Genomic DNA, 56,037 nt, shown 5'->3' on the forward strand with positions numbered 1-56,037 from the left:
GGAACTCCTGCAGTCCTTCGGCGAAGTCGACGCCGCTGGTGTTGGTCGGCATCCCGTCGGAGACCAGGATGATCGCTGGCGGGAAACCCCCGCCTGCCTCGTCCAGCCCGGCGACGCCTTCGGCCAGGAGCTTCAAAGCACTGCCGAGCTCGGTGAATCCCTGCGGCACGGCGTCGAGTCGCTGCCAGTGGAACTGCTCGATCGGCGTTGGCTCGGCGACCACCCAGGTGGCCTCGCTGGCGAAGGCCAGCACCCGCACCATCAGCTCCGCGTGCGGGTTGTTGCGCGCCTCGTCGCGAAGGTGCGGGATGACCTCGGAGATCGCGTTGTTGAGCGCCTGGATCCGGCCGCCACGCAACATCGATCCGGACACGTCGAGTACGAAGATGAAGTGCAGTGGCTTGCGGCCCACGGCGCCGCCCAGTCGATCGTTCATCTCCCACCCCGGTCTTCGTGCGGCTGTGACGCCCGCCGAGCATATATCTTGACTGCGGACGCAGGTCCGTTCTGGGGAACAGCGCAGCAAGGGGGTGTCGACGGGTGGCACTGGTCAACGGCACGCCTGTCGACCTCGGTCCCCTCGGGCACGCATGGGTCACCAGCCTGATCGGCCAGGGTGGCCAGGGCTACGTCTACCTGGTGCAGCAGCAGACCGGTCGCCAGCTCGCGCTCAAGTGGTACCGCCCGGAGAGTGCCTCGCTCGACCAGCACCGCGAGATCCAGACGCTGGTGGAGTTCGGTACGCCGCACAACCGGTTCCTCTGGCCGCTCAGCGTGGCGCGGGTACCGGGCGACCCCGGCTTCGGCTACGTGATGGAGCTGCGCGACCGCCGCTACCTCGAGCTGTCGTGGCTCCTGGCCAACCGGCGTCCCGACGGTTCGCCGCTCTCGGTGAGCTTCGCGGCCACGATCAACCTCTGCCGGCAGCTGGCGTTCAGCTTCCTGCAGCTCCATGCCGGCGGGCTCTGCTATCGCGACATCTCCTTCGGCAACGTCTTCTTCGAGCCCGACAGCGGCGACGTGCTCATCTGCGACAACGACAACGTCGGCATCGACAACGGCACCGGGCGGGTGCTGGGCACCCCCTTCTTCATGGCGCCCGAGGTGGTCGCCGACCAGACCTTCCGCACGCTGCCCAACACCGACACAGACCGGCATTCGCTGGCGGTGCTGATGTTCTACGTGCTCTTCATGGGTCATCCGCTGGAGGGCGCGCTGACCGAGGGCGGGCTCCGGGACCAACCCTGGCTGCTGCAGCACTTCGGCACCGATCCGGTCTTCTGCATGGATCCCGAGCGCACGGACAACCGGCCGTCGGCGATCGTGCAGAACTACTGGAACCTCTACCCCGGCTTCCTGCGTGAGCTCTTCGTCGAGGCGTTCGGCCCCGGGCTGCGCGAGCCGAGCCGGCGCGTCACCGAAGGCCAGTGGATCAAGGCGATGGACCGGCTCGCCGACGCCATGGTGCGCTGCGCCTGTGGGACGACGGCGTTCTGGGACGCATCGGAGCCCGCTCGGTTCTGCCGCAACTGCGGTGCTCCCGTCGTGCCGGCGTACGTCGTCAGGATCGGTCGTCGTCGCGTGGCAGTGAGTGAGGTGGCGGCGATCCGCGCAGACCATCTCGTGCCCGGCGGTGATGACCCGCAGGCGTTGGCCACCTTCCACCGGCATCCCCAGGACCCCTATCGCTGGGGGGTGTGCAACCGCACCGGCCAGACCTGGACGGCCACCTATCCGGGTGGCTCATCGGTCACCCTCGGCCCGGGCATGACCACGGACCTCACCGATGGTCTGATGCTGCAGACCCCGGCCGGCCCGATCCAGGTGGCGCGGGGGTGAGCCGTCTCCGCGGGCTCGTGGTGACGTTGGCGGTGCTTCCGGTGTTGGCCGTGGGGAGCATCAGCGGCGCACCGGTCCACGCGGAGCCAGGCGCGTTCGCTCCCGGCGCCACGGCTGGCACCGAAACGGGCGGCGGCGAGCAGACCTCCGATGGCCGCCCCGGCTGGCTGGTGCCGCGCCGACTGGCCAGGCAGGCGCCGCAGGATTCGAAGCGACGTACCTGGAAGGCCGCACGCGGCACCACCTACACCCGGTGGACCCGGCGTGACGGCCGCGGACCGGTGCGCATCCACGTGCTCTCGGTGAACCTGAAGCGCAAGGTGCGCATCGACGCGATCACCCCGCCCCGCGTGGCCCAGCGGCGTACGGTCTCGGCGATGGTGCGGGACTCCCGGGCACTGGCCGGGGTCAACGGCGACTTCTTCGACATCGCTGACACGGGCGCGCCGCTCGGGGTGACGGTCGCCGACGGCCGGCTGCGCAACGCACCGCTCTCCGGGTGGAACTACGCCCTGCAGCGGGTGGGGAAGCGGTGGGAGGTGGCGCCCGTCCAGCCGGTGCTGAAGGTCGCCGGTCGCCCGGATCTCGTCGTCACCAACCTCAACTCCCCGACCATCGCGGCCGGCGGCATCGGCCTCTACACCAAGGTGTGGGGCACCAGCCCGGGTGCCGCGGTGACGACGGGCCAGGAGCGGGTTCGTGAGGTGGTCGTCCGCCAGGGGCGGGTGCGGTCGAACCGGAGACGGCAGGTCTCCGGAGAGCCCGTGCGCGGCCAGGTGCTGATCGGACAGGGCGCCTCCGCCAAGGCGCTCAAGGCGCTCAAGACCGGCACCCGGGTGCGCGTACGTCGCAAGGTCGCGCCGCGTACCGCCTTCGCGATCGGTGGGGACCGGCCCTTGGTGCTGGCCGGGCGTCGGGCGGTGATCGATGACCGGATCATGCATCCGCGGACGGCGGTCGGCATCGACCGGGACCGCCACCGGATGCTCCTCGTGGTCGTCGACGGCAGGAGCGCGGCAAGCCGCGGTCACACGATGGTGGAGCTGGCCGAGCTGATGCTGGAGCTCGGGGCCGACGACGCGCTCAACCTCGATGGCGGTGGCTCCTCGACGCTGGTGGCGCGCAACCGCAAGGGGCGGATGGGCGTGCGCAATGCGCCCTCCGACGGTGCTCAGCGCTCGGTGCCGAACGGGATCGGGGTGTTCGCCCGCCGGTGACGCCCTTCGCTCCGGTTTTACAAACCGATCCCTATTGTCAAGATGCTTGACATCTCCTAGCCTTGTGTAAAGCGGTGCCGATCACATCCGGCGCCGGCGAGCACGAGGAGGCCACGATGGCTGAGGTAGGCACCGGGACCATTCCCGAGGGTTCGACCGAGCAGTGGAAGGACAAGAAGCGCTATCTGTGGCTGATCGGCCTGGTAGTGCCGTCGTTGGCGTTCGTCGCCATCGGCCTGCACGAGTGGACCGGCTGGACCGTCTGGTTCTGGATCGGCCCGGTCGTGGTGCTCGGTGTGGTGCCGGCGATCGACCTGTTCATCGGCCTGGACCGCTCCAACCCGCCGGACGACGTGATCGAGCAGCTCGAGAACGACAAGTACTACCGGTGGATCACCTACTTCTTCCTGCCGATCCAGTACGCCGGCTTCATCGCCGCGTTCTACCTCCTCGCCACGGCTGACTACTCGGTGCTGGCGAAGGTCGGGCTGGCGATCTCGATCGGCTTCGTCGGCGGCATCGGTATCAACACCGCCCACGAGTTGGGTCACAAGAAGGAGAGCCACGAGCGTTGGCTCTCCAAGATCGCCCTGGCACAGGTCGCCTACGGTCACTTCTACATCGAGCACAACCGCGGTCACCACGTGCGGGTCGCCACTCCCGAGGACCCGGCCAGCAGCCGGATGGGCGAGAACTTCTACCAGTTCTGGCCGCGTACGGTCGGTGGCTCGCTGAAGTCGGCCTGGCACCTGGAGAAGAAGCGCTATGCCCGCAAGGGGCAGCACCCGTTCCGTCTCGGCAACGACGTGCTCAACGCCTGGATCATGACCGCGGTGCTGTGGGGCGGCCTGATCGCCTGGCTCGGCGTCGGGATCCTGCCGTACCTGATCCTGCAGGCGGTGATGGGCTTCTCGCTCCTCGAGGTCGTGAACTACATGGAGCACTACGGCATGCTGCGGCAGAAGGTCGGCCGCGCGGGCAAGGAGCGCTACGAGCGGGTGCTCCCGTCGCACTCGTGGAACTCCAACAACATCGCCACCAACGTGCTGCTCTACCACCTGCAGCGGCACAGCGACCACCACGCCAACCCGACCCGGCGCTACCAGACGCTGCGGGACTTCGAGGAGTCCCCGGTGCTGCCCACCGGCTACGCCGGCATGATCGTGCTCGCCCTGTTCCCGCCCCTGTGGCGGCGAGTGATGGACCCGCGGGTGATCGCGCACTACGACGGGGACCTGACGAAGGCCAACATCACTCCGCGCAAGCGCGACAAGATCCTCGCCAAGTACGGCGTCGCCATGAGCGCCGAGGCAGCGTCGGCTGCTGCCCGTGAAGACGCGGCCGCCGCTGCTGCGGCCGCGGCGCTCGCGCAGGTCGACGAGGTGTTGGCGGCGAAGTGTCCCGGGTGTGAGTACGTCTACGAGGTGGCCGCCGGCAACGAGCTGGAGGGCTTCGCGGCCGGTACGGCGTGGGCCGACATCCCCGACGACTGGTGCTGTCCCGACTGCGGGGTGCGCGAGAAGGTCGACTTCGTGCCGGTCGCTCCGGCGGTGGCCTGATGAGGATCACCGTCGACCGTGACAAGTGCGAGGGGCTGGGGATGTGCCAGTCGATGGCCGATGACTACTTCGAGCTCGATGACGACGACGAGCTGACGATCCTCGACGACACGCCGGCCGAGGCGGATCGGGCGCACGTCTTCGCCGCCGTGCAGTCCTGCCCCGTCCTCGCCCTCACCCTCGAGGGGTGATCCCCACGGCGCCTAGACTTGGGACCATGGTCGCCGAGCACCTGGACATCCCGCTGACGCTGCGCGACCGAATCGTCGCGGCTGCCTCGGAGATGACCACCACCTCAGGGTGGGCCTCGGTGACCATGGCCAAGTTGGCGGACGTGGTCGGCGTCAGCCGGCAGACCGTCTACAACGAGGTCGGTGGCAAGCCGGCATTGGCCGAGGCCATGGTGATGGACGAGCTCGCTCGCTTCCTCGAAGTGGTCAATCAGGCCTTCGACAAGCACGACGACCTGGTGTTGGCCATCCGCGACGCGGCCTGCTCGGTGCTCGAGTTCGCCGACGACAACACCCTGCTCCATGCGATCGTGTCTGCCACGCATGGTGCTGACACCGAGCTGCTGCCGCTGCTGACCACCAACTCCCAGTCGCTGCTCTCGGTCGCCAAGGTGGTGCTGTTGGAGCGGGTGCAGGGCCGAGAGACCGGCTTGGACCTACGGCAGCTCGAGATTGCGATCGACATGGTGGTGCGCGTGGTGCTCAGCCATGTCATGCAGCCCTCCGCCACTCCGGCGGAGACCGCCGACGGGATCGCCTGGATGGCCTCGCGCGTCCTCGGCTGACCCTCGACACCGGTGGTCGAGCCCTTCGACAGGCTCAGGAACCACCTGTCGAGCCCCGTCCCGCCGAGAACCCTGCGGCCCAAGCCGGAGCGACATATCCTCTCCCGCAGGGGTGAGGGAGGAACCATGGGGAGTCGACGACGTACACGTGCGGTGGCGGCAGGTGCGTTGTGCCTGGCCACGCTGCTCGCCTCCTGTGGCGATGCAGGCAAGGACGAGGGCAAGACCTCGGAGCGTCCCACCACGCCGGCGGCCTCTCCTGCAGCCTCATCGACGCTCACCCCGGCAGACCCCGACCACGCCGTCGATCCGCCGGGCCCGCTCACCGAGGCACTGCGCTCGGCAGACATCCTGCTGGTGGGCCTGGAGAAGGCGCCGCTGGAGCCGGGGCTGGTCGCCCAGGTCAGGAAGCTCAAGGGCGTGCAGGCGACTGAGCTCTTCGATCTCGGCAACGTGGCGATCGAGAACCGGGTGCTCAACGTCGCAGCGGTGGACCCGGGTGGCTACCGACGTTTCACCCAGGCCGCGCAGGCGGAGGACCTGTGGTCCCGCGTGGCAGGTGGTGAGCTGGCGATCGGGCAGAAGCTCGCCGACAAGATCCAGGACGACGAGTCGTTCGTGAAGCTCGGCAACGACAAGGATGCGCCTCGGGTCCACGTCGGCGCGTACGCCGACCAGGTGCTCACGATCGACATGGTGGTCAACCGTGCCTGGGGCCAGGAGCTCGGGATCGTGCGGGACAACGCGATGCTGATCTCGACAGGTGCGGCCTCCCCGCAAGCGGTACGCAAGCGTCTCGACAAGGTGGTCGGCAAGACCGCGGCGATCCAGATGATCGACGTGGTCGCCCGCTACGGCATCGACCCGGATGCCACCCAGACGGCGTACCTCACCGGTGGCTCGGTGGCGCAGGCCGTCGGCTCCTTCTCCTACCGTGTCCTCGGCGGTGGCCGGATTGCCCCTGACCCGGCCTGGGTCAAAGCCAACATCCGTACCGAGGCGGTACCGATCCTCGGCAACGTGACCTGCCATCGGGTGGTGATCCCGCAGCTGCGTGCGGCGCTGCTCGAAGTCGTGCAGCGCGGCCTGGCCGACCGGATCCATCCGGGCGAGTACGCCGGCTGCTACTACCCTCGCTTCATCGCCGGCAGCAGCTCTCTCTCCTTGCACTCCTTCGGTATCGCGCTCGATCTCAACGTGCCCGGCAACCAGCGCGGCACCGTCGGCGAGATGGACCGCACCGTCGTCTCCATCTTCAAGAAGTGGGGTTTCGCCTGGGGCGGCGACTGGAAGTGGACCGACCCCATGCACTTCGAGATGAACGCCCTGGTCGATCCGCGCTAGTACGGCGGTCACGCTAGGGTCGCGACATGCGTGCTGTGCAGGTGACCCGTCTCGACGGACCCCAAGCCCTGGAGATCAACGACGTCGCGGCCCCGCAGCCGGCGGCCCATGAGGTGCTCATCGACGTGCATCGCGTCGGTATCTCCTTTCCTGACCTGCTGCTGAGCCGCGGGCAGTACCAGCTCAAGCCGGAGCTCCCCTTCACGCCGGGCGTCGACATCGCCGGCACCGTTGCCGCCGACGGCAATGGCTTCACGGCGGGGCAGCGAGTGGCCGCGGTCGTGCCTTACGGCGGCGGCGCCGAGCAGGTCGCGGTGCCGGCCATGTTCACCTTCCCGCTGCCGGACCGGCTCGACTACGAGCAGGGTGCGGCGCTGCCGATGAACTATCTGACGGCAGAGTTCGCGCTCGCCGAGCGGGCCGGGCTGCGCTCCGGAGAGACAGTGCTCGTGCACGGCGCCGCGGGTGGCGTCGGCACCGCGACGCTGCAGGTGGCCAAGGGGCTGGGTGCCACCACCATCGGTGTGGTCTCGACCGAGGAGAAGGCCGAGTTCGCGCGAGCAGCCGGTGCGGACCACACCGTGCTGGTCGACGGCTTCAAGGACCGGGTCAAGGAGCTCACGGGCGGCCAGGGCGTCGACGTCGTCCTCGACGTGGTGGGCGGTGACATCTTCACCGACTCCCTGCGCTGCCTCGGCTCGCAGGGTCGGCTGCTGGTCGTCGGGTTTGCGGCCGGCCAGGGCATCCCCGAGGTCAAGGTCAACCGCCTGCTGCTCAACAACACGGACGTCCGTGGCGTCGGCTGGGGAGAGTACGCGATGAAGCGCCCTGGCTACATGCAGGAGCAGTGGCAGCGTCTGCTCCCGCTCATGGAGGACGGCACCATCACGCCGCCGGTGGGCAAGGTCTACCCGCTCGAGCAGTTCGGTCAGGCCCTGATCGACATGGACAACCGGCTCACGCTCGGCAAGTCCGTCATCGCCGTTCGGTAGCGCCTTGCGGGCGGCTCACTTGTGCCCGAAGTCCTGCGTGGCCCAGTGCGTGCCGCCCTTCACCACCACGCCGACGCCGAGGTGCCGGTAGCTGCAGTTCAAGATGTTGCGACGATGGCCCGGGCTCTTCATCCAGGCGTTCACCAGGGCCTTCGGCGTCGGATAGCCGAAGGCGATGTTCTCGGCGACGCCGCGCCAGTTGCGATAGCCCGCGCGGGTGATCCGGGCGCCGAGGCTGGCCTCGCCGGGGAGTTGGTGGCTGAGCTTCCCGGCGGCCACCATCGCCTTGGTGTGGTTGCGTGCGGCCTTGCGCAGGTGCGACTCGGCCCGGAGAGCGCGGCAGCCGTGCTTCGCGCGCGCCTTGTTGGTGCGCTTGAGCACCTTGTGCTCGAAGGAGCTCCAGCCCGCCGGCCGGGCCACCGGCCGCGGTGCGACCGCATCGACCGCCATGGCACCGGCAGACGGCGCCGCGGAGACGGCGGCATGAGGCAGCGTTGCCATGGCGAGGAGCAACGACAGTAGAACCGACCAGCGTCTGATCTCCATGACTCAATCTCGCGCAGGCCCCGGGTGCCTTGCAAGAGCCGACCGGACAATTCGGCCGAGCAGGGTCCACGCTCTGGAGTCAGCCGCTAAGGTCGCCATCGTGAGCATCCTTGACGACGCGCGCCCCGGCATGGACCAGGGCATCCGCCCCCAGGACGACCTGTTCGGTCACGTCAACGGCCGCTGGCTCGACGAGACCGAGATCCCGAGCGACCGCTCCAGCTGGGGCCCGTTCGTGCAGTTGGCCGACGTCGCGGAGGAGCAGGTGCGCGACATCATTCAGGAGGTAGCCGCGAACCCGGAGGGAGAAGGCGCTGGCCCCGATGCGGGTCGGATCGCAGCGCTCTACGCCTCCTTCATGGACACCGCGACCATCGACCGGCGTGGCATCGCCCCGGTCCGCCCACTCCTCAGCGCAGTCGCGGCGCTGCGTGACCACCGCGACCTTGCGGCGTTCCTCGGCGAGTTCGAGCGGGTCGGCGGGGTCGGCCTCTTCGGCTCGTACGTCGACACCGACGATCGCCAGTCCGACCGCTACCTCTTCCACATCACGCAGGGTGGTCTAGGCCTCCCGGACGAGTCCTACTACCGCGAGGAGAAGTTCGCGGAGATCCGGACGAAGTACGTCGACTACCTGACTCGCCTCTTCGTGCTGGGTGGTCACGGCGACCCGGCCGGTGCGGCGCAGGCTGTGCTCGAGCTCGACACCCAGCTGGCCGCCGGCCATTGGGAGCGGGCCGAGACGCGCGACGTGCAGAAGACCTACAACCTGCTCACTCGGGCGGAGCTGGAAGAGCTTGCGCCTGCCTTCGACTGGCATGTCTACACGCGCAACCTCGGCGGTGACGACGCCACGATCGCCGAGAGCTGCGTGCGCCAGCCGTCCTACCTCGCCCACCTGTCGACGGTGCTCACCGAGACGCCGATGGACCAGTGGCGTGACTGGCTGACCAGTAGGGTCCTGCGCTCGGCTGCGCCGTACCTCCACGACGACTTCGTGCAGACCAACTTCGACTTCTACGGCCGCACGCTCAACGGTACGCCGGAGCTCCGGGCCCGTTGGAAGCGTGCCGTCGCGTTCGTCGAGGGCGCGGTCGGTGAGGCGGTCGGCGCCGAGTACGTCGCCCGGCACTTCCCGCCGCGCTCGAAGGAGTTGATGGACGAGCTCGTCGCGAACCTGCTTGCCGCCTATCGCCAGTCGATCGAGGCGCTGGACTGGATGACCGAGGAGACCAAGCAGCGGGCTTACGAGAAGCTGGCCACCTTCCGGCCCAAGATCGGCTACCCGGAGAAGTTCCGGGACTACTCGGCGCTCAAGGTGAGCAGCGACGACCTGCTCGGCAACGTGGCGGCCGCAGCGGCCTTCGAGACCGACCGCCAGCTCGCCAAGATCGGGGCTCCGGTCGACCGCGACGAGTGGTTCATGCTGCCGCAGACGGTCAACGCCTACTACAACCCCGGTACCAACGAGATCTGCTTCCCGGCCGGGATCCTGCAGAAGCCCTTCTTCTCGCCCGACGCCGACCCGGCGGAGAACTACGGCGGCATCGGCGCGGTGATCGGTCACGAGATCGGTCATGGCTTCGATGACCAGGGCGCCCAGTACGACGGCACCGGGACCCTCAACGACTGGTGGACAGCCGACGACAAGGCCGCCTTCGAGCTCAAGTCGAAGGCACTCATCGAGCAGTACGACGGCTTCTCGCCGCGGAGTCTGCCCGGAGAGTTCGTCAACGGTGCTCTGACGGTGGGTGAGAACATCGGCGACCTGGGTGGTCTCACCATCGGCCACACGGCGTACCGGATCTTCCTAGGCCGTGAGCCGTCGGCCGAAGAGTCCCAGCGGCTCTTCATGAACTGGGCCTACTGCTGGCGCACCAAGCGGCGCAAGGAGCAGGAGCAGCAGTACCTCACCATCGACCCGCACTCGCCGCCGGAGTTCCGGGCCAACATCGTGCGCAACCTCGACGAGTTCCACGCCGCGTTCGAGACGGCGCCCGGTGACGGGCTCTGGCTCGACCCCGCTGACCGCGTCCGGATCTGGTGATCCGGTGGTCGAGCCCTTCGACAGGCTCAGGAACCACTTGTCGAGACCTGGTGGTTGAGCAGCGAGTCCGACCGAAGGAGCTGCGCGCGATGATGTGCGCATGACGACATTCCCCGCCGATGTGGTGCAGGCCGTCCTCGCCCACATGAACGACGACCACACCGACGACAACCTGCTGATCGTGCGCGCCTTCGGAGCCCCCGAGGCGACGGCAGCGACGATGACCGGACTGGACGGAGAAGCAGGCGTTTTCGCCGTCTCCGAGCCCAGCGGCGTGCGCGAGCTGCGAGTTCCGTGGCCCGGCGGGCGGATCACGGAACGTCCTGAGATCCGCCGCGAGGTAGTCGTGCTCTACGAGCAGGCATGCGCGGCGCTGGGAGTGGAGCCACGCCAGCACTGACGCTCGTCGCCAGCTAGACGTCGGGGTCGCAATCCTCCGGCTCGGTCTCGGTGCCGCAAGCGATCATTCGGTAGTCGGCCTTGAGCGTGTAACTGCCCTCGTCGGTGTGGTAGTCGATGTAGTAACTGTCGATGGCTGCGCCTCGTTCATCGACGTCCATCACGGTGATGAACTGCTGGATGTTCTTGGTCGGCACCTTCGAGCAAGGATTGGTTATCTCGACTCCAGCCACGTCGCCCACAACGCGCCCGGGCACGCCTTGCGGATGCCCGTCGCGCAGTTCCTCGGGAGGTCCGATCGCATTGCCGAAACTGAGCCGGGAGTTCTTGGCGATGAAGGAGACGGTGCGAACGCTGACCGGCTCCACCGAGAAGTCATAGCGGATGGCGTCGATGACAGCAGGACCATTGCCAGCGACGCACGGTTCGGCCGCGGCCCAGGACGCGGTCCAGTGCTTCTGCTTGGGGGCATAGATGGAACTAGTGATTCCCTCGGGCGACTTCAGCACGCCGCCGCCGTTTCTGTGGACGCCCGTGGTATCTCTACCGGGCTCGCTGGGACATCCCGAGACCGCCATCAGGAGCGGGGCGACGAGGAGGAGAAGCACGCGACTGCTCGTCACCATGGCATCGGGGTCATCCGCTCAAGACTTCTCAATGGAGACGCCCCATTTCTGAAGTACATCGAGGATGTCGGGGGACGTACCCAGTGCCTCCCTTGACTACCGAGAACGCGGTGGAGCAAGCGGCTCCCGCGGAGCCGACGTTGTGTCGCATCTGAACTCCCCCGGTCCAAGGCGCTTGGCTATCGCCGCGGTCGGTCCAATTCTCAGGGGGTGCCTCGGTGAGCCGAAATGGTACCTCAAGCAACCGCGCGATCTGGGTTCTGAATTCCTGGACGAGATCCGCTGGATGCCTCGAAAGATTCAGGACCTTGATATCGATGAATTCGCTATGGGCGGGAAGTCCAAAGGAGGCGATTTCAATCGGAAGGCTGACCTTGGCAGCCGTGAGCGGCGCAATCGCCGCCTCGTATTGATGCCGGTCGATCTCGGCCTTTGAGACGGTCACTGCCATGCCGGCTACCAATTGCCCGTCAAAGGTCTTCAACTCTGACATCGCCGCCGATGCGCCAACCAGTCTGATCTGCTGCTTTTCCCAATCGACCGATGCCCAGAGGTCTGCACCAAACTTAGCGATCATTGTCTGCAGGAAGGCGTCGACACGCACCTGCGTCTGATGCTGGTCGGCGGTTACGTCCTCGGGTAGCTCGCCTGGATCGTCCGGGTCGTCGGACAACTCAACCCTCGGGCCGGGCACGGATTGAGAGAGAAGGTCGGCCTCGTCGTCGGCGGTACTGGGATGCGCATGAAGAACGGCGAAGAGACAGGCGAGGCCGGCGAGTGAGATCAGGGCGGGTTTGAGTCCGATCCGGGTCATGGCAACGATGCTCCGTCGGTCCACGCGGGCCAGCAATGGGTACGGGTGGTCTGGGCGGAGAAATAGGCAGAAGTTGTCACCTACGTGACAACTTCTGCCTCGGGATGCGCTGCTAGGCGGGTGTGGAAGTTACCAACGCAGGGGGCGCCGTACTCACTGGGAGTACGACGCCCCGAACGTCCCGCGATCAGCGCTTCTTGGCCTTCTTCTTGGGCTTGATCTTCACCATTGCGGAGACCTCGCCCTGCACGACCTCACCGGGCCGCCAGACCGAGGCAGAGGTCTTTTCGCCACGCGCCGTCATCGTGGTGAGGGAGAGGTCGACCGTGTCCTGCTTCGGTGTCGCCTTCATCGTGGCCAACAGTTCGTCCAGGCTTTCGGGCTGCCCCCCGTCGGCGTCCTCGGGCATGAAGAAGAAGTCCTCGAAGTCCCAGAACGAGGCACCGTTGCCGACGATCGACAGCATGCCGCGCTTGGTCGCCTTCGCCGGCACCTTGAAGGTGAACGTGCGGCTGACCGGACTGACCGCGGCGCGGCGGCTCTCCCGCTGCAACTGCACGCGCACCTTGATCTTCGATCCGGCCTTCGCGGTGATCCGGCCGAACTCGTTCAGCGTCTGCCAGGTGCCGCCGGACCGGGTCTCGACCTTCCCGATGCGGTAGGCGCGGTAGCTGCGGCTGACGTCCTGACGGATCGCGACATCGGTGAAGGTCACGTCTTCGAAGCCGTTGTCGAGGATCGCTTGGACGTCGCCGGCTACGTCGTTCGGCACCTCGTCCGGGATGCTCTCGGCGCTGGCGTAGCGCTGCGAGCGCGTGAAGGTCTGGCTGCTGCCGTCCTCACGGGTGAAGGTGATCTCCCAGCTGACCGCAGCGGTGCCGGCGGCGCTCTCGTCCAGCGTGAGGGCGGCGTCGCGGTAGGTCTGGTTGCCGATCACGAAGGCGAGTGCGTCCGGCTCGGAGACGACCGTCTCGGTGGTGCGGCCCTTGGGTCCGGTCGAGGTGACCGTCACCGTCGTTCCTGCGGGCACTGCGCCGAGGCGACCGGTGATGCCGTTGAGCCGATCGTGCAGCAGGGTGCCGACCGGTGCCCCGAGGTTGGCCATCTTGTAGGAGATCGCACCGTCCGCCATGATCGTGGCCGTCGACGCGCCGTGGATCGTGGCACCCGTCGGTCGCCACTCGTTGGAGTGGCCGTACCCGATCACCACGTCGTCACACACCGCGCTGGCAGTGCCGACCGAGTAGATCGCCATCGATCCATGGCTGACCGCGACCGCAACATTGCCACCCGGGACCACGGGTATCATCTCGTCTTGCGTGCTGGTTCCGCCGGCGAGCCGGGGCACCGCTACGCCCGCCTTGCGCGCGATCGCGGCAACCATCGTCGGCGGCACCCCGCGCAGGCCGCTGACGGCGGTCGGCGTGGTGAGGCGGGTGAGGTCCGCCGAGGCGGCCCGTGCAGGTACGCCGGCACGTCGCAGCATGGCGCGCTCGCTCTTGTCGAGCACGATCCGGCGCGCGGCCGGAGCTGTGGTCTCCTCAAGCAGGTCATAGAGATCCGCCGCTGGGGTGACTCCGGCGACCGCAGAACCGGAGATCTGAGTGAAGGCATAGGAGACGGAGCCGATCAGTCGGCCGTCTGTTGCATAGAGCGGTGAGCCGGAGATGCCCTGCCAGATCCCGGCGTCGACGGTGCCGTCCGGGCGAGTGATCCGCGAGCCGGAGAGCTCGAAGAGGAAGAGGTCGCCGGTCGGGTCCTCGACCGTGCCGAGGTAGCGGCCGTCGAACGCCTCGGGAGTCACCTTGGAGGGCGTGGCCGGGCCGCCGGGGTAGTAGCCGGCCGTGGTGAGCCCGGTGGCGGCCATCCCATCGGTCAGGTCGGTGGCCGGGAACGGCGCCGGGCAGGCGACAGAATCGCCGGGAGCGGCACTCGCCACCGTGCTGTGGCTGAGTGGGACGAGTGCGGCACCGCAGAGGAGTCCTGCCGTGCCGAGCGAGGTGAGGAGCCGGCTTCGTCGACGGTTCACGATGTCTTCCTTCCGAGGTCGTCACGGCCGTCGGGTGACCGCGCGAAGTGCTAACCCTAGGAGATGCAGGCGACCCTGCGTCGGCACCGCCTGATAGACACGACATCATGCAGAGCACCCCGGCAACCGAAGTGATGCGCGACGAGGCGGAGCGCCATCTGCGCGCGTTGGTCGGTCGCGACGATGCCCGGCTCCGCGACGACCAGTGGGCGGCGATCGAGGCGTTGGCGGTGCACCGCCGCCGAGCCCTGGTCGTGCAGCGCACCGGTTGGGGCAAGTCGGCTGTCTACTTCGTCGCCACTGCTCTGCTGCGAGCGAGCGGGTCCGGCCCGACCGTGATCATCTCGCCACTCCTGGCGTTGATGCGCAACCAGATCGCCGCCGCCGAGCGTGCCGGGATCCGTGCGGTGACCATCAACTCCACCAACCTCGGCGCTTGGGAAGAGATCCACGCTCAGATCGCGGAGGGGAGTGTCGACGTACTGCTGGTGAGCCCGGAGCGGCTCAACAACCCCGGCTTTCGTGACGAGGTGATGCCACGATTGGCGGCCACCACTGGTCTGTTGGTGGTCGACGAGGCGCACTGCATCTCTGATTGGGGTCACGACTTCCGGCCCGACTACCGGCGGATCCGGACCTTGCTCGGGGAGCTGCGGGAGGGGATTCCGGTGCTGGCCACCACCGCGACCGCCAACGAACGCGTGACTCGAGATGTCGCCGAGCAGCTCGGTTCCGACCGTGACGAGCAGGTCCTCGTGCAACGCGGCTCGCTCGACCGGGAGTCGCTGCGTCTGGGGGTCATGCGGCTGAAGACCGCGGAGCAGCGCCTCGCCTGGCTCGCCGACCACCTCGGTGAGTTGCCCGGCTCCGGGATCATCTACTGCCTGACGGTTGCAGCCACGCAGGAGGTGTCCGACCATCTTCGGGCCGCGGGCCACGATGTGGCGGCCTATTCGGGTCAGACCGATGCGGAGGAGCGCGGTCGACTGGAACAGGCGCTGGCCGCCGGCACGGTGAAGGCGCTGGTCGCGACGTCGGCGCTGGGCATGGGGTTCGACGCGACCCTCGGGTTCGTGATCAACCTGGGCGCGCCGCCGAGCCCTGTCGCCTACTACCAGCAAGTCGGTCGCGCCGGTCGTGGCACGGATGACGCCACGGTGGTGCTGCTGCCGGCGACCGAGGACCGCGACATCTGGGCTTACTTCGCCTCGCTGGCCTTCCCTTCCGAGGCGCTCGTCCGGCAGACCCTCGAGGTTCTCTCTGCCAGCGATCGCCCGCTGAGTACGCCGGCCCTCGAGACCGAGGTCGAGCTGACCCGCAATCGCCTCGAGACGATGCTCAAGGTGCTCGACGTCGACGGCGCCGTACGTCGCGTTTCCGGTGGTTGGGTCGCCACCGGGGAGCCGTGGGTCCACGACGCTGAGCGCTATGCGCGGGTCGACGAGGCGCGACGTCGCGAGCAGCAGGCAATGCTCGACTACCTGGATACCGTCGAGTGCCGGATGGCCTACCTACGCGCGCAACTCGACGACCAGGACGCCTCGCCCTGCGGACGGTGCGACAACTGCGGTGGTCTGAGTCTCTCCCGCGAGGTCTCCGAAAGCTCATTGCACGGCGCAAGAGACTTGCTCAGCAGGCCTGGTGTGGTCATCGAGCCACGCAAGATGTGGCCCACGGGGATGGAGCGGATGGGCCCTGACTTTGCGAGCGGGTTCAAGGGGCGCATTCCCGGTGCCGCCGATCCCGGGCGCGCGATCGCGCGGCTTACGGATCTGGGTCACGGGCAGGCGTTGCGAGAGCTCTTCCGCGGTGAGGCAGGTGGCGAGGTGCGCGACGAAGAGATCCCCGCTCCGCTTGCGGGAGCCGCAGTCGAGGTTCTCAGCGACTGGGCGCCGCAGGTCGACTGCATCGCCTACGTGGAGTCAGCCCGTCGACCGCGACTGACCCGATCCCTGGTCGAAGGCGTCTCCCGATCGCTCGGGCTGCCGATCGTGGCGCGGTGGTCGATCGTCGAGCCAGGGATCGAGCCGGGTCGGGGCGCCATGAACTCGGCGCAGCGGGTCGCCGCGGTTGTCCGCCGCGGCAGGCTGGACCTGGCGCCAGCCTTCGGGGAGCTCACCGGGCCGCGGGTGCTGCTCATCGACGATCAAGTGGTCACCGGCTGGACGCTCACCGTCATCGCTCAGGAGCTCATCGCCGCTGGCGCCGGCTCTGTCTCGCCTCTGGCCCTGGCGGTGCAGGCCTAGGGAGCCCGATCTGGCGCGGACCGCTGGTGGCGACTGCTCGTTATCCACAGGCTCTGATGACCGGTTCCCTGGCGACCGCCGTCGATGGCATCCTCTGGGGAACTGGCGCACAATGAAGTGGTGGTCTCGGTGAACGATCCTCAGGTCTGGACGCTGATCGGCGTCTTCAGCGCGGTGATGTTCTCCGTGGCGGGTCTGCTCATGCGCTCGAACCGACAGTTGGTCGACGTGCTGCGAGCGGAGGTGTCGACCCTTGCTGCGGGTCTGGATGCGCGGATCGATCGGGTGGAGGTGTCGCTGGGTGCTCGGATCGATCAGGTCGAGGTGTCGCTGGGTGCGCGGATGGACCGTCTGGAGGATCGCGTAGACCAAGTGGTGGTCTCGTTGGGTGCTCGGATCGATCGGGTGGAGGTGTCGTTGGGTGCTCGGATCGATCAGGTCGAGGTGTCGCTGGGTGCGCGGATGGTCCGTCTGGAGGATCGCGTAGACCAAGTGGTGGTCTCGTTGGGTGCTCGGATCGATCGGGTGGAGGTGTCGTTGGGTGCGCGGATCGATCAGGTCGAGGTGTCGTTGGGTGCGCGGATCGATCAGGTGGAGGCGTCGCTCGGTGCGCGGATCGATCAGGTCGAGGCGTCGCTCGGTGCGCGGATCGATCAGGTCGAGGCGTCGCTCGGTGCGCGGATCGACCGCGTGGAGGAGTCGCTGACGGCACGCGTCGACCGGGTTGAGCTGAAGGCCGACGAACGGCATGCACATCTGGTCGAGGTGATGGAGATCAGGTTCGACTCCGTCGATCATCGACTCGGTTCGGTCGAAGAGGACCTGCGGATCGTCAAGGCGCACCTGCTGCGTCATCCGGCAGCCTGACCGTGGACCGACAACGCAGAAGCCCTCCCGCCGTTGTAGGGCTGCGGGAGGGCTTCGACGTGCTGAAGGTCAGTGCGTGAGCACCGGCGGCTGCTGAGTATCGGTCGGTGCCGACTTGCCTCGGGGCAGGAAGAACGCCGGGATCAAGACACTGGCGGTGAGGATGGTTGCCACCAGGAAGACGCCGGAGAAGTTGCCAGCCAGGTCGGCAGGAAGCGAGGCAAGCGCCGTCGGCACCTGCTCGGGGGTGAGGTTGAAGTCCTTCAGGACCTCAGCCAGCTTGCTCTTGTCCTCGCCTGCGATGAAGGCGATGGCCGTGGACGCGTGCTCCTTGTTGGCGTTGGTGAAGAGCACGGAGAAGAGCGCGGTTCCGGCGGAGGCCGCTACCTGCTGGATGATGTTCATGAGTGTTGAACCGCGGGCGATGTCGTGCTCCTTGAGCGTGCGCAACGCTGCGCTCATGATCGGCATCATCGTGGCACCCATGCCGAGTCCCATGATGAAGAGGGCTCCTAGCAGGTAGGGGTAGCCGGTGTTCTCGTCGAGCATGGCAAACATGCCGAGGCCGAGCACGATCACGAGGACGCCGGGGATGACCACCTTGCCGGGGCCGATCTTGTCTGCCAGGACGCCGGCGATCGGCATGGTGATCATGGCGCCCAGGCCCTGCGGCGCCAGCAGGAGGCCCGCCTTGAGAGCCGTCTCGCCGTGCAAGGTCTGGAAGAACATCGGGAAGAGCAGGCTCGCGCCGAAGAAGGCACCGGCGAAGAGGGACATCGCGATGACTGCCACGGTGAGCTGACGGTTCTTGAAGAGCCGCAGCTCGACGAGCGGGTGGATGTTGCGCTTGTTGAGCGCCCACGGCACGAACGCCGCGATCAGCGCCAAGCCGATGAACGCCGGCGCGAGCACCTTGACCGCCCACACGGTGCCGGTCTCCGGAACGGAGGAGACGCCGTACAGGAACGCGGCGAGACCGGGGGAGAGCAGCAGCATGCCCAGCCAGTCGAAGCTCTCGGAAGGCTCGACGACGTCCGCCGGAAGTACCTTCCATGCGTAGACCAGACCGACCAGGCCGATGGGCAGGTTGATCAGGAAGATCCAGTGCCACGACGCGGCGTCGATCAGCCAGCCGCCGATGATCGGGCCACAGATCGGTCCGAGCAGCATCGGGATGCCGAGCACGGCCATGACGCGACCGACCCGCTCCGGGCCTGCGGCCCGGGTCAGGATGGTCATGCCGAGCGGCATCAGCATGCCGCCGCCGAGGCCCTGGAGCACCCGGAAGAGGACGAGCATCTCCAACGACGTGGCCATCGCACAGAGCGCGGAGCCGGCAGTGAAGAGGACGATCGCCAGGAGATAGAGGCGCTTGGTGCCGAATCGGTCGGCGGCCCAACCGGTGAGGGGGATGACCGATGCGAGCGCGAGCGTGTAGCCCGTCATCGTCCAGGCGACCTGAGCGGTGGTGGCCTCGAACGTGGTCTCGAAGGTCTTGAGTGCGACCGAGACGACCGTGATGTCGAGGATCGACATGATCGAGCCGAGCACGACCACGCCCGCCACGATCAGGACGGCTCGGTCGAGCTTGTCATCGGCGCCCGGGGTCGGCCGGAGTTCGCCGGATTCTTCGTGGATGCTTGTAGACACCAGTAGAGGGTACGGAGTCGGGCATCATGGGCGCATCGGAAAAAGTGCGTGTGCTACGTCACCACCCGCCGTCACTGTCGGCGGCACTGGTCGTTGGGTAGTGCATGTTCCGTATGCGCACCGTCGCCTGGCTCGCTTCCACGGCCTTGGCGGCCACTACGTTCGTCGCGCTTCCCGCCGCGGGAGAGGGGCCTGACGGGTCGAGTCCCGCTGTCGCCAAGGCTGCCCGCTACACGAAGCAGACACTGCACTTCAAGGTGCGTGTCGGTGCCCCGGGAACGGAGAAGACCTGCGACATCGTCGGTGACCTCTACCTCCCGAAGGGCGCGAGCAGCAAGAAGCGGGTGCCGGCGGTGCTCGCCACCAACGGCTTCGGCGGCTCCAAGGACGACCAGGCGAAGTGGGCACCGCTCCTGACGGGCCGCGGCTACGCGTTGCTCTCCTACTCCGGCCTCGGCTTCGGCGGCTCGACCTGCCAAGTGACCCTCGACGACGTCGAGCACGACGGTCGCGCTGCCAGCCAGTTGGTCTCGTACCTCGGTGGGGCAAAGGGCATCGCCTATCGCGACGCGAAGCACACCCAGCCGGCACCGCGTTTGAAGGTGGTCGCTCGGGACCGCCGTGACCAGACGGGCCGACGCTCTCGGAACGACCCCAAGGTCGGGATGCTCGGCGGGTCGTACGGCGGCGCTGTCCAGTTCGCCGCTGCTTCGATCGACCACCGCATCGATGCCATCGTGCCGATGATCACGTGGAACGACCTCAGCTACTCGCTGGGGCCCAACAACACCGGCCAACGTGGAGTCAGCAGCCGGGAGGCCGGCGCGGTCAAGCTCTTCTGGGGCCTCGGGTTCTCCGGACTAGGCATGGTGCAAGGGCTGTTGAACGCCCCCGACGACCCAGGCCGGCTGCTGCCCTGCCCCAACTTCACCGCGATCGTCTGCCCGGCCCTGGTCACCGGCGCGGTCTTGGGCACCTTCCTGCCCACCTCGGTCAACCAGCTCCGTGCGATCTCACCGGTCTCCCACGTCGCCAAGATCCGTACGCCGACGCTGCTGATGCAGGGCCAGTACGACACCTTGTTCAACCTCAACGAGTCGCTCGCCAACTACCGGATCCTGCGTAAGCAGGGCACGCCGGTGAAGCTGGTGTGGCAGCGCTGGGGCCACTCCGGCGACCCGGCGCCCGGCGAGATGGGTGCGGTGCTGAGCGTCAAGCGGGACTACTCCGTGGCTCGTACCGTCGCCTGGCTGGACCGGTACGTGAAGGGTCGCAAGGTCGACACCGGCCCGCGGTTCGCGTGGTTCCGTGACTGGGTGCGCTACAGCGGCAACGCCAAGCCGGCCTACGCCACCTCGAAGCGCGTTGCGGTGGGCAAGGCTCAGCAGTGGCATCTCTCCGGCAAGGAGCTGGTGCGCTCGCGGGCCGCCGTCCGTTCCGGGACGCAGATGATGACCACGCCGGTCGCCGGCCTGCCCACCTCGTTCGATCAGCTCGACATGGTGAGCTACATCGGCAACATGCCGGCGGCGCTGCCCGAGATCGACCTGCCAGGCACTGCGGTCTCCTGGCGGAGCCCGGTGCTCGCCCAGCACGTCACCGTCGTGGGCACACCGAAGCTCGACCTCCGCGTCGACGCGCCCCTGTCGTTGCCCGGGCAGCTGGTGCTGTTCGCGAAGCTGTACGACGTCGCGCCGTCTGGCAAGGCGACGCTGTTGCGCAACCTGATCGCCCCGGTCCGGATCGCCGACGCGAAGCGTCCGATCGCGATCACGATGCCGGGGCTGGTGCACCGCTTCGCGAAGGGGCACCGGATCGAGCTGAGGGTGACCGGTGGCTCGACCAACTACCGGGGCAACCTGCTGCCGCAGCCGGTGACGATCAGCACCGGCGGCAGCGGCCAGACCCTCACCCTGCCGGTGGTGCGCTGACGGCGGCCGCGCAGTCCAGGGCAGCCAGGTAGCCGAAGACCATCGCGGGGCCGATCGTTGCCCCCGGCCCCGCATAGGTATGACCCATCACTGCCGCGCTGGTGTTGCCGGCCGCGTACAGGCCGGGGATCACCGCGCCGTGCGGGTCGAGCGCGCGGGCGCGGGCGTCCGTCAGCACCCCGCCCTTGGTGCCGAGGTCGGCCGGCACCATCCGAGCCGCGTAGAAGGGTCCCCGCGCCAGGGGGGCCAGGCTGGGGTTGGGGCGGTTGGTGAGGTCTCCGTAGTAGTGGTCGTAGGCCGACTCGCCCCGGTGGAAGTCCGCGTCTACCCCGGCCCGGGCGAAGCCGTTGAAGCGCTCGACCGTCGTCGTCAGGCCGTCCTCGGGCACGCCGATCGCCGCCGCGAGCTCGGGCACCGTGGCGGCCTTGGTGATGGCGCCTGAGGCGAGCCACTTCTTGGGCAGCGGGGCGCCGCCGGTGATGCCGGCGAAGAGGTAGCGCTTGCGGTAGGTCTGGTCGAAGACCAGCCAGCAGGGCAGGTTCTCGGCCGGGCCGTCGCCAGCGCCGTACTCACCGCCGAACATGCGATGGGTCGCTTCGACATAGGGGAGCGACTCGTTCATGAACCGCTCGCCGCGTTCGTTGACGATGATGCCGCCCGGCAGCGAGCGCTCGGCCAGTGCGAACCAGGGTCCTCGGGGCAGGGGGATCGACGGTGCCCACCAGGCGTCGTCCATCAATGCGGTGTCGGCGCCGATGGCCGTCGCGGCGAGGATGCCGTCTCCGGTGTTGGTGGGGACGCCGAGGGAGAGCTCCGGGCCGGCGGGCTCGCGCTGGTGCAGGGCGCGCAGGTCGGCGTTGTGATCGAAGCCGCCACACGCGAGGACGACGCCCCGTCGGGCACGGAGCACTCCCGCGGAGGTGCGCACGCCGACGACGCGACCGTCTTCGACGAGCAGCCCAGTCATGGCGACGCCGAGCCGCAGCGGAATGCCGAGGTCGCGGACTCCGATCATCAGCTGCGCGCAGAGTGCTTGGCCGAGCCCGATGATCCGGCGGCCGCGGAGCCGAGCGGCGAGCGTACGCATGCCGACCTTCAGCATGTGCCAGGGGCCGCGCCAGTGGCGGAGTCCGGTCGAGAGCCAGCGGTAGTCGGCCTGCTTGACCACCACGTTCATGGGGGCCTTCGTATAGAACGGCTCCAGGGTCTCGGCGAGCTCGCCCAAGCGGTGAGCGTCGAAGACCGTGGGCTCGCACGAGCGCCCGGCGGGCCGCCCGCCCGGTTGCTCAGGGTGGTAGTCGGCGTACCCGCGGACCCAGGCCAGGTCGAGTGCCGAGTGCCGGGTGAGGAAGCGCAGCGCCTCCGGTCCGCGTTCCACATAGGCGTCCAGCCGCCCCGGATCGACCCCGTCGACGATCGCGTCCAGGTAGCGACGAGCCTCTCCGGGCTGCTCGTCGGGGGCGGGCTTGAGGAAGTCGTTGCCGGGCACCCAGACGCCACCGCCGGAGCGGGCCGTAGTGCCGCCCCAGCGATGCGACTTCTCCAGGATCACGACCTCCAGCCCGGAGGCGGCGGCGGTGATGGCGGCAGACAGGCCGGCCGCGCCGGAGCCGACCACGACGACGTCCACGGTCTCCTCGGACATGACACCTCCAGGGGATGAGAGTGAGTGGCAATATGGGAGTTACTACCAGTTTGCGAGTGACTCCGCAACCTGTGGCAGGCTGGGCGCATGTCGGTGCGTGAACGCAACAAGGCCCGGGTGCGACAGGAGATCTTGGACGCCGCCTGGCGACTCTTCGCGGATCGCGGCTACGCGGCGGTCACCACCGAGGAGATCGCGTCAGCCGCCGGTGTCTCGACCAGCACCTACTTCCGCTACGTGCCGACCAAGGAGGACCTGCTCCTCGCGCCGGTGCTCGACAGTGCGACCCAGTTGGTCGCACTCTTCGCCGAGCAGCCCGACGGGCTCGGCGGCGTTCGCGCGCTCGCCGCCACCATCCACGACCGGACTGCGCAGATCCGGGACCGGGACCTGCGGCGTTGGCGCTCGGCGATGCGCACCGCGCCGGAGGTCATCGATCGCGTCACCTTGATCGGCGAGGCTCAGCGCGCGGCGCTGACCCGAGAGATGGCGCGTCGGCTGGGCGAGCCCGAGGACGCCCTGCGCCCCGCGCTTGTGGTCGACCTCTTGGTCACCGCCGCCGCCTTCGCCTACCGCAGATGGCTGGCTGGTTCCAGAGAGTCCACTCTGGTCGACACCATCGACGCCGCGCTCGGCGAAACCATCGATGGTCCCTGGCGCTGAGTGCGTCCGCCGTTAACCTGCGGCCATGGACACCTATCCCGCCGTACGTCGTCCCTCGCTGGAAGCGGTGATCGTCACCTTCGCCGTGACCGCACTGTTGACCGCGGTCAGCATCTCCGCACTGTGGGCACGTGCCGACGGCGACCTCGATGGGAGTGTCTACCTGCTCGGCGTGGCTGCGACCGTCGCCTTGGCCGGCGGTGCGCTCGGAGCCTGGCGGCTGGTCGGTGACCCAGAGCTTCGCGCGACGCTGATGAGCTGGCCCGGCGCGGCCGGTGCGGTATCGGTCGGCGTCATGGTCGGTGTCGCGATGGACGATGCCGAGGGCACCGCCTACGTGGTCGGCGCATTGATCCTGGGGCTGAGTGTGCTCGGCCACCTGATGGTGGCTCGTCCCGCCTTCGTCACGAGTGGCCTGGTCGGCCTCCTGGTCCTGTGGGGTCAGGGCGTGAGCGACCTCTTCGACCTCTCCGACGACCCGGAGACGCTGGGCGACAACGCCGGGATGATCCTCGGCTTCGCGCTGCTGGTGATCACCGTCGTCGTGACGCTGCTGGGGCGGCGCTTCCTGCCGTCGGGCGACTTCGCCGGTGTGCTGATGGGTGCCGTCGCGGTGATCGGCTATCTGCTCATCGTCGCCGGGGTCGGGGTGATCGGCTTCTTCATGAGCCTGTTCGCGGACTTCGAGTCGATCGACGAGGACGGTGGTGGTGCCGCCCCCGACGCCAACGTCTACGACAACGACCTCTGGGTGCTGCTGGTCTGCGCGGTGGCGTTGATGCTCTTCTGGCTCGCGCTCCACTGGTGGGGTGGCCATGACGGCTACCGCGTGCTCGGCCTCGCCCTGGCGCCGACGCTCGTGCCGCTCATCGCGTTCGTGCTGGGTGCCGAGCACCCCTCGTTCTGGATCGCGGTCGCGGCGGTGTTGGGCGTCGCCGCACTCGCCGCCGCGTTCGCCTCCGCCCTCGGCCTGCTCCGTCCCGCAGCGTCCGCTGGTCAGCTCCCGCCGTCCGCCCCCGGGTCAGGCGGTCAGGGACTGCAAGGCTGAGACGATCCGCTCGTCCTCCGGCTCCACCTGGGGCGAGAAACGGGCGATCGGCGTTCCGTCGGCTGCGACCAGGAACTTCTCGAAGTTCCAGGCGATGTCACCGGCTTCGCCCGACTCGTTCGGGGTGCCGACCAGCTCCGCGTAGACCGGGTGCCGGCCCTCGCCGTTCACCTCGATCTTCTCCGACAACGGGAAGGTGACGCCGTACGTCGCGGAGCAGAACTCGGCGATCTCCTCGGCGCTGCCCGGCTCCTGGCCCATGAACTGGTTGCAGGGGATTCCGACGACGGTGAAGGCGTCGCCACCGTACTCCTCCTGCAGTCGCTCGAGGCCGGCGTACTGCGGAGTGAGGCCGCACTTCGAGGCGACGTTGACCAGCAGCGCCGGTCGGCCGCCGGTCAGATCGGCCAGGGTGCCCGGCGTGCCGTCAAGGCGGGCGAGGGGCTGCTCGAGGATGCTCATGGCGCCAGCGTAGGGGGCGGCCCCGAAACGATGAACGGGAACCAATCGTCGGTGCCGAGCGTTAGCGTCAGGTCTGTCCCTACCCGACGAGAGGCACCGCTTGAGCTTCGTCCCCGTTCTCGGTCCCGCCACCTTCCATCCGCAGAGCCCGCCCCGCCTCAGCGAGGTCGAGTTCACCGGCGCTGAACGTACGGTGCAGCTGGGGATGCGTGCGGCGCTCCCGGTGCTGAGCCGGGCGCGTGCCGACGACGATGCTCACGAGAGCGTGCGCCTGCTGGCCGGCGCCGCGCTGCTGGCGATGCAGGTGGTGGCGGCCGGCGGCCTCGCGCCCGGTGACGACGTCTGGCAGCCCGTGCTGTCGGCACGTGACGAAGACCGGGTGCGCTCGCTGGCGACCGCGCGAGCCGGCGACCTGGGTGTGGCCGAGGCAGAACAGTTGGTGCGTGGGGTGCTGGCGGCGGTGGTGGACTCCCTGCCCCAGGCGCGCCCCACTGCTCCTCGGGCAAGGGCGGAGCCGGCAAAACGCCGGTCCGGCGACTTCACCCGGCGCTTGCAGTCCCGCCTCGATCGGCACACGTCGGCCCTCGACCGGCCGCACCTGGTCAGGATCGCACTCCGCGTCGAGGCGCCGGAGGAGGAGCTCGTCGCGGGTGCGGTCACGCTCGTCCTGCAGGTCCACGACGCGCAGAACCCCCTGCACGTCACGGATGCAGCGGTCCTTTTCACCGAGGACGGCGAGGTGCACGGCTTCGGAGACCGCGCCCGCGTGCACACCGGCGTGGCCCTGCGTGAGGCAGCCGCAGCCTGGCCGCCGCTGGAGCGCTTCTCCGAGCTGCGGGTCCCCGACCGCATCACGCTCGACACCGACGAGATTCTGGACTTCCTCGACCATGGCGTGACGGCGCTGACCGATCGCGGTGTCGACGTGCACTGGCCTCGATCTCTCAACCGGGACGTCACCTCGCGCGCGGTGCTGCGCCCCGGCAAGGAGGACCTCCTCAATGACGGGCTCTTCGGGCCCGAGTCGCTCTTCTCCTTCAACTGGCAGCTGGCGCTGCACGGCGAGACGCTGACCGATGCAGAGATGGAGATCCTCGCGGCGGCGGCGACGCCGCTGGTCAAGCTCCGCGATCAGTGGGTGGTGGTCGACTCCGCGACCCTGAAGCGGGCTCGCAAGCGGATGATCCGCACGGTCAAGCCAAGTCAGGCGCTGGCGGCGACCCTGACCGGCGTGGTGCAGGTCGACGAGACCGACACCGAGGTCGTCGTCGGTGCGAGCCTGGAGCGGGTGCGCGAGCGGCTCCGCGGCGCCGCCGTACGGGATCCGCTGCCGCCACCTCCGTCCTTGGCGGCCGAGCTGCGGGACTACCAGCGCCAGGGAGTCACCTGGCTGGCCGAGCTGACCAGCATGGGACTCGGGGCCTGCTTGGCCGATGACATGGGCCTCGGCAAGACGATCACGCTCATTGCGCTCCATCTGCACCGCCACGCGGCCGGCGTCGGCGGGCCGACCCTGGTGGTCTGCCCGGCCAGCCTTCTGGGCAACTGGGAGGCGGAGATCCGGCGCTTCGCCCCCGGCACCGAGGTACGCCGCTTCCACGGCCCCGGTCGCACGCTGGAGGGCGTGCGTGACGGCTTCGTGCTCACCACCTATCAGACGATGCGGGCCGACGCGGAGTCACTGGCGAAGGTGCCTTGGGACCTGGTCGTCGCCGACGAGGCGCAGCACGTCAAGAACGCGCAGTCGAGCACCGCGCGGTCGCTGCGCAAGGTACCGAGCCGGGCCCGGGTGGCGCTCACCGGCACCCCGGTGGAGAACAACCTGACCGAGCTGTGGGCGATCCTGGACTGGGCGACCCCTGGCCTGTTGGGCAGCCGTCAGGCGTTCCGCAAGGTATGGGCGGCGCCGATCGAGGCGGGCGTCGACCCCGCCGTCAACCGCCGGTTCGCCGACCTGGTGCAGCCGTTCCTGCTGCGGCGCCGCAAGAGTGATCCCGGGATCGCCCCGGAGCTGCCTCCCAAGACCGAGACCGACCACCTGCTCTCGCTCGGCCGGGAGCAGGTGGTGCTCTACGAGACGTTGGTGCGCACCTCGATGGAGAAGATCGCCGAGGCCGACGAAGAGGCGCGCCGCGGCCTCGTGCTCGCCCTGCTCACCGGCCTGAAACAGATCTGCAACCACCCTGCTCACTACCTCAAGCAGGCCGATCCGCGGATGCGCGGCCGCTCGGAGAAGGTGGAGCTCCTCGACGAGCTGGTCGAGGTGGTGCTGCGCGAGGACGGCGCGGTGCTCGTCTTCACGCAGTACGTCGCGATGGCCCGGCTGCTCGAACGCCATCTGACCGCCGCCGGGGTGCCGGTGCAGCTGCTGCACGGCGGCACCCCGGTGCCCGAACGCGAGCGGATGGTGGAGCGGTTCCAGTCGGGCGAGGTGCCGGTCTTCCTGCTGTCGTTGAAGGCAGGGGGCACCGGGCTCAACCTGACCCGGGCCGACCATGTCGTCCACTTCGATCGGTGGTGGAACCCGGCGGTCGAGGACCAGGCCACCGATCGTGCCTACCGGATCGGTCAGACCAAGCCGGTGCAGGTGCACCGGTTGGTCACCCAGGGCACGGTCGAGGAACGGATCGCCGAGCTGCTGCAGCGCAAGCGCGCACTGGCCGACTCGGTGCTGGGTCGCGGCGAGGCCGCGCTGACCGAACTCTCCGATGCGGAGCTGATGGACCTGGTGCAGCTGCGCCGCGACGACGCCCGTCGCTACGGCGAAGACCGGACCACCGATGACCGCGCGGTGGGCGGCCGATGAGCGGCGCCGTCACCCACCCGCGCTTCGCCGTCCGCCGGGGCGGGTCCCGCTCCACGACCTGGTGGGGGAAGGCATGGGTGCGCGCGGTCGAGGAGGCGGCGTACGGCGAGGCGGACCTGAAGCGTGGTCGGCAGCTGGCCCGCACCGGTGCCGTGGGTGGGATCGCGGTCGCCTCGGGTTCTGCCTTCGCCGCCGTGGTGGAAGGGGACGAGGCCTGGACGACCACCGTCGCCATCCCGGTGCTGGACCCCGTTGGGGTCCAGGCCCTGGTCGAGGTCGTCGCGGCGGAGTCCGGTCGCATCGCGGCGTTGGTCGCGGGAGAGCTGCCCCACACCCTCGTCGAGCATGCCGAGGAGGCGGGCGTCGAACTGCTGCCGTACGGCGGTGAGATCGAGGCGCACTGCAACTGCGAGCATTGGGTGGCTCCCTGCCCCCACGCGCTCGCGGTGCTCGCGCAGATCGCCTGGCTGATCGACACCGACCCTTTCGTCCTACTGGCCTTGCGAGGCTTGGCCCGCGACGAGCTCCTGGCGCGGCTCCACGCGACGACGACGGCCGCGGAACCGGTCGAGGATGCTGACGTGGAGGCCGACCTGGACACTGCGGAAGAGGCGGTGCGGCGGATGCGTGCGGCCTTGGCCGAGCTCGACGGTCCCCGTGCGACGATCGCGCCATGACTGATCTGGCCGAGGTGTTCTGGCGTGCCCACGCTGGCCTGCCCCGCGAGGCTCCGGGATCCGAGACGACGACGGAGCTGCTGCTCCGTCTTGCTGGAGATCTCCCCGAGCATCCACGTGTGCTGGACGTCGGTTGCGGCACCGGTCCGGCCACTCTCGTGTTGGCGGGCGTCACCGCCGGCAGGGTCACGGCGGTCGACCTCCATGAGCCCTTCCTGGAGGTGCTGACCACGAGGGCAGAGGCGACCGGTCTCGCTGACCGGGTGACCACGCTGGTCGCACCGATGGAGGCGCTGCCCTTCGCCCCCGGTTCGTTCGATCTGATCTGGGCGGAGGGGTCGGCGTACGTCATGGGGTTCGACGCGGCGCTGGCCGCGTGGCGTCCCCTGTTGGCGCCGGGCGCGGTTCTGGTGCTGACCGAGGCGGAGTGGCTCACGCCCGATCCGGCCCCGGGCGCTCGGGACTTCTGGGAGCCGGGCTACCCCGCGATGCGCACCACCGCCGGCAACGTCGAGGCCGCGCAACGGGCCGGGTGGACCGTCATGGCGACCTACGTGCTGCCGGAGACGGACTGGGAGGCCTACTACGGCCCGCTCGCGGCCCGCATCGAGGCGCTCCGCGCCGACGGTGTCTCCGACGAACTGCTCGATCAGGTCGGCGAGGAGATCGAGGTGCGGGCGCGGTACGGCGCCGACTACGGCTACACCGGCTACGTGCTGAAGCCGCGTTGACCTGCCGAACCTGCTGACGTGGAGCCCAGCGACGGGTAGTGTCCGCGGGCAAGAGTCCCGGTGTGGGGGCCTCGAGCAGCGGGTGAGCCGATGAACGACTCAGCACTGATCACCGTGGGGCTTCCGATCGCCCTTGCCATCATCATGTTCGGCCTCGGGCTCTCGCTCACGATCGGCGACTTCGCTCGGGTGGCGCGCTCGCCGAAGGCGGTCGTGGTCGCGCTGGTCATCCAGGTGCTGGTGCTTCCGGTGGTGGCCTTCGGGTTGGTGACGGCCTTCGACCTCGACCCGCTGCTGGCGGTCGGCGTGATGCTGCTGGCAGCGTCGCCGGGCGGGACCACGGCCAACCTGTTCAGCCACCTCTTCCGCGGCGACGTGGCTCTCAACGTCAGCCTTACCGCGATCAACTCGGTCCTTGCAGCGTTCACGATCCCGCTGATCACCAACTTCGCGATCGACCACTTCGACGCCGATGGCGAGCTCGGATTGCAGTTCGGCAAGGTCGTGCAGGTGATTGCCATCGTGCTGGTGCCCGTGGTCATCGGCATGCTGGTACGCCGCCGCTCCCTCGACTTCGCCACCCGAGCGGACCGTCCGGTGCGGGTCTTCTCGATCGTGGTGCTGGTGGTCGTCGCGGTCGGCGCGCTGCTCGGCGAGCGTGAGCACATCGGCGGCTACCTGCGCGACGTCGGCGTGGTGACGGGGCTGTTCTGTCTGATCAGCCTCTCCGTGGGCTACGTCGGCGCCCGGCTGTTGAGGCTCGGTCAGCCCCAGGCCGTCGCTTGCTCCATGGAGATCGGCATCCACAACACGACGATCGCTCTGACGATCGCCCTGAGCGTCCTCGACAGCACCGAGGTCGCGGTGCCCAGCGCGGTCTACTCGGTGCTGATGTATCTGCTCGCAACCGCTTTCGGCTTCGCGATCACCCGACGCTCACTCACCGCCGATAGCTGAGCGTCCAGCGCTGGTTGCGGAACGCCAGCTGCTTGGTGGTCGCGTCCAGCGGTGCGTCGACGAAGCGACCGGAGCCGAGCGCGGTGACGAAGGCGACGACCCGTGGGTCTTTCGAGGAGCGCAGCGCCGGGGGCACCTCCAGCGCCCCGTTGAACATCCGCGGCACATCGTCCAAGCCGCGGGCGCGACGTAGTTGTCGGATGTTGTCGGTGGTGTGCAGCCGGAGCCGGATCGTGGGGCCGCTGTGCAGCTTGACGACGACCTTCGCGGGTGAGCAGTAGGTGGTGAAGTTGCGGACCGTCACGGTGGCGCCGTCGATCGTGCCGGCGTACCTGCGGTTCTCGGAGCGGGCCAGCCCGACCCGAGAGCTGGTACGCCGGGGGTTGTCCAAGCGCTTGCCGACCAGTCGACCGCCGGTGGCGGTGAAGCGCCACCGTGGGGCGCGAATGTCCTTGTGCCAGTAGCCGACCTTGCCGTTGCGGCGGCCCTCGACGCGCAGCTCGCGGTGGGTCGATCCGGCGCCGACCTTGTGGATCGAGATGCGGTCGGTGACGGTCTCTGGGATCTTCGGCTGGCGGATCCATGCCGGGGAGGGCAGCTGGATCTTGGGGTTCGCGACGCCGCGCCGGTCGTCGTAGGAGTAGCTGAAGAAGATCGGGTCGGCACCTGCGATGTCGAAGTCGTAGAGGCGGGTGAAGAGGTCGCCGTGGCGGCCGATCAGGAAGAGGGTGGAGCCGCTTGCCGACATTCCGGCGGCGCGGAACCGGCCCCGGTGCGGCGTGCAGACCTCGTAGCTGGAGTCGGCCGGGAGCCAGGGGTCGAGGTAGGTGACCCGGCGGCCGCGATGGCTCAGCGTCCAGATGTGCGACACCTTGCCGGCGCCGACCTGGTGGGCGTTGCCGGCATCATCGGTCCAGGTCTTGTCCTCCACCTGGGAGAGCACCGACCAGGTCCAGTCCTGGACGCCGCGGGGCAGCTTCCAGCCGGGGCCGGTCCACAGCGGCGGCCCCCAGCGCAGCGACCAGTTGAAGAAGCCGGGGGACTTGAGGGCGCCGTCCATGCCGTAGATCCAGCGGTCGCGGTCGATGGCGATCAATTCGTCGTCGTCCACCGAGATCCCGGCGATCTTGCCCGCGAAGCAGCGGTCGACCTTGAGCTTGGCCCAGGGTTCCTTGATGCCCGTCACCGCGGTGTTGGACTTGTACCAGATCGTGCCCCGGTGGAGCGCGAACTGGTAGCGCCGGTTGAAGGTCTGGGTGGTGCTGCGGAAGATCACCTGGGTCGGCAGTGCCTGCGGCGCGGTGCTCGCGTCTCCAGCGTTGAGCGGGTTGCCGCGGTCGGTGCCCTTGCGGCCCGGCTCGCCGGGGAGCTCCGGCAGCCCGATGGTGCCGCCCGCAAGGGTCGGGCAGCGGAGCATGTCGGCCCGGTTGTCGAGCAGGCCCTGCAGCTCGCCGAGGAAGAGCTGGGTCAGGTCGCGCGGGTCGATCCCGCCCTCGGCGTGTGCCGGCGTGGGGGCGAGGGACGCCGCGCTGGCGGTGAGCGCACACGCCACCAGCGCGGTCAGCGCGGCGCGGATGCGGTGGTGACGTCGCGAACTGCCTGCCATGGGTGCTCCCTCCTGCTCCTGCGAACTCGTCCATTCAACGAGGAGGGGAGACGAGCGACGGTGGGGATCCCCACAAGTTCTCAACGGAGGAGTTGGAGAGCTGCCCACACCTCGGCGCGGTGGTGAGGCGATCTCCAGTCGCCTAGCAGTCGGTCGGCGCGTGCCAGCCGGTTGCGCACCGTGTTGGCATGGACGCCGAGCGCGATGGCGGTCGGTTCCACGTGGCCCTCCTGCTCCAACCAGCACCACAAGGTCGCTGCAAGAGCATGCCGGGGCTCACGGGTCAGGGGTGCCGCCCAACGTTCCACGAGTCGGGAGGCCAACGCCGGATCTTCGTGGAGCGGCACCAGCAACCCGAGCTCCGGCAGCCCGACCGCTCCCTGCCGATCGAAGCGGAGGCCGACCCGCAGTGCCCGTCGAGCATCGCGCAACGCCGTCGAGAGCCCGGCCAGGTCGGGTGCCCGGGCGACCCCTGCGACGAGCTCACTCGGCACCCGCGGCGCGTGCCGCGTCAGGCCGACGTACGACGTCACGAGGTCTTCGACGCGGGGCGCCGACCAGAGGGCGCCGGGGTTCGCCAGGCGCAGGGTGGCCCCGGCGCCGGAGCGCGGGTCGGCGGGCTCCTGGCCGGCGATGGCCCACCACGGCACGCTCGGGTCGAGACCGAGGTCGAGTGCGGTGGAGTGTGCCTGGACCTCCGCCCCGGTCTCCAGCGCTGTGATCAGCTGATGGTGGCGCGGGTCAGGTCCGCGGTCGTCGGACGCGGCGTTCCGCAGGCCCTCGACTGCCCACACCGCCATCTGCTCGGCCCAGGAGCGCGCCCGCCGCGTCGCATCGAGCAGATCGGCCGTCGTGAGTCCGGCCGCGGCGGCGTGCTCCATCACCTCGTGCTCGACCTCGCGAGCACCGAGGAGCACGGCGGCGACCAGATCCTCTGCGGCGATCCCCGCCCGGGCGCCCTGGGCACCGGTGCCGAGGGCGGCGATACGGTCAGTCTCACCGGGCTCGCCGAAGGGGTTGCCGTGCGCGGCACGCTCCAGGATCCGGGTCATCCCGATCCACACCTCGCTCGACGGCGTCTGCGCGTAGCTGGGCACGGTCGCGGTGACCACGCGGGTCACCCGCTGCACGAGCCTGTCGTGCTCCGCCCACATCGCGTCGAGGTGGGGTCGCATCCGCTGCTCGATCGACGTCACCGGACGGTTGTAGCCCAACCGTGGAGAATCCCACAAGGATCGGCAAGGGGATCTGTTCCAGATCCCACGTCCGAGGCCGCGGGGCGGACTTAGGTTCCTTGGCTGTGACCACCCCGACCATGACCACGCTTGCGATGACCGATGCCTCCCGTGAGGCGTTCTCGATGCTCCGCGACCCCAGCAACCTGCACTGGTACGTCGTCACGTTCTTCGGGATCGTCATGTACGTCTACGCCACCGAGGTGGAGCGCAAGCGGTGGGACATCATCGCGGCCGGCCTCGCGTTCTTCCTGATGGACGTCTTCAACGAGCTGATCAACTCCGCCTGGTTCCACGCGAGTGGGCGGGCGCCACTTTGGACGATCACCGGCGACACCGCCTATCTGATCCTGATCGGCTGGACGATCGAGATCGTCTTCCTCTTCCTGATCTCGGGGATCGAGTTCGTGAAGTTCCTGCCGTCCGACAAGTCGCTGCGAATCTTCGGCGTACCGAACCGGTGGGTCTTCATCACCTGGTGGTCGTGTGTCTGCGTCTTCGTCGAGGTGCTGCTGCACCGCGCGGGGATCTTCCACTGGTCGTGGTGGTTCTGGGACGAGCCGTTCCTGCTGCCGATCGTCGTCTTCGGCTACGGCACGTTCTTCTGGATTGCCGCGACCGTCTTCGACATGCACTCGCATCGGCGCCGCTATGCCGTGGTCGGCGCGATGGCAGCAGTCGACCTGGTGCTCGCGATCGGGTTGGGATTCGCCGGCTGGCTGTAGCAGTGGCAGGCGCACGCGGGCCGGGCGCTAGGGGGTGTCGAGCCCCAGCGCCCGCCACGACATCGCCTCGAGCATTCCGCGCAGCTGCTTCGCGGGAACCAGGCTGGAGTGCGGGGTCGAGTTGAGCAGTCCGAAGTTGGCGTGTGCCATGGCGCGAGCCCGGGCCAGGGTGAGATCGGGGTCCAGTGCGCGAAGCTGCTCGGCCCACAGGTCGACGTACTCGCGCTGCAGGGTCCGTACCTTCTCGCGTGCCTCGGCGGGGAGCGACTCCCAGTCGCGTTCCTGCACGACGATGAGGGCGCGGTGGTTGATCGCGAAGTCGATGTGCCAGGAGACCAGGGCAGCGAGGGCGCCGCGTGGATCGGGATTCGCCTCGACCCGGTGCCGTCCCTCGCCGAGCAGCTCCTCGCTGATGCCGACGAGCATCGCCGCGAGCACGGCGTCCTTGGCCGGGAAGTGCTTGTAGAGGGCCGGGCCGCTGATCCCGCAGGCGGCGCCGATCTCGCTCACGGAGACGCCGTGGAAGCCGCGGGCTGCGAACAGCTCCGCGGCGGTCGCGAGGATCTGTTCACGGCGGGACACGACCGTCAGCCTAAACGGAGCGTGGCTGCGAGGCGGTCAGCGGAGTCCGAGCGTCGACACCTGCCGACGAAGCAACGCGGCGAAGAGGTGGTCGGCCGGATCGGCGGTGCCGACCAGATGACCGGCGAGTTCGAGGGAGACGGCACCGATCAGGGCGCCCAGCTCGGTGAGGACGGCTGCGGCGCCCGAGGGCTCGACGTCGTCGGCGAGATCGAGCAGCACGTCCATCTGGGCTCGCAGTGCGGGTGCTCCGAAGCCAGGGACGGCTTGCGTGGCACCTGCTGCCACGAAGGGCGCGGCCACTGCGGCTGCGGCCGGCACGGTCTCAGGTGGGGCGACGTACCCGGGGAGCGGGGTGCCGTAGATCAGTTGGAACTCGTGGGGGTTGGCCAGTGCCCAGGCGCGGAGCGCTTCGCCCAGGGCGGTCCACCGCGTGGCCCGGGTACGGCGGCCCTCAGCTGCCTTCGTCAGGGTCGCGGCGAGGTTCCCGTAGCTCTCCACCACCATCGCGGTCAGGAGCGCCTCTCGAGTCGGGAAGTAGCGGTAGATGGCCGAGGAGACCATGCCGACCTCGCGAGCGACGGCGCGCATGGAGAGCCCGCTGCCGTGCTCGGCGATCTCGGTGCGCGCCGCGGCAAGGATCGCCGCCACGTTGCTGGCGCGGGTCTCGGCTCGGGACATCGGCACTCCTCCTCAGGTCATCACACCTAGTCTGCCACAACAGAGAGCACTGCTCTTGAAATGGGTGGCATCCGTATGGCACTCTGGCGAAAACGAGAGCACTGCTCTCTTATGAAGGAGGGTTCGTGGAGAGTCGAGAGATTGATCGCCGCCTTGCCGGCGCGTTGCTGGGAAGCGGACTGCTGATGGCGGCCTATCTGCTGCTCCGGCCCTATGGCGACGCCGAGGGTCTGAATGCTGACGCTGCCGACGCGTTCGCCTCGTCGTGGTGGGTGGTGGCCCACGTGTGTGGCGCGGTTGCGTTGACGTTGCTGGTCGTAACTGCGCGCCGGGTGTCGGTGCTGGCGGCCGGTCGCGCAGGTGCGGTTGCGCGTCTGGCTGGCACGTGGGGCTTGGCTCTCGTGCTGCCCTACTGCGGAGCCGAGACGTTCGGGCTGCATGCGGTCGGCTCCGCGGCTCAGTCCGATCCCGTGCTGATCGAGATCGCGGACGACGTGCGCAACCAGCCGGTCGCGATCACCCTCTTCGGGGTCGGCCTGCTGTTGCTGGCGAGCGCCGCGGTAGCGCTCGCCCTGGCCTGGCGGTCGACAGGTGCGCGGTCGAGGGCGGCCGGGCTCTACGGGCTGCTCTTCGCCCTGGTCCTGCCGCAGTTCTTCCTGCCGCCGGCCGGCCGTATGGCCTTCGGTGTCGCATGTGCGGTGGCGGCCTCGGCCTGGGTGGTCGAGCTGCTTCGCGGGGCCCGGGTGGAACCTGGGGTTGCGTCACGCGGATCGGTTAGCAATCATTAACCCATGAGCGAGATGAGGGAGCTGGTCGGCGACCTACGCACGCGACTCAGGCGAGCCCATGAGGGCGGGTCCGAGTCGGCGCGGCGCAAGCACACCGACCGCGGCAAGCTGTTGGTCCGTGCTCGGGTGGAGCACCTGCTCGATCCTGGCAGCCCCTTCCTGGAGTTCAGCGCCCTCGCCGCCACCGGGATGTACGGCGCTCCCGATGCCAGCGGCACCAGCGATCCGGTGCCCAGTGCGGGCATCGTGACCGGCATGGGCATGGTCAGCGGACGGCTCTGCGTGGTGATCGCGAACGACGCCACCGTGAAGGGCGGCACCTACTACCCGATCACGGTCAAGAAGCACCTGCGGGCGCAGGAGATCGCCCGGGCAAACCGACTCCCGGTGATCTCGCTGGTCGACTCCGGCGGCGCCTTCCTGCCGATGCAGGACGACGTCTTCCCCGACAAGGAGCACTTCGGCCGGATCTTCTTCAACCAGGCCAACATGAGCGCCGAGCAGATCCCCCAGCTGGCCGCTGTCATGGGCTCCTGCACGGCGGGTGGTGCCTACGTGCCGGCGATGTCGGACGAGACCGTCATCGTCAAGGAGCAGGGCACGATCTTCCTCGGTGGACCGCCGCTGGTGAAGGCCGCGACCGGTGAGGTCGTCACGGCCGAGGAGCTCGGTGGTGGCGACGTACATGCCCGGACCTCCGGCGTCGTCGACCACCTCGCCGTCGACGACCTGCATGCACTGGCGATCCTGCGCGAGATCATGGAGACGGTGCCGGGTCTCGACAGGCTCGACCACCGGGGAAGCAGGCTCGACCACCGGGGACCCGCATCGGAGATCGAGGAGCCGGCCGAGGATCCCGAGGGCCTCTATGACGTGGTGCCGACCGACACACGCACGCCGTACGACGTCCGCGAGGTGATTCGGCGGATCGTCGACGGCAGCCGGTTCGCCGAGTTCAAGCAGCTCTACGCCGAGACTCTGGTCTGCGGGTTCGCGAAGATCTGGGGTCATCAGGTCGGGATCGTGGCCAACAACGGGATCCTCTTCGGTGAGTCTGCCCGCAAGGGCGCGCACTTCATCGAGCTGTGCAACCAGCGCGGCATCCCGCTGGTCTTCCTGCAGAACATCACCGGCTTCATGGTCGGCCGCGAGTACGAGAACGGCGGCATCGCTCGCGACGGCGCCAAGCTCGTCACGGCGGTCGCCTGTTCGGTGGTGCCGAAGTTCACCGTCGTCATCGGCGGTTCGTTCGGAGCAGGCAACTACGGCATGTGTGGTCGCGCCTACGACCCGCGGTTCCTGTGGATGTGGCCCAATGCCCGGATCTCGGTCATGGGCGGCGAGCAGGCAGCCACGGTGCTCGCGACAGTGAAGCGCGACGGCATCGAGGCGCGTGGTGAGCAATGGTCGGTCGAGGACGAGGAGACCTTCAAGGCCCCGATCCGCGATCAGTACGAGGCGCAGGGCTCGCCCTACTACTCCACCGCGCGGCTCTGGGACGACGGGGTGATCGACCCGGTCGACACCCGACGTGTGCTCGGCATGGGCCTGATGGCCGCGGCCCACGCACCGGTGCCAGCCCCCTCCTACGGCGTCTTCAGGATGTGAGAACGATGGGTCTCGACAAGCTCGACCACCGGGGTGACCAGTCCGACCACCGGGGTGACCAGTCCGACCACCGGGGTGACCAGTCCGACCACCGGGCGACGGTCAGTTCGGTACTGGTCGCCAACCGCGGCGAGATCGCGCTGCGGGTCTTTCGCACGGCACGGGTCCTGGGATTGCGCACGATCGCGATCTATACCGACCTCGACGCCGCCGCGCCCCATGTGCGCGAGGCCGACGAGGCTGTCCGCGTCGATTCGTATCTCGACATCGACGCGGTCGTCGCCGCGGCGCAGCGTGCCGGTGCCGACGCGGTGCACCCTGGCTACGGCTTCCTCTCCGAGCGCGCCGAGTTCGCCCGGGCGCTGGAGGAGGCAGGCATCCGGCTGGTCGGACCGAGCGCTGCCGTGATGGAGCAGATGGGCCGCAAGGACGCCGCACGCGAGGTCGCCGAGCGTGCGGGTGTGCCGGTGGTGCCGTCGTACTCGTTGGAGACACCGGCCGACCAGCTGGCCTTCCCGGTCCTGGTCAAGGCCGCCTCCGGCGGCGGGGGCAAGGGCATGCGCGTGGTCCGCTCTGCTGCGGAGTACGCCGACGCGGTGGCCGCGGCCGCTCGTGAGGCCAGGTCCGCGTTCGGGGACGACACACTCCTGATCGAGAAGTACGTCGAGTCGGGCCGCCACATCGAGGTGCAGGTGATGGGCGATCGTCACGGGCGTGCTGTCCACTTCCACGAACGTGACTGCTCCACCCAGCGTCGACACCAGAAGGTGCTGGAGGAGGCGCCCGCCCCCACGATCGGAGCCGAACTGAGGGAGGCGGTCACCGCTGCCGCCGTCGCCTTGGCCGAGCAGGTCGGCTACACCGGAGCCGGCACCGTCGAGTTCCTGCTCGACAACGCGACCGGCGACTTCTACTTCCTCGAGATGAACACCCGGCTCCAGGTCGAGCATCCCGTCACCGAGATGGTGCACGGCGATCACGACCTGGTCGCCGATCAGCTGAGGATGGCCGAGGGTGCGCCCCTGGCCGAGGGCGGGCAGGTCCGCGGGTGGGACGGTCACGCGATCGAGGCGCGGGTCTATGCCGAAGACAGCTTCAACGGGTTCCTGCCGCAGGCCGGTCGAGCCGGCGTCGTGCACTGGCCCGGCGCGCATGGCGGGAGGGCGTCCCGCGTCCGTGTCGACCACGCGCTCGAGTCCGGACAGGTGGTCAGCACGTCCTACGACCCGATGCTCGGCAAGGTGATCGCGTGGGGTCGCGACCGCGAGCAGGCGCGTCGAGCGCTGGTTGCCGCACTCGACGACACCGCAATCCTCGGTCTCACCACCAACGCCGGGTTCCTGCGTGCGCTGGCCGCCAGCGACGAGTTCCGATACGCCACCATCGACACCGCCTGGCTGGACCAGCACGAGGTGCCCGCGCCCGATCCGACCGTGGCCCGCCTGATCGGTGCACTCGTCGTCGCCACCCGGCTCTCCGGCTCCGGCCATCCGTTCGCGGCCGACGGCTGGCGCGCCTCCCGCCTCACGGAGGGTCTGCGAGTCGACCTCGACGAGGAGCTCCGGGTGCTCGTCGACGCCGACTCCTCCACCATCGACGGACGCGAGCTCCGGATCCTCGAGCGCGACGCGCTGGACGACGGTGCGGAGCGGTTGCGCGTCGAGGTCGACGGCGAGCGTCACGTTGCCTTCGTCGCGGTGAGCCCGAGTCAGGTCGAGGTGGTGCACCGCGGTCAACGACATGTCTTCGAGCGGCCCGACCCCAACGCCTCACACGGGGAGGTGCGCGGCGAGGGCTCGGTGACCGCGCCGATGCCCGGCACGGTGCTCCAGGTGCTGGTTGCCGAGGGTGACACCGTGGAGGCAGGGCAGAGCCTCGGGATGATGGAGGCGATGAAGATGGAGCTCACCCTCAAGGCGCCGTACTCCGGCACTGTCACGACGGTCGCCGCCAGCGTCGCGCAACAGGTCGCCCTCGGCGACGTGCTCTTCGAGGTGACGGACTGATGGCTCGTCCAGCGCTGCCGATGGAGCAGACCGAGGCCGGGCTGCCGGAACGGGTCACGATCTGGGAGGTCGGGCCGCGCGACGGCCTGCAGAACGAGAAGACCGTCGTGCCGGTGGAGGTGAAGGCGGAGTTCATTCGTCGACTGCTGGCGGCTGGGCTCCCGATCGTGGAGGCGACCAGTTTCGTGCATCCGCGTTGGGTGCCGCAGCTGGCTGACGCCGCCGAACTGATGAGCGGGCTGGGCGAGGCCGGCCGGGACCTTCCGGTGCTCGTCCCGAACGAGCGCGGGCTGGACCGGGCTCTCGAGCTCGGGTTGCGTCACGTCGCGATCTTCGGTTCCGCCACCGAGACCTTCGCGCAACGCAACCTGAACCGTGACCTGGAGAGCCAGTTCGCCATGTTCGAGCCCACGGTGCGCCGCGCCCGGGAGGCGGGTCTCGACGTCCGTGCGTACGTGTCGATGTGCTTCGGCGACCCCTGGGAGGGTGCTGTGCCCATCGAGCAGGTCGTGATGGTGGGCTGTCGCCTGCTCGACCTTGGCGCCTCCCAGCTCAGCCTCGGAGACACTATCGGCGTCGGGACTCCCGGTCATGTGACGGCGCTCGTGCGCGCGTTCGCCGCTGCCGGAGTAGGCACCGAGCGCCTGGCGGTGCACTTCCACGACACCTACGGACAGGCGCTCGCCAACGCACACGCGGCGTTGCTCGCTGGCGTGACGACCTTCGATGCCAGTGCCGGTGGTCTCGGCGGCTGCCCGTATGCGGAGAGCGCCACCGGCAACCTCGCCACCGAGGACCTGGTGTGGATGTTGCGCGGCCTCGGGGTCGAGTCCGGGGTGGACCTGCCGGCCCTGGTCGCGACCAGCGTGTGGATGGCGGAGCAGCTCGGCCGGCCCAGCCCCTCCCGGGTAGTGCAGGCGCTCGGGACCCGTGGGGCAGAATCGGGCGCATGAGCTCACCGGTCGTCTTCGTGCACGTCGGTGCGCCGAAGACCGGCACGACTCATCTCCAGGACCGGCTCACCCGCAACGCCGCGCGCCTCGCCGCCCACGACGTGCACTTCCCCGACCGTCTCCGGCCGGGCGACGCCGCGTTCTTCCACTTCCAGGCGGCGCTCGACCTGCTCGACCAGGACTGGGGTGGTCCGCCGGGCCACGCGCAGGGCGCCTGGTCGGCGATGGCGCGCCAGGTACGTCGCCGCTCGGGCACGGTCGTCATCTCCCACGAGATCCTCGCGGGAGCGAAGCCTCGGCACGTCGCCCGCCTCCGCGCGGATCTCGACGGTGCGGAGCTGCACGTCGTCTACACGGTGCGCGACCTCGCCCGCCAGCTGCCGGCTGCCTGGCAGGAGAGCATCAAGCAGGGCCGCTCGTGGAGTTTCGCCCGTTTCCTGGAGCGCGCCCAGGAGGGTGGCCCGTGGTTCATGAAGGCGTTCGACCTGCCACGGGTGCTCACCCGGTGGTCGCGCGACCTGCCGCCCGAGCGGGTGCATGTGATCACGGTGCCGCGCCCCGGTGCCCCGGCCGATGAGCTCTGGTTGCGCTTCTGCGCCACGGTGGGGATCGATCCGGGCCATGCTCCTGAGTCCGCGCACCGGCACAACGAGTCGATGGGGATCGAGCAGGCTCAGGTGCTGCGGCAGCTCAACGCGTCGCTGGAGCGGCACGCCGGCCATGCCCAGGGCAGGCGCCGCGGGGGTGACCTCGACCAGCTGATGATGCGCATGGTCGAGCAGGGCGCCTTCGCTGGCGGCCGGCGTGCCATCACGCTTCCGCCCGACCTGTACGACTGGGCGAACGCACACAGTGAGCGCTGGATCTCCTGGCTCTCGGGCTCCGGCGTCGACGTCGTGGGCGATCTCGACGAGCTCCGCCCGGAGCGTCCAGCAGTGGACGCGCGCTGGCATGACCCGGATCGGCCGCGTAAGGGCAGGATGACCGAGGTGAGCATCGACGTACTGGCCGACTTCGCGCGCGAAGCCGCTCGACGCAACGCGCCGGAGCAGGCACTGGCGCCCCGTGTGCGCCGGACCATCACCAGGTTGACGCCCTCGTGACGGGCACCGACGCGCGCGGTTGGGGGTGGGTAGCGCACCTCCGCGAGGGTGGGTGCACCCCGTGGGCCGAGTTCACCGGCACGGCCGCCCCCGATGCCGGCCCGTTCCCCGGCGCCGCGCAGCTCGAGCTGGCCCGCCGGGTCAACCTCGCCGGCGGCTCGACTGACGTCGTACGCCGCATCCTCGGCACCGGAGCGCCGGCGCGCGGGCGTCAGGAGTTCCTGCTGCGCGGCGCGGTCGCGGAGCGCGACTACGGCCCGCGCCCGGTCGATCCGAGCGAGGTGCCGCCGGCGGAGCTGGTGCGGGTCGCGGTGGGTGCTCTCGCCGAGCAATTGGCCCGGGCACCACGACTCCCCGCACCGGCACCACAGCGGCGACGCCGCTGCGCGCGCGGCAGCGGGGTGCTGGCGTTGCCGCTGGCGCCCGTCGACGCCTTGCTGTACGACGTGTGGGCGAGTCGGGCGGCACGTGGCCCGGTGTTGCCGTGGCCGCAGTGGACGGTCCGCTCTGCGCACCTGGAGCGGGTGCCTGCCGCGCTGCGCTTCCGCCGGCGTGGCGAGGAGTGGCGTGCCACGGGCTTTCGGCGCCGGGTCGAGCTCACCGCCGCGGCTCTGGGTCCCGTCATCGAACCCGAGGCGGTCGAGGTCGTGCGGAAGGTGCAGCCGCTGCTCGGCGGCCTCGTCGACCCCACCCGTCGTGCGGAGCTGGTCGACCGGGTGTTGCGGCCCTGGATGGAAGCGCGCACCGGGGGCACGGCGTTGGTGGTTCCGGAGGAGGCCAGGGCATGGGCACGCGGCGTCGCGGAGGGAATCGCGGCAGACGTCCGTCGTGCTGGATACCCTGTGCGCGGAGACCTGGGGACCTTGTGGGCCATGGCGGAGGCCGGACGGGCCCGTCCGCTCGGTGAGCGTGTTCTCGAGGTGACGGTGCAGGTGTTGTGCGACGGATGGGAGACGCGGTGAGCCGGAAGCGGGTGCTCCTGCATGTGGGGACGCCGAAGACCGGGACCTCCTATCTCCAGGACGTGCTGTTCAACAATCGTCCGACGCTACGGGCCGCGGGCATCAGTTACCCGGCCGAGCGGTTCGACGGGCAGTTCCTCGCGGCTCTCGACCTGATGCGGCTCCCCTGGGGCGGCCTCGAGCAGGAGGCCGTCGGCGCCTGGGACGAGCTCGCTGACCGCACACGCAAGTGGAGCGGCACCACGATCATCAGTCACGAGATCCTGGCGAACGCCTCCCGGCCACAGGTGCAGCGCGCCCTCGAGTCGCTCGGCCATCCGGAGACCGAGGTGCACGTCGTCCTCTCGGTGCGTGACCTGGTCCGGCAGATACCTGCGGAGTGGCAGGAGAACGTGAAGCACCGCCGCACGATCGGCTTCCGGCGCTTCCTCGACGAACTGCAGGACCCGGAGCGCGAGGGCCGGATCGCCAGTTGGTTCTGGTCGGTCCAGGAGGTGCCCGAGATCCTCGACCGTTGGGCCGGCGACCTGCCCCCCGAGCAGGTGCATGTGGTGACGGTGCCGCCGTCCGGCTCGGACAGCTCGATGCTGTGGGACAGGTTCGCGCGCGTCTTCGGGTTGGCCGGACTCGATCTCGACCTGCACGTGGAGCGGGTGAATCCGTCGATGGGGGTGCCCGAGACGTCCCTGGTCCGCAAGATCAACAAGCGGGTCAACGACTCGGTGGAGCCTGCTCACTACCGACCACTGGTGCGCGAGCTCCTCGCTCACCAGACTCTCTCGAAGCGCCGTGGCTCACCGCGTCTGGCGCTCCCGCCCGACGTGTGGGAGTGGGCGCGCGACCTGTCGGAATCGTGGGTGGAGGAGATCCGCGCCCGCGGCGTCGACGTCGTCGGCGACCTCGCTGACCTGCTGCCGGGCGCCGAGCCGGCCGAGTTCTTCGACCCGGATCGCCCGCGGCCGCGTCAGGTCAACCGGGCTGCACTCGACGCCATCGAGGCGCTGCTCCGTGAGGGCGTGCGACAGCGCGAGCTGGAGGAGGAGCTGCGTGCCCGGGTCGCCGACCTCGAGCAGGCCCTCGAGCGCGCCTACCTGCGCCCCACCTACCGGGCGCGGGAGAAGGCAGTGCGCAAGCTCGAGGACTCCGGCCTCGGTCGCGGGATGATGAGCACCTACCGCCGAGTCCGGGGACGCTGACCCGCAGCGCGGAACTCACGCTCGGCGTACTTGCCGACCTGCCAGGTAGCGAAGCCGTCTGCGCTCATGCCCACGGCGCCACCGATCATCGGCACCTTGCGGCCCACGGTGGTCGCCAGGCGCTTGCCGGTGACCTGGGTGATCAGGTCGCCGGCGACCTTCGCGGCCAGCCACTTCTCGAGCTCGCTGTCGGACGGGCGGTTCAGCAGCTCTCCGGGGCTGCCCGGAAGCTTGCCCTTCTTGCGCAGGTTCTTCACCGTGTCGGGCCCGGCCAGGGTGGCGAGGACCGCGGTGCGCAGGCTCGGGTCCTCGAGGTCGGCGCCGTAGAGGTGGGCGATGCAGGCGATCATCCGGCATTGGATGAGCGCCAGACCGGTGACGTTGGCCGGCAGGGTCACCGCCGAGGTCACCAGGCCGCCGATGTTGGTGGCGAAGCCCTGGGCCGCGGCGTACTTCACGTGCCGGGTCACGATGGCCTGCACTGCGCGCTCGACCTTCCCGTCCGCCTCCCGCAGCACCTTCCAGCAGAGGAACGCAGCCGGTGGGAGCGGGCCTACGCCCTTGACCGCGCGGTCGAGCGCCTCGAGGACGAAGCCGGAGGTCAGCTCTGGTGCTGCGCGCACCGCGTGCGGAGCCATGGCGCCGGTGATCTTCTTGCCCATACCCATGCCGTCATCGTAGGAGGGGACGCCTACGCTCGGGGTTGTGCCGATCGAACCGGAGCCGTCGCGCTGGGTGTTCGGTGTGCCGGCTGCCGACGCCGACGACCTGGTGGCGATCGGGGCCGACCTTGCTCCGGGGACGCTCCTGGCGGCGTACCGGGCGGGCTGTTTCCCGATGGAGGTCTCCGGTGAGCTCGGCTGGTGGTGCCCGGTCGAGCGCGGCGTGCTGGAGCTCGACGGCCTGAAGGTCTCGAAGTCGCTGCGCCGGTCGTGTCGTGACTTCGAGATCAGGGTCGACACCGCCTTCGAGGAGGTCCTGGACGGCTGCGCGGACCCGGCGCGCGACGGCGGCTGGATCACTCCGGAGATCCGTGCGGCCTACCTCGAACTGCACCGACTCGGGTGGGCCCACTCGGTCGAGGCATGGCGGGAGGGGGAGCTTGCCGGTGGTCTGTACGGCGTCGCGATCGGTGGGCTGTTTGCGGGGGAGTCGATGTTCCACCGGGCTCGCGACGCGTCGAAGGTGGCGTTGGTCGGACTGGTGGAACTGCTGCGATCGGCCGGTCCGGAGCGGCGGCTCATCGACGTGCAGTGGCAGACCGAGCACCTCGGCACGTTGGGTGTCGTGGAGTGGCCGCGATCACGTTACTTGGCGGCTTTGCCCGGGGTGTTGAGTGTGCCCGCGCTGAAATCTTGGACATGATGCGGTTTGGCCGGGCCGGCTCCGGGTAACAAGCGGGACGAGCCGGTGAGGTTCACCCGCCCGACGACTGGAGTTGGGAGGGTCGAACTCACCCCGTCACGCTCTTGGGTGACGGTGGTTCGGCTCGGGCGACGTCCGCATGTGGCTGTCGCCGGATACCGAACGAAGGGGAATAGACGTGAAGCGACTTGCGCTCATCGGAGCATCGCTGGTGCTGGTTGGCGGCATGGCTGCCGCATGTGGTGGCTCGCCGGAGGACGCCGACAAGGACGACTTCTGCAAGGCGATGCAGAAGGTCGGCGAGGCCGAGAACGAGGACGCGTTCAAGGACGCGATGGACGAGCTCAAGGACACGGGCACGCCCAAGGAGATCAAGGGCGACGCTCGCGACGGCTTCGAGGTCCTCACCGACCTCGACTGGGACGACCGTGACAACGACGACGCTGTCGACGGCGACGACAAGAAGAAGGTCGAGGCCTTCAGCACCAAGTACATGGAGGTCTGCATGGGTGACCTCCAGAAGCAGATGGAAGACCAGATGGACGACGTTCCCACCGACGGTCTCTCCACTGAGGGCACCGAGTGATCTGAGCCTCGGAGAGGCGGTGACCCGCCGACCGTAGCGACGAAGGGCGCCCGAGCCGATGGCTCGGGCGCCCTTTGCTGTCCTTCCCGGCCTTCTGGCAGGCTCGGCCCGCCGCTGTCTGCCGAGAGGACCACCATGAAGAACGCCGCTGGACTCACCGCCGTCTTGCTGTTGATCGGAGGGCTGGCCGCCGGCTGTGGTGGTTCGGACGACGACACGGGTGGGGACAAGGCTCAGGCGAAGCAGGCGGCGATGCCTCAGGACGCCGCGACCGAGGACTTCTGCTCAGCGATGCTGGACCTGTCGGGCGGCGCTGCCGCCGACAAGGAGGCGTTCCGGGCGGCGCGCGAGAAGCTCAAGAAGACAGGTACGCCGAAAGAGATCGTCGGCGACGCTCGCGAGGGCTTCGTCGTCTTCGTGGCGGCGCTCGACGCGGTCGAGGACCCGGTCAAGGCCGAGGACCCCGGCTTCACGAAGGACGAGCAGGCGAAGCTCGACAAGCTCTCCACCGAGTTCGTGAAGATCTGCCAGGAGGCGAAGTAGCTCCGCTCAGACCACGAGGGGAGGCTGCCCGGTCTCACTCACCATCGGCCGGCCCGCCGCCTCCCAGTCGAGCATCCCGCCGTCGAGGTTGACGACGTCTCGGCCCTGGTGAGCGAGGTACGCCGTCGCCTGGGCGGAGCGGCCGCCCACCTTGCAGACGACCAGGGTCTGCTCGGTCGGCACCTCCTCGAACCGCTCGCCGAGCTGGGAGAGTGGGATGTGCAGTGCTCCCTCGATATGCCCGTGGTCCCACTCCACCTGCTCACGTACGTCGAGGATGTGCAGACCGGCGGGGAGGGGATCGGGTACGCCGGCGATGGCGACGGTGGGGACGTTCATGGCTTCGAGCCTGCCACAGTGGGGTGGCCCGCGGACTCACCCGGCGAGGGTGACGCCCAGCCAGGCGAGGCCGATGCCGCCCGCGAGGTGGGCGACGAGACTGCCGAGCGCCACCGACCACTGCCCCGTACGGATCAGCGCGCGGGTGTCACCGGCGAGCGTGCTCCAGGTGGAGAGTGCCCCACAGAACCCGGTCGCCGCAGCGAGCAGCAGCCATTCCGGCAGGCCGCCACGCTGGCTCGCCGCGAGCAGGGTGCCCAGCACGAAGCAGGCGATCAGGTTGGCGACCAGGATGCCCCACGGGCGCTCGACGTCGCTGCGATGACGCAAGGCTTGGTCGATGTGATGGCGCAGGGCCGCCCCGATCGCGCCGCCGAGCGCCACCCACCAGAGATCAGGCATGGCCGGGCTCCCGACTGCCGGCGAGCCGGGCCCCGAGCGAGACCGCGGCGAGCGCGAGCGCGACGGTCGCGCCGACGTACGCCGCGGCGAGGCCGGGCCGGCCCGCTTCGAGGAGCTGTTGGGCCTCGACTCCGAAGGCCGAGTAGGTGGTGAAGCCGCCGAGGACGCCGGTGCCGACGAAGGGACGCATCAGTGGATGTGCGCCCGGCCGTCGGGCGAACGCGATCAGGACGCCCATGGCAAGGCACCCGCTGACGTTGATGGCCAACGTCGTCCAGGGGAAGGTGCCGCCGACCGTGGGCCAGTGCTCGGCCGCTGCCCAACGCAACGTCGCACCGAGCGCACCGCCGAGCGCGACGGCGAGCGTCGTGTGCCTGGTGCTGCTCACTTGAGCAGTTTGCTCATGCGTCGGTCGGCAAGCGCCTTGCCGCCGGTCTGGCAGGTGGCGCAGTACTGCAGGCTGGAGTCGGCGAAGCTGACCTCCCGTACGACGTCTCCACAGACCGGGCACGGCTTGCCGGTGCGCCCGTGCACGGCCAGGTTGGACTTCTTCTCACCCTTGAGCTCGCTCATCGCAAGGCCCTCGGAGCGCGAGACTGCCCCGCTGAGCGTGTCGCGGATCGCGGCATAGAGGGTGGCGAGGTCGTCGTCGGTCAGCGAGCTGGCAGGTTTGAACGGAGACATGCGGGCAGCGTGCAGGATCTCGTCGGAGTAGGCGTTGCCGATCCCGGCGATGGTGCCCTGATGGCGCAGCACTCCCTTGATCTGGGCTCGCCCGGCCTGGGTCAGGATCTCTGCGAGCCGCTCGCGCGTGAACTCCTCGCTCAGCGGGTCGGGCCCGAGTCGCGCGATGCCCTCCACGTCGGCCGGATCGCGCACGATGTAGAGGGCGAGCGACTTCTTGGTGCCGGCCTCGGTGATGTCGAGTCCCGAGTCGTCATCGAGCACGATCCGAGCTGCGAGCGGAGACTTGCCGCCAGGACGGGGCGGGAGCTGGGGCACCTCGTCGCGCCAGCGGATCCACCCTGCTCGTGCGAGATGGAGGATCAGGTGCAGGCCGCCGGTCGTGATGTCGAGGAACTTCCCATGGCGGCCGACGCTCTCCACGAAGGTGCCCTCGACCGCGGAGAGCGGTGGGTCGTAGGTCTTCAACGCGCTGAACGCCGCCAGGTCGATGCGGACGATCGCGCGGTCTGCCAGGCGCTGGGAGAGATCCAGCGCCAGGGCCTGGACCTCGGGCAACTCGGGCACGCTCCCAGGCTAGCGGCTACGTCCGTCGGCGGTCTGTCGACGAGGGGACGCGGTCGCCCCCGCCGTTCTGATGACAGGTGCGGATCGCGGGGGCACACTGGAGAGATGACCAGTCGTGCCGTCTCCGCGACGGGCTCGATCTTCATCGACGCCCGGGGGAGCGACCGCGCGCTGCGGGTCACCTGGCACCACGAGGCCGGACTGGTCGTGCTGTCGATGTGGCGCGACAACGTCTGCGCCGGCACGTTCCGGCTCCCCGTGGATGCGGTACCCGACCTGATCGACCTGCTGCGCTCGGGGCTCGAGGTCGCCTACCGGGGGGCCTCGGCCGGGGTCCCGGCGCCGAGGAGCGTCGCTGCGCCGCCGCAGGCCGAGACGGCATGATCTGACGCATGGCCCTACCCAAGGAGAAGCCGCCTGGCCTCGACTCGCCCGTCGTCGCTCGGCTCATCAAGTACGGCGCCCGTGCGAACGTCGCGCTCTTCCGGCTGACCAACGGACGCATCGGCGCGACGTGGCGGATCGGCGCAGGTTGGCGCAAGCCGGTGCCGGTGCTTCTCCTCGACCACGTGGGCAGGCGCAGCGGCAAGCGGTTCACCACCCCGCTGCTCTACCTTGCTGACGGGGAGCGTCTCGTGATCGTCGCGTCGCAGGGCGGGTTGCCCCGCCACCCCCAGTGGTTGCACAACCTGGCCTCGGCGCCGGAGACGACCGTGAGCCTGCCCCGCGAGCGCAACAGATCCGTGCGGGCGCGGGTTGCCGATGCGCAGGAGCGGGAGCTGCTGTGGCCGCGACTGGTGGAGCTCTATGCCGACTTCGACAACTACCAGAAGTGGACCGACCGGGTGATCCCCGTCGTGGTGCTGGAGCCGCGCTGACCTGGTCGGCCTGAAACAGGGCTATGACTCGCTGCCGATGTCTAAGGGAAACCCTAGAGAGCGCGATAGCGTCCGATCGTGGATCCGATTCGCAATCCCTACGCCCCCGGAGCCGGGCAGCGGCCGCCGGAGCTGGCGGGGCGCGACGTGCAGCTGACGGCCTTCGACGTGGTGCTGGAGCGGGTCGCTCGCGGCCGTCCGGAGCGCTCCCTGGTGCTCACCGGACTGCGCGGCGTCGGCAAGACCGTGCTGCTCAACGCGCTCCGATCGGCAGCGGTCCGCAAGCGCTGGGGCACCGGCAAGCTGGAGGCGCGGCCCGACCAGGGCCTACGTCGCCCGCTCTCGTCGGCCGTGCATCAGGCCGTCCGCGAGCTCGGACATCCGGAACCCGACCAGGTCGACCACGTGCTCGGCGTGATCCGTGCGTTCGCCCAACGCGACGCAGGAGCGGGGGCCAAGCTCAAGGAGCAGTGGAACCCGGGCATCAGCGTCCCGGCCGCACGCGGTCGTGCCGACTCCGGAGACATCGAGATCGACCTGGTGGAGCTCTTCACCGATCTGGGTGGCCTGGCTGCCGACAAGGGGCTCGGCATCGCACTCTTCATCGACGAGATGCAGGACCTGGGAACGGACGACGTCTCCGCACTCTGTGCGGCGTGCCACGAGATCAGTCAGTCCGGATTGCCCCTCATCGTCGTCGGTGCGGGCCTGCCGCACCTGCCCGCAGTCCTCTCGGCCAGCAAGTCCTACTCCGAGCGGCTCTTCTCCTACCAGCGCATCGATCGACTGGCGCGCGATGCCGCGGACCGCGCACTCGAGGCGCCGGCGGCGGAGGAGGAGGCGGCGTACGACGCGGGGGCGCTTGCCGCCATGTACGCCGCCACCGGCGGATACCCCTACTTCATCCAGGCCTACGGCAAGGCTGTCTGGGACCGCGCGCCGCGGTCGCCGATCACTGCCGACGACGTCGCGGTGGCGGCCCCGGAGGCGGAGGCGGAACTGGCGGTCGGCTTCTTCGGCAGCCGGTTCGAGCGAGCGACGCCGGGGGAGCGCGACTACCTGCGCGCGATGGCGGACGCGGCACTGAGGCTGGCGGAGAGCGAGGAGGTCGACGAGATCGGCTCCGTGCCCACTGCTGCAGTCGCCGAGGTGCTGGGCAAGAAGCCGCAGTCTCTCTCCCCGGCGCGCGACGCCCTGCTCAAGAAGGGGCTCATCTACTCCGGTGAGCGTGGCCGGATCGCCTTCACCGTGCCGCACTTCGGCAAGTACCTGCGCGAACAGGCCTGACGACCCTCCTCCCTGTGTGGGCTGCCGGTCGAGGAAGGTGCGTGGGACGGGGATCGCCACCGAAGTGGAACACGTTCTATTCTGGTGCTGGCCGACGACCCACGGCCACATCGACTCCCAGGAGGAACCGTGACCGAGACTCCCCGTGCCCAGCGCTTCACCGACCGCCGGGTCGTCGTCACCGGCGCGGCTGGCGGCCTCGGCAAGGTCGTCGCCGATCTGTTCCGCGCCGAGGGCGCCCGCGTCGTGGCGACAGACGTCGCCGTAGCCGAAGGTGTGGTCGCCTGCGATCTCTCCGACGACGTCGCTCGCGATGCCTTCGTCGCGGACTCCCTCGCCGAGCTCGGCGGCCTGGACGTGCTCTGCAACGTGGCAGGCATCCTCAAGTTCTCGCCCCTGCCCGTCATGAGCGCCGAGCTCCTGCGCAAGCACTACGAGGTCAATGCGCTGGCGCCGCTGATGCTGGCCAAGGGCTTCTCCGAGGCGCTGATCGAGAGCACGGGAAACATCGTCTCGGTCGCCTCGATCTCCTCGGTCATGGGCCAGCCCTACAACGTCGCGTACTGCTCCTCGAAGGCCGCGCTGCTGCTGGGCATGCGCGCCCTCGCCATCGAGTTCGGCGCCCACAAGGTGCGGGTCAACTGCGTCTCGCCGGGCGGTATCGAGACCCCGATGACCGGCAACGCCGCGACCGGCCTGCCCGAGGACGTCAACTGGGAGTGGATCGCCAAGTCGCAGTCGGTCATCCCGGGCTTCATGCCTCCTCAGGACGTGGCGGAGTCGCTGCTCTTCCTGGCCTCCGACGCCGCTGCTTCGATCACCGGTGCGAACCTCGTCGTGGACCGCGGCACGGTCTGGTGAGGAACGGCGCGCTGGCTCGGCCGGACCCGCTCAGGCCCAGCGCGCCAGCCACTCCTTCGAGACCGCTGCCAGCCCCATCTGCCAGGTCGGGCCGAAGCTGATCCGGCCTGCCCCCGCGCGCCGCAGCATGGCCAGGTCGCCGTCGTCTGGCTTGGCGATCGCGTTGACCGGGAGCGGAAGCTCGGCGCAGAGCCGGGTCAAGGTCGCCTCGTCATGGAACGCCACGGGGTAGAGCGAGTCCGCGCCCGCCTCGGCGCACAGCCGCATCCGGGCGATGGCGTCGTCGACGCGGGTCGCCTCGTCGCCGTGCTTGCCCTTGAACCAGTCGGTCCGTGCGTTGATGACCACGTGGACGCCGGCCCGCTCGGCCGCGGCACGCAACCCCGCGACGTACTCGGCGTGCTCCTCGGCGGTACGCAGGCGGCCACCGTCGGAGTGCACGGTGTCTTCGATGTTGAGCCCGACGGCACCGGCGGTCAGCAACTGGTCGACCAGGCCGGCGGGAGAGAGGCCGTAGCCTGCCTCGAGGTCGACCGAGACCGGGACCGAGACGGCCTCGGTGATCTGGCGGACCCGCGCGACCACCTCGTCGATGCCCATCCCCTCTCCGTCGGGACGACCGATCGAGTCAGCCATCGGATGGGAGCCGACGGTGAGGGCGCTGAAGCCCGCGCTCTCGGCGAGTCGTGCGGACCAGGCATCCCAGCAGGTCGGGAGGACGACGGGATCACCTGGACGGTGCAGTGCGAGGAGGCGGTCGGCGAGGGCGGCGAGTTCGGTCATGCGATCCAGCGTAGGGATTGGATCGATTCCCACAAGGGCAGCGCTCTTTGGTCGTAGTCTGCGCGCGGGAGGGCAGATGGACGGAGCGGCAGTACAGATCCGCGGGCTGACGGTCAGGTTCGGTGAGGTGGAGGCCGTCGCCGGGCTCGACCTCGACGTCCCAGCCGGTCGGGCGACCGGACTGCTCGGTCGCAACGGTGCGGGCAAGTCGACGACGATGCGGGTGCTGGCCGGCGTGGTGCCGGCAACGACCGGGTGCGTGCACGTGGTCGGCATCGACGTCGCGCGCCGCCCCGTCGACGTGAAGCGGCGGATCGGCTACTGCCCCGATGTCGGGGGCCTGGTGCCGCAGGCGACTCCGTGGGAGCACCTGCAGCTCGCGGCGACGCTGCACCGGCTCCCCGACGGTTGGCAGCGTCGCGCCCGTGAGCTGCTCGAACGGTTCGACCTCGCCGACGCGGCGCATCGGCCTACGGCGGGCTTCTCGCACGGGATGGGCCGGCGCCTCTCCGTGCTGCTGGCCGATCTCGCCGAGCCTGAGGTGCTGCTTCTGGACGAGCCCTTCGACGGTGTCGACCCGAACGGTGCCGACGCGACGGTCGACCTCATCGACGCCGCCGTACGCCGTGGTGCCGCCGTGCTGCTCTCCACTCACCTGCGTGACCTCGCCGTGCGCGCCTGCGACGCGATACTCGTGCTCCGCCGGGGAGAGCCGGTGGCCACGCACGCTGCGTTGACCCTCGCCGGCGAGGAAGGTGACCGTGCCTATCGCAGCCTCCTCGACTGAGTTCCTCACCAGCCTCCGTGAGGAGTTCGCCGACGCCCGTACGGTCCTGGCCTTCCGCCGGGCCTGGGGTGGGCGACGTCTGCGCTGGGTGGGCTGGTCGCTGGCGCTCGTCACCGTGCTTCTCGCTCTCCTGCCGGCGTACGTCGATCCTCCGGCGGCTCACCTGCCCGGCGGCGGGACGCGCATCGACGGGGCGGTGCTGCCGTGGCTGTGGTTCAGTCTCGTCCTGGTGACCGCTGGAGGAGCGATCGGCAGTGGGGGCGGCCGTGCGCTGCTGCCGAAGGAGCAGGCGGTCGCCTTCCCGATCGGTCCGGTGGCCGACTACCTGGGCTCGGTCCTTCTGGCGCCGCTCAACGTCGCTTGGCTGGTCCAGGTCTGGCTCCTCCTGGCCCTCACCACTCATACTGCGGGACCAGGTCGGATCGTGCCGGCGAGCTTGCTCGTCCTCGGCTGGGTGCTGTGCGCGACCGTGCTCGGTCAGGCGTGCGGGTGGCTGGCGGAATGGATCCGCCGTGGTCCGGCGGGGCCGCTCGGCCAGCGACTGGTGATCGCGGGCGTCGCTCTCCTGGGTGCGCTGGCCGTGGCTGCAGGTGCGCGTCCGCTCGGAGCAGCAGCGCTGATCGAGTCGACCCGCTCCGGCGCCGCTTGGCTGGCGGGCCTGGCGGTGCTGGCGCTGCTGACCGTCGCGTTCCTGGTGGCAGGAGCCTTCCCGGCAGTCCGGGCACTCGCTCTGCCCTCACGTGACGAGGCCAGACTGCAAGCCGTCGACCGCGCACCCCGGCCGACACCGGAGCCGACCAGCGTCGGCATCCATCGCATGCTGGTGCGCGTCGACCGAGCCTCGGTCTGGCGCACGGTCGCCGTCCGGCGGGGTGCGGTCCTGCTGGCAGTCCTGCCGGTCGCGGGTGCCTGGGCTGAGGTGTCCTGGACGGTGTTGGTGATGGTGCCCGGCCTGGTCGGTGCCGGCGCGCTGCTGCTCTTCGGTGTCAACGCGTGGTCCTTGGACGGTCGTGGCCTGCTCTGGCGGGAGAGCCTGCCCGTCGCGCCGGCTGCGGTCTTCGACGCCCGTTTCCGGGTCGTCGCGGAGGTGCTGCTCGCGGTCAGTCTTCCCGGGACCGTGGTGCTGGCGATCAGCACCGGCACCGGCGTCCGCGAACTCGTGGTGCTTGCCGCCGCCTGCCTGGTGTTCACCGCCCAGCTTCTCTCGGCGGCCGCCCGTTGGTCGCTGCGCCATCCCTACCCGGTCGACCTGAGCAGCGCTCGTGCCACCCCGGCCCCGCCGATCGTCATGGTCGGCCATGCCGCCCGGCTCTCCCTCACCGTCAGCTGCACGGGACTGGTCCTCTCGGTGCTCGTTGCCGCGCCCGACTGGCTGGTCGGGTTCGTCGTCGTACTCCTGCTCACCCTCTCGATGGGCAGGATCCGACGTGCCCGACGCCGTTGGTCCGATCCCGTGGTGCGTGCGCGGGTGGCGGGTCGGACGGCGTCCTGACGTGACGGCCTTGCATCATGGGGGCATGCAGGTCGTGGCCCACCGGGGCGCCAGCCATGAGATCGCCGAGCACACGCTCGCTGCCTACGCCGAGGCCATCAGGATCGGTGCGGACGGCCTCGAGTGCGATGTGCGTCTGACCGCAGACGGCCACCTGGTCTGCGTCCACGATCGCAACCTGCGACGCATCGCCTCCTCGCGCGGCCTGATCTCCGCGATGACGCTGGAGGAGCTCAACCGGCACGACTTCGCGTCGTGGAAGCACCAGTGGGCCGATCTCGACGACGAGGCGCCCATGGTCGACCGGGAGACGGGGGTGCTCACCCTCCGCAAGCTTCTCGAGACGGTCGCCGACGCGGGCCGTCGCGTCGAGCTGGCGATCGAGACCAAGCACCCCACCCGGTACGGCGGCCTGGTCGAACGCCGGCTCGCCCATCTCCTCGACGAGTTCGGGTGGACGGGCCTGGATTCTCCGGTGCGGGTGATGAGCTTCTCCTACACCGCCCTGCAAAGAATGCAGCGGCTCGCCCCGAAGCTGCAGCTGGTGCAGCTGATCGAGAAGGCGCACCACTGGCCGATGCTGCGCCGACTCGTGGAGCCGGACTGGATCATCGGCCCGGGCATCGGAGAGCTGCGCGACCATCCCGGGCTCGGCAAGCACCTCAATCTGGCTGAGCGCGAGATCCATGTCTGGACCGTCAACACCGAAGCGGAGCTGAGACTCTGCCAGGAGCTGGGCGTGACCGCGGTGATCAGCGACCGCCCGGCCTACATGTTGGAGCTGCTGGGTCGGTAGCCTCCCCGTCATGGGAAAGCGTTCACGCAACAAGGGCCGTGAGGCCGCGACCACCTCTCCGGGCGAGACCGGTCCGCGCCAGCCCTGCCCCTGTGGCTCGGGCCGTCGCTACAAGGCCTGCCATGGGGCAACCGACGGACCACCTCCGACCTTCGTCGCCCGGCCGTTCGCCGAGTTCGCCGGCGAGTGCGACCTGGTCGCCATGCGTGAGCTCGTGCCCGCCGCGACCTCGCCGCTGACCCTGCGCGACTCGGACCGTACGGTGCGGCTCTGCACGCTGCTGCCGGGAGCCGCGCCCGCGATGGTGCGCGACACGGGCGACATCTGGCTTGGCCTGCAGGTGCAACACAACTTCGGCGACCCGGCCCGTGACCTCGGTGCGGTGCTGGCCAAGGCACTCGACGCCGAGTCGGGGATCGTCGGCCTGACCTCGGCGCCAGGGGACGGACCGCGGTTCGGCGACCTCGTCGTCGACGCGCCGCTGCAGGTGACCGTCCACGACGGGTTCGGCTTCTGGGTCGACGACCTGGCCGAGCAGGGGCCCGAGATCGCCGCCGCGCTCGAGCAGGCCAACGGTGCGGTGAACCCCACCGACCGGCTCACCTCGGTCGACGCGGCGTACTGGACCCGGATCGGCGCGAAGGAGCACCTGCGCTGGGTGATGCCCGAGCCCGAGGACGAGTTGCTCAACGGTCTCGCGCGGCTGCACTCCCGTGGTCAGGACGTCATCGCCGAGGGCGCCCGGTTGGTCGGCATGTTCCGTGCGCACGGCCTGCTTGCCCCGGTCTGGGACCTGCCGGTCGGCACCGGCGCGGAGGCTTTGGAGGAGCCCGCTGCCGCCTTCGCCGCGGCGCTGAGCGCGGCGGTCGCCGAGGGCCCCGAGCTCACTGCCGAGGAGCGCGCCGCCCGCTCGGGATTGGCGAACCGTCAGGTCACCATCCGCTGACCGGAGGCGGTCCTGCTCACTCTGCACAGTTCGGGCAAGACCGACTTGTGACCGCGACCGCTTCTGGAATACATTTCGACCGGCTTGGTCGTTGCCGTATCCCCCGTCGGCAGCGGCCAAGCCTTTTTCGCGCCCTCCGGTGGTCGAGCTGGTCGAGACCACTTCAGCAAGAGGTCTCGACCAGCTCGACCACCGGGGTTGGGCTCGACCAGCGGGCTGGGTTTGACCAGCGAGGGTGGCGCGGGCGCGCCTGCCAGCGGCGTCGACGGCCTAGGCTCGCGGTCATGCCGATGTTTCTCGCGCTGCTGGCCCTCGTCCTCGCCGTCGTCGCCCTGAGCCTCGCTCTGCAGCCGCGCCTGGTCGCGCGCCGCCGATCACAGTTGGC

56 protein-coding genes (2 of these 56 only partly in view) are annotated in these 56,037 nt (G+C 69.3%); 38 read left to right on the top strand and 18 right to left on the bottom strand.

Annotation, left to right across the window (positions count from 1 at the left end; all coding sequences use genetic code 11):
* Positions 1-436, bottom strand: the 5' portion of a protein-coding gene (locus tag DNK54_RS13795; protein ID WP_110207587.1) for a vWA domain-containing protein. The gene continues 257 nt to the left of window position 1, outside the view; the window shows 436 of its 693 coding nt (coding positions 1-436); the start codon lies at positions 434-436; its stop codon lies off the left edge, out of view.
* Positions 437-540: 104 nt separating this feature from the next.
* Between DNK54_RS13795 and DNK54_RS13800 the strand changes: the two genes are divergently transcribed.
* From DNK54_RS13800 to DNK54_RS13830, 7 genes are all read left to right on the top strand, one after another.
* Positions 541-1,839 (top strand): protein kinase domain-containing protein, encoded by a 1,299-nt coding sequence (locus tag DNK54_RS13800; RefSeq protein ID WP_162602463.1) that lies wholly within the window; start codon positions 541-543, stop codon positions 1,837-1,839.
* Positions 1,836-3,056, top strand: a complete 1,221-nt coding sequence (locus tag DNK54_RS13805; RefSeq protein WP_110207589.1) for a phosphodiester glycosidase family protein — start codon at positions 1,836-1,838, stop codon at positions 3,054-3,056. Before DNK54_RS13800 ends, DNK54_RS13805 begins: the two co-directional genes overlap by 4 nt.
* A gap of 116 nt (positions 3,057-3,172) precedes the next feature.
* The gene (locus DNK54_RS21725; protein ID WP_110207879.1) at positions 3,173-4,615 is read left to right on the top strand and encodes a fatty acid desaturase; all 1,443 of its coding nucleotides are present in this window, start codon (positions 3,173-3,175) and stop codon (positions 4,613-4,615) included.
* The gene (locus DNK54_RS13815; RefSeq protein WP_110207590.1) at positions 4,615-4,806 is read left to right on the top strand and encodes a ferredoxin; all 192 of its coding nucleotides are present in this window, start codon (positions 4,615-4,617) and stop codon (positions 4,804-4,806) included. Before DNK54_RS21725 ends, DNK54_RS13815 begins: the two co-directional genes overlap by 1 nt.
* A gap of 26 nt (positions 4,807-4,832) precedes the next feature.
* Entirely contained in the window at positions 4,833-5,411 is a 579-nt protein-coding gene (locus DNK54_RS13820; RefSeq protein WP_110207591.1) for a TetR family transcriptional regulator, read from the top strand.
* 126 nt (positions 5,412-5,537) lie between these two features.
* On the top strand, positions 5,538-6,755 hold the full coding sequence (locus DNK54_RS13825) for a M15 family metallopeptidase (protein ID WP_110207592.1): 1,218 nt from the start codon (positions 5,538-5,540) through the stop codon (positions 6,753-6,755).
* Positions 6,756-6,781: 26 nt separating this feature from the next.
* Positions 6,782-7,747 (top strand): NADPH:quinone oxidoreductase family protein, encoded by a 966-nt coding sequence (locus DNK54_RS13830; protein ID WP_110207593.1) that lies wholly within the window; start codon positions 6,782-6,784, stop codon positions 7,745-7,747.
* Positions 7,748-7,762: 15 nt separating this feature from the next.
* Here DNK54_RS13830 and DNK54_RS13835 read toward each other — a convergent pair whose 3' ends face one another.
* Positions 7,763-8,293 (bottom strand): CAP domain-containing protein, encoded by a 531-nt coding sequence (locus DNK54_RS13835; RefSeq protein WP_110207594.1) that lies wholly within the window; start codon positions 8,291-8,293, stop codon positions 7,763-7,765.
* 100 nt (positions 8,294-8,393) lie between these two features.
* Between DNK54_RS13835 and DNK54_RS13840 the strand changes: the two genes are divergently transcribed.
* Both DNK54_RS13840 and DNK54_RS13845 read left to right on the top strand, forming a co-directional pair.
* The gene (locus DNK54_RS13840; protein ID WP_110207595.1) at positions 8,394-10,340 is read left to right on the top strand and encodes a M13 family metallopeptidase; all 1,947 of its coding nucleotides are present in this window, start codon (positions 8,394-8,396) and stop codon (positions 10,338-10,340) included.
* Positions 10,341-10,440: 100 nt separating this feature from the next.
* Positions 10,441-10,740: a DUF2470 domain-containing protein gene (locus tag DNK54_RS13845; RefSeq protein ID WP_110207596.1), complete on the top strand. Its 300-nt coding sequence runs from the start codon at positions 10,441-10,443 to the stop codon at positions 10,738-10,740.
* A gap of 13 nt (positions 10,741-10,753) precedes the next feature.
* Here DNK54_RS13845 and DNK54_RS13850 read toward each other — a convergent pair whose 3' ends face one another.
* From DNK54_RS13850 to DNK54_RS13860, 3 genes are all read right to left on the bottom strand, one after another.
* Positions 10,754-11,347: a hypothetical protein gene (locus tag DNK54_RS13850; protein ID WP_162602464.1), complete on the bottom strand. Its 594-nt coding sequence runs from the start codon at positions 11,345-11,347 to the stop codon at positions 10,754-10,756.
* A gap of 46 nt (positions 11,348-11,393) precedes the next feature.
* Positions 11,394-12,179, bottom strand: a complete 786-nt coding sequence (locus tag DNK54_RS13855; protein ID WP_110207598.1) for a hypothetical protein — start codon at positions 12,177-12,179, stop codon at positions 11,394-11,396.
* A 187-nt stretch (positions 12,180-12,366) separates the two neighbouring features.
* Positions 12,367-14,208: a hypothetical protein gene (locus tag DNK54_RS13860; RefSeq protein ID WP_110207599.1), complete on the bottom strand. Its 1,842-nt coding sequence runs from the start codon at positions 14,206-14,208 to the stop codon at positions 12,367-12,369.
* Between the two features lie 107 nt (positions 14,209-14,315).
* On the opposite strand from DNK54_RS13860, the gene DNK54_RS13865 reads away from it, so the two are divergent.
* A complete protein-coding gene (locus DNK54_RS13865; RefSeq protein WP_110207600.1) occupies positions 14,316-16,454 on the top strand; it encodes a RecQ family ATP-dependent DNA helicase in 2,139 nt (712 codons plus the stop codon).
* Positions 16,455-16,583: 129 nt separating this feature from the next.
* Positions 16,584-17,321 carry an apolipoprotein A1/A4/E family protein gene (locus DNK54_RS13870; protein WP_162602465.1) on the top strand — a complete coding sequence of 246 codons (738 nt, stop codon included), beginning with the start codon at positions 16,584-16,586 and terminating at the stop codon, positions 17,319-17,321.
* Between the two features lie 69 nt (positions 17,322-17,390).
* Here DNK54_RS13870 and DNK54_RS13875 read toward each other — a convergent pair whose 3' ends face one another.
* Positions 17,391-18,971 (bottom strand): DHA2 family efflux MFS transporter permease subunit, encoded by a 1,581-nt coding sequence (locus tag DNK54_RS13875; protein ID WP_239460099.1) that lies wholly within the window; start codon positions 18,969-18,971, stop codon positions 17,391-17,393.
* Positions 18,972-19,075: 104 nt separating this feature from the next.
* Between DNK54_RS13875 and DNK54_RS13880 the strand changes: the two genes are divergently transcribed.
* On the top strand, positions 19,076-20,902 hold the full coding sequence (locus tag DNK54_RS13880; protein ID WP_204164608.1) for an alpha/beta fold hydrolase: 1,827 nt from the start codon (positions 19,076-19,078) through the stop codon (positions 20,900-20,902).
* On the opposite strand, the gene kstD is transcribed toward DNK54_RS13880, so the two are convergent.
* A complete protein-coding gene (kstD, locus tag DNK54_RS13885) occupies positions 20,880-22,547 on the bottom strand; it encodes a 3-oxosteroid 1-dehydrogenase (RefSeq protein ID WP_110207603.1) in 1,668 nt (555 codons plus the stop codon). The two genes, DNK54_RS13880 and kstD, sit on opposite strands and share 23 nt — an antisense overlap.
* 87 nt (positions 22,548-22,634) lie before the next feature.
* Between kstD and DNK54_RS13890 the strand changes: the two genes are divergently transcribed.
* Entirely contained in the window at positions 22,635-23,210 is a 576-nt protein-coding gene (locus tag DNK54_RS13890; protein WP_110207604.1) for a TetR/AcrR family transcriptional regulator, read from the top strand.
* A gap of 25 nt (positions 23,211-23,235) precedes the next feature.
* Entirely contained in the window at positions 23,236-24,258 is a 1,023-nt protein-coding gene (locus DNK54_RS13895) for a hypothetical protein (protein ID WP_110207605.1), read from the top strand.
* On the opposite strand, the gene DNK54_RS13900 is transcribed toward DNK54_RS13895, so the two are convergent.
* Positions 24,232-24,720: a glutathione peroxidase gene (locus DNK54_RS13900; protein WP_110207606.1), complete on the bottom strand. Its 489-nt coding sequence runs from the start codon at positions 24,718-24,720 to the stop codon at positions 24,232-24,234. The genes DNK54_RS13895 and DNK54_RS13900 overlap by 27 nt on opposite strands.
* Before the next feature lie 100 nt (positions 24,721-24,820).
* Here DNK54_RS13900 and DNK54_RS13905 point away from each other — a divergent pair, with 100 nt between their 5' ends.
* The 4 genes from DNK54_RS13905 to DNK54_RS13920 all read left to right on the top strand — a co-directional run bounded on the left by DNK54_RS13905 (position 24,821) and on the right by DNK54_RS13920 (position 29,891).
* Positions 24,821-27,526 (top strand): DEAD/DEAH box helicase, encoded by a 2,706-nt coding sequence (locus DNK54_RS13905; RefSeq protein ID WP_110207607.1) that lies wholly within the window; start codon positions 24,821-24,823, stop codon positions 27,524-27,526.
* A complete protein-coding gene (locus tag DNK54_RS13910; RefSeq protein ID WP_110207608.1) occupies positions 27,523-28,203 on the top strand; it encodes an SWIM zinc finger family protein in 681 nt (226 codons plus the stop codon). The genes DNK54_RS13905 and DNK54_RS13910 overlap by 4 nt, the downstream gene beginning before the upstream one ends.
* Positions 28,200-28,934, top strand: coding sequence for an SAM-dependent methyltransferase (locus tag DNK54_RS13915; protein ID WP_110207609.1), 735 nt, complete (start codon positions 28,200-28,202; stop codon positions 28,932-28,934). The genes DNK54_RS13910 and DNK54_RS13915 overlap by 4 nt, the downstream gene beginning before the upstream one ends.
* A gap of 90 nt (positions 28,935-29,024) precedes the next feature.
* The gene (locus tag DNK54_RS13920; RefSeq protein ID WP_110207610.1) at positions 29,025-29,891 is read left to right on the top strand and encodes a bile acid:sodium symporter family protein; all 867 of its coding nucleotides are present in this window, start codon (positions 29,025-29,027) and stop codon (positions 29,889-29,891) included.
* On the opposite strand, the gene DNK54_RS13925 is transcribed toward DNK54_RS13920, so the two are convergent.
* Both DNK54_RS13925 and DNK54_RS13930 read right to left on the bottom strand, forming a co-directional pair.
* The gene (locus tag DNK54_RS13925) at positions 29,875-31,497 is read right to left on the bottom strand and encodes a hypothetical protein (RefSeq protein WP_110207611.1); all 1,623 of its coding nucleotides are present in this window, start codon (positions 31,495-31,497) and stop codon (positions 29,875-29,877) included. The genes DNK54_RS13920 and DNK54_RS13925 overlap by 17 nt on opposite strands.
* 80 nt (positions 31,498-31,577) lie before the next feature.
* On the bottom strand, positions 31,578-32,693 hold the full coding sequence (locus tag DNK54_RS13930) for a PucR family transcriptional regulator (RefSeq protein ID WP_162602466.1): 1,116 nt from the start codon (positions 32,691-32,693) through the stop codon (positions 31,578-31,580).
* Between the two features lie 104 nt (positions 32,694-32,797).
* On the opposite strand from DNK54_RS13930, the gene DNK54_RS13935 reads away from it, so the two are divergent.
* Positions 32,798-33,457 carry a hypothetical protein gene (locus DNK54_RS13935; RefSeq protein ID WP_110207613.1) on the top strand — a complete coding sequence of 220 codons (660 nt, stop codon included), beginning with the start codon at positions 32,798-32,800 and terminating at the stop codon, positions 33,455-33,457.
* Between the two features lie 27 nt (positions 33,458-33,484).
* Here DNK54_RS13935 and DNK54_RS13940 read toward each other — a convergent pair whose 3' ends face one another.
* Positions 33,485-34,039: an SACE_7040 family transcriptional regulator gene (locus tag DNK54_RS13940; protein ID WP_110207614.1), complete on the bottom strand. Its 555-nt coding sequence runs from the start codon at positions 34,037-34,039 to the stop codon at positions 33,485-33,487.
* Positions 34,040-34,075: 36 nt separating this feature from the next.
* The gene (locus tag DNK54_RS13945; RefSeq protein WP_110207615.1) at positions 34,076-34,720 is read right to left on the bottom strand and encodes a TetR/AcrR family transcriptional regulator; all 645 of its coding nucleotides are present in this window, start codon (positions 34,718-34,720) and stop codon (positions 34,076-34,078) included.
* 125 nt (positions 34,721-34,845) lie between these two features.
* Here DNK54_RS13945 and DNK54_RS13950 point away from each other — a divergent pair, with 125 nt between their 5' ends.
* Genes DNK54_RS13950 through DNK54_RS13980 form a run of 7 tightly spaced genes read left to right on the top strand, consistent with a single transcriptional unit; the run spans position 34,846 to position 43,336 of the window.
* Positions 34,846-35,508 (top strand): hypothetical protein, encoded by a 663-nt coding sequence (locus tag DNK54_RS13950; protein WP_110207616.1) that lies wholly within the window; start codon positions 34,846-34,848, stop codon positions 35,506-35,508.
* A gap of 12 nt (positions 35,509-35,520) precedes the next feature.
* On the top strand, positions 35,521-37,116 hold the full coding sequence (locus DNK54_RS13955; RefSeq protein WP_420846382.1) for a carboxyl transferase domain-containing protein: 1,596 nt from the start codon (positions 35,521-35,523) through the stop codon (positions 37,114-37,116).
* 5 nt (positions 37,117-37,121) lie between these two features.
* Complete coding sequence (locus DNK54_RS13960) at positions 37,122-39,122, top strand: acetyl/propionyl/methylcrotonyl-CoA carboxylase subunit alpha (RefSeq protein WP_110207618.1); 2,001 nt, start codon at positions 37,122-37,124, stop codon at positions 39,120-39,122.
* On the top strand, positions 39,122-40,075 hold the full coding sequence (locus DNK54_RS13965) for a hydroxymethylglutaryl-CoA lyase (RefSeq protein ID WP_110207619.1): 954 nt from the start codon (positions 39,122-39,124) through the stop codon (positions 40,073-40,075). Before DNK54_RS13960 ends, DNK54_RS13965 begins: the two co-directional genes overlap by 1 nt.
* Positions 40,072-41,178, top strand: a complete 1,107-nt coding sequence (locus DNK54_RS13970) for a hypothetical protein (RefSeq protein WP_110207620.1) — start codon at positions 40,072-40,074, stop codon at positions 41,176-41,178. The genes DNK54_RS13965 and DNK54_RS13970 overlap by 4 nt, the downstream gene beginning before the upstream one ends.
* On the top strand, positions 41,175-42,140 hold the full coding sequence (locus DNK54_RS13975; RefSeq protein ID WP_110207621.1) for a hypothetical protein: 966 nt from the start codon (positions 41,175-41,177) through the stop codon (positions 42,138-42,140). The genes DNK54_RS13970 and DNK54_RS13975 overlap by 4 nt, the downstream gene beginning before the upstream one ends.
* The gene (locus DNK54_RS13980) at positions 42,137-43,336 is read left to right on the top strand and encodes a hypothetical protein (RefSeq protein WP_239460100.1); all 1,200 of its coding nucleotides are present in this window, start codon (positions 42,137-42,139) and stop codon (positions 43,334-43,336) included. Before DNK54_RS13975 ends, DNK54_RS13980 begins: the two co-directional genes overlap by 4 nt.
* Here DNK54_RS13980 and DNK54_RS13985 read toward each other — a convergent pair.
* Entirely contained in the window at positions 43,312-44,004 is a 693-nt protein-coding gene (locus tag DNK54_RS13985; protein WP_110207623.1) for an EcsC family protein, read from the bottom strand. The genes DNK54_RS13980 and DNK54_RS13985 overlap by 25 nt on opposite strands.
* 37 nt (positions 44,005-44,041) lie before the next feature.
* Between DNK54_RS13985 and aat the strand changes: the two genes are divergently transcribed.
* The 3 genes from aat (at position 44,042) to DNK54_RS14000 (ending at position 45,830) form a co-directional block, all read left to right on the top strand.
* Complete coding sequence (gene aat / locus DNK54_RS13990) at positions 44,042-44,701, top strand: leucyl/phenylalanyl-tRNA--protein transferase (protein WP_110207624.1); 660 nt, start codon at positions 44,042-44,044, stop codon at positions 44,699-44,701.
* Between the two features lie 178 nt (positions 44,702-44,879).
* Positions 44,880-45,287 (top strand): hypothetical protein, encoded by a 408-nt coding sequence (locus DNK54_RS13995; protein ID WP_110207625.1) that lies wholly within the window; start codon positions 44,880-44,882, stop codon positions 45,285-45,287.
* A 135-nt stretch (positions 45,288-45,422) separates the two neighbouring features.
* Positions 45,423-45,830 (top strand): hypothetical protein, encoded by a 408-nt coding sequence (locus DNK54_RS14000; RefSeq protein WP_110207626.1) that lies wholly within the window; start codon positions 45,423-45,425, stop codon positions 45,828-45,830.
* A gap of 6 nt (positions 45,831-45,836) precedes the next feature.
* Here the strand turns inward: DNK54_RS14000 and DNK54_RS14005 are convergent, their stop codons facing one another.
* Genes DNK54_RS14005 through DNK54_RS14020 form a run of 4 tightly spaced genes read right to left on the bottom strand, consistent with a single transcriptional unit; the run spans position 45,837 to position 47,822 of the window.
* Positions 45,837-46,169: a rhodanese-like domain-containing protein gene (locus DNK54_RS14005; RefSeq protein WP_110207627.1), complete on the bottom strand. Its 333-nt coding sequence runs from the start codon at positions 46,167-46,169 to the stop codon at positions 45,837-45,839.
* Positions 46,170-46,205: 36 nt separating this feature from the next.
* Positions 46,206-46,571, bottom strand: a complete 366-nt coding sequence (locus tag DNK54_RS14010) for a fluoride efflux transporter FluC (RefSeq protein ID WP_110207628.1) — start codon at positions 46,569-46,571, stop codon at positions 46,206-46,208.
* A complete protein-coding gene (gene crcB / locus DNK54_RS14015) occupies positions 46,564-46,959 on the bottom strand; it encodes a fluoride efflux transporter CrcB (RefSeq protein ID WP_204164609.1) in 396 nt (131 codons plus the stop codon). Before crcB ends, DNK54_RS14010 begins: the two co-directional genes overlap by 8 nt.
* Positions 46,956-47,822: an Fpg/Nei family DNA glycosylase gene (locus DNK54_RS14020; RefSeq protein WP_110207629.1), complete on the bottom strand. Its 867-nt coding sequence runs from the start codon at positions 47,820-47,822 to the stop codon at positions 46,956-46,958. Before DNK54_RS14020 ends, crcB begins: the two co-directional genes overlap by 4 nt.
* Before the next feature lie 105 nt (positions 47,823-47,927).
* On the opposite strand from DNK54_RS14020, the gene DNK54_RS14025 reads away from it, so the two are divergent.
* The 4 genes from DNK54_RS14025 (at position 47,928) to DNK54_RS14040 (ending at position 50,848) form a co-directional block, all read left to right on the top strand.
* Complete coding sequence (locus DNK54_RS14025; RefSeq protein ID WP_204164610.1) at positions 47,928-48,206, top strand: hypothetical protein; 279 nt, start codon at positions 47,928-47,930, stop codon at positions 48,204-48,206.
* 8 nt (positions 48,207-48,214) lie between these two features.
* Positions 48,215-48,700, top strand: a complete 486-nt coding sequence (locus tag DNK54_RS14030) for a nitroreductase/quinone reductase family protein (RefSeq protein ID WP_162602467.1) — start codon at positions 48,215-48,217, stop codon at positions 48,698-48,700.
* Between the two features lie 78 nt (positions 48,701-48,778).
* Positions 48,779-49,987, top strand: a complete 1,209-nt coding sequence (locus tag DNK54_RS14035; protein ID WP_110207630.1) for an ATP-binding protein — start codon at positions 48,779-48,781, stop codon at positions 49,985-49,987.
* Positions 49,988-50,116: 129 nt separating this feature from the next.
* A complete protein-coding gene (locus DNK54_RS14040; RefSeq protein ID WP_162602468.1) occupies positions 50,117-50,848 on the top strand; it encodes an SDR family NAD(P)-dependent oxidoreductase in 732 nt (243 codons plus the stop codon).
* Positions 50,849-50,878: 30 nt separating this feature from the next.
* Here the strand turns inward: DNK54_RS14040 and DNK54_RS14045 are convergent, their stop codons facing one another.
* Positions 50,879-51,631: an isocitrate lyase/PEP mutase family protein gene (locus DNK54_RS14045; RefSeq protein WP_204164611.1), complete on the bottom strand. Its 753-nt coding sequence runs from the start codon at positions 51,629-51,631 to the stop codon at positions 50,879-50,881.
* A 76-nt stretch (positions 51,632-51,707) separates the two neighbouring features.
* Here DNK54_RS14045 and DNK54_RS14050 point away from each other — a divergent pair, with 76 nt between their 5' ends.
* From DNK54_RS14050 to DNK54_RS14070, 5 genes are all read left to right on the top strand, one after another.
* Positions 51,708-52,418 (top strand): ABC transporter ATP-binding protein, encoded by a 711-nt coding sequence (locus DNK54_RS14050; protein ID WP_110207632.1) that lies wholly within the window; start codon positions 51,708-51,710, stop codon positions 52,416-52,418.
* Positions 52,393-53,910, top strand: coding sequence for a hypothetical protein (locus tag DNK54_RS14055; protein ID WP_162602469.1), 1,518 nt, complete (start codon positions 52,393-52,395; stop codon positions 53,908-53,910). Before DNK54_RS14050 ends, DNK54_RS14055 begins: the two co-directional genes overlap by 26 nt.
* A gap of 25 nt (positions 53,911-53,935) precedes the next feature.
* Positions 53,936-54,706, top strand: a complete 771-nt coding sequence (locus DNK54_RS14060; protein WP_110207883.1) for a glycerophosphodiester phosphodiesterase — start codon at positions 53,936-53,938, stop codon at positions 54,704-54,706.
* A gap of 10 nt (positions 54,707-54,716) precedes the next feature.
* A complete protein-coding gene (locus DNK54_RS14065; RefSeq protein WP_110207634.1) occupies positions 54,717-55,652 on the top strand; it encodes a DUF5926 family protein in 936 nt (311 codons plus the stop codon).
* 284 nt (positions 55,653-55,936) lie between these two features.
* Positions 55,937-56,037: the 5' portion of a DUF4446 family protein gene (locus DNK54_RS14070; protein WP_110207635.1), read on the top strand. Its footprint extends 295 nt past the window's final position; only the first 101 of its 396 coding nucleotides appear in the window; it begins with the start codon at positions 55,937-55,939; the stop codon falls past the right edge of the window.

It is taken from the genome of Nocardioides daejeonensis (assembly GCF_003194585.1).
GTDB lineage: Bacteria > Actinomycetota > Actinomycetes > Propionibacteriales > Nocardioidaceae > Nocardioides > Nocardioides daejeonensis.

Coding starts and splice junctions, on each gene's coding strand:
- DNK54_RS21725 (WP_110207879.1), top strand. CDS start 3,173: ATGGCTGAGGTAGGCACCGGGACCATTCCCGAGGGTTCGACCGAGCAG.
- DNK54_RS13815 (WP_110207590.1), top strand. CDS start 4,615: ATGAGGATCACCGTCGACCGTGACAAGTGCGAGGGGCTGGGGATGTGC.
- DNK54_RS13820 (WP_110207591.1), top strand. CDS start 4,833: ATGGTCGCCGAGCACCTGGACATCCCGCTGACGCTGCGCGACCGAATC.
- DNK54_RS13825 (WP_110207592.1), top strand. CDS start 5,538: ATGGGGAGTCGACGACGTACACGTGCGGTGGCGGCAGGTGCGTTGTGC.
- DNK54_RS13830 (WP_110207593.1), top strand. CDS start 6,782: ATGCGTGCTGTGCAGGTGACCCGTCTCGACGGACCCCAAGCCCTGGAG.
- DNK54_RS13835 (WP_110207594.1), bottom strand. CDS start 8,293: ATGGAGATCAGACGCTGGTCGGTTCTACTGTCGTTGCTCCTCGCCATG.
- DNK54_RS13845 (WP_110207596.1), top strand. CDS start 10,441: ATGACGACATTCCCCGCCGATGTGGTGCAGGCCGTCCTCGCCCACATG.
- DNK54_RS13855 (WP_110207598.1), bottom strand. CDS start 12,179: ATGACCCGGATCGGACTCAAACCCGCCCTGATCTCACTCGCCGGCCTC.
- DNK54_RS13865 (WP_110207600.1), top strand. CDS start 14,316: ATGCAGAGCACCCCGGCAACCGAAGTGATGCGCGACGAGGCGGAGCGC.
- DNK54_RS13880 (WP_204164608.1), top strand. CDS start 19,076: ATGTTCCGTATGCGCACCGTCGCCTGGCTCGCTTCCACGGCCTTGGCG.
- kstD (WP_110207603.1), bottom strand. CDS start 22,547: ATGTCCGAGGAGACCGTGGACGTCGTCGTGGTCGGCTCCGGCGCGGCC.
- DNK54_RS13890 (WP_110207604.1), top strand. CDS start 22,635: ATGTCGGTGCGTGAACGCAACAAGGCCCGGGTGCGACAGGAGATCTTG.
- DNK54_RS13895 (WP_110207605.1), top strand. CDS start 23,236: ATGGACACCTATCCCGCCGTACGTCGTCCCTCGCTGGAAGCGGTGATC.
- DNK54_RS13900 (WP_110207606.1), bottom strand. CDS start 24,720: ATGAGCATCCTCGAGCAGCCCCTCGCCCGCCTTGACGGCACGCCGGGC.
- DNK54_RS13910 (WP_110207608.1), top strand. CDS start 27,523: ATGAGCGGCGCCGTCACCCACCCGCGCTTCGCCGTCCGCCGGGGCGGG.
- DNK54_RS13915 (WP_110207609.1), top strand. CDS start 28,200: ATGACTGATCTGGCCGAGGTGTTCTGGCGTGCCCACGCTGGCCTGCCC.
- DNK54_RS13920 (WP_110207610.1), top strand. CDS start 29,025: ATGAACGACTCAGCACTGATCACCGTGGGGCTTCCGATCGCCCTTGCC.
- DNK54_RS13925 (WP_110207611.1), bottom strand. CDS start 31,497: ATGGCAGGCAGTTCGCGACGTCACCACCGCATCCGCGCCGCGCTGACC.
- DNK54_RS13945 (WP_110207615.1), bottom strand. CDS start 34,720: ATGTCCCGAGCCGAGACCCGCGCCAGCAACGTGGCGGCGATCCTTGCC.
- DNK54_RS13955 (WP_420846382.1), top strand. CDS start 35,521: ATGAGGGAGCTGGTCGGCGACCTACGCACGCGACTCAGGCGAGCCCAT.
- DNK54_RS13960 (WP_110207618.1), top strand. CDS start 37,122: ATGGGTCTCGACAAGCTCGACCACCGGGGTGACCAGTCCGACCACCGG.
- DNK54_RS13965 (WP_110207619.1), top strand. CDS start 39,122: ATGGCTCGTCCAGCGCTGCCGATGGAGCAGACCGAGGCCGGGCTGCCG.
- DNK54_RS13970 (WP_110207620.1), top strand. CDS start 40,072: ATGAGCTCACCGGTCGTCTTCGTGCACGTCGGTGCGCCGAAGACCGGC.
- DNK54_RS13985 (WP_110207623.1), bottom strand. CDS start 44,004: ATGGGTATGGGCAAGAAGATCACCGGCGCCATGGCTCCGCACGCGGTG.
- DNK54_RS14000 (WP_110207626.1), top strand. CDS start 45,423: ATGAAGAACGCCGCTGGACTCACCGCCGTCTTGCTGTTGATCGGAGGG.
- DNK54_RS14005 (WP_110207627.1), bottom strand. CDS start 46,169: ATGAACGTCCCCACCGTCGCCATCGCCGGCGTACCCGATCCCCTCCCC.
- DNK54_RS14010 (WP_110207628.1), bottom strand. CDS start 46,571: ATGCCTGATCTCTGGTGGGTGGCGCTCGGCGGCGCGATCGGGGCGGCC.
- DNK54_RS14025 (WP_204164610.1), top strand. CDS start 47,928: ATGACCAGTCGTGCCGTCTCCGCGACGGGCTCGATCTTCATCGACGCC.
- DNK54_RS14030 (WP_162602467.1), top strand. CDS start 48,215: ATGGCCCTACCCAAGGAGAAGCCGCCTGGCCTCGACTCGCCCGTCGTC.
- DNK54_RS14045 (WP_204164611.1), bottom strand. CDS start 51,631: ATGACCGAACTCGCCGCCCTCGCCGACCGCCTCCTCGCACTGCACCGT.
- DNK54_RS14050 (WP_110207632.1), top strand. CDS start 51,708: ATGGACGGAGCGGCAGTACAGATCCGCGGGCTGACGGTCAGGTTCGGT.
- DNK54_RS14060 (WP_110207883.1), top strand. CDS start 53,936: ATGCAGGTCGTGGCCCACCGGGGCGCCAGCCATGAGATCGCCGAGCAC.
- DNK54_RS14065 (WP_110207634.1), top strand. CDS start 54,717: ATGGGAAAGCGTTCACGCAACAAGGGCCGTGAGGCCGCGACCACCTCT.